This window comes from Syntrophomonas curvata (assembly GCF_052976825.1).
In genome coordinates this window covers 1153428-1211098 of sequence record NZ_CM129641.1, presented here as the reverse complement: position 1 = coordinate 1211098, position 57671 = coordinate 1153428, and the positions used below count along the sequence as shown (strand labels likewise).

Genomic DNA, 57671 nt, shown 5'->3' with positions numbered 1-57671 from the left:
GTTCTCCCGGATAAACTCGGCAGGGAAGCTGCGATTTGCCTCTATTCCCCCCACCCGGGCGGCAGCCAGGAAAACGTATTCCGGTTTTTCCCGGGCAAAAAAACGATAAACTTCCGCCTGGTCACAAAGATCCAGCACTTCCCGGGGGCGGAGCAAAATATTGGAATAGCCCTGAGCCTCAAGTTGGCGCAGGATGGCTGAGCCTGCCAAACCCTGATGCCCGGCTACATAAATCTTAGCCTTGCTATCCATGGGCACTGCCTCTGACTACGGTAATATGTCCCGCATCGCGCAATATTTTTTCCTGCCGGGCCAGAACCAGGTCATGGTCAGCCATCATTTTCACCAGTTCCTTAAACCTGACCTGGGGACTCCAACCCAGTTTCTCCCATGCCCGGGTGGCATCCCCCAGCAGATAATCAACCTCGCTGGGCCGGAAGTAGCGTTTATCAATACTGACATGATCCTGCCAGCGCAAATCCAGATAGGAGAAACATTCTTCCAGAAATTCCCTTACCGAATAGGATTCTCCGGTGGCTATGACAAAATCATCCGGACAATCCTGCTGCAGCATCAGCCACATGGCCCTGACATAATCGCCGGCATAGCCCCAGTCCCGCTTGGCATCAAGGTTACCCAGATAGAGCCTATCCTGCAGCCCCATCTTAATACGGGCAGCCGCCCGGCTGATCTTGCGGGTAACGAAAGTCTCGCCCCGCCGGGGTGACTCGTGGTTAAAGAGTATGCCGCTGGCAATATACATGCCATAAGCTTCACGGTAGTTCTTGGCATACCAATAAGCGGCTGCTTTGGAAACGGCATAAGGACTGCGCGGGTAAAAAGGGGTCAATTCGTTCTGCGGAGGAGCCGCAGACCCGAACATCTCCGATGAAGCCGCCTGGTAAAGGCGCACTTCCCGGCCCGACGCCTCCATATAGTCGCGCAGGGCCTCCAGCAGACGCAGGGTTCCCATGGCCACCGTATCAGCCGTATATTCCGGTTGTTCAAAAGAGACTTTTACATGGGACTGGGCCCCCAGGTTATATACCTCATCCGGTTCAACCTTTTGTAATATCCTCCTCAGCCCGGTAGCATCGGTTAAATCACCATAGTGCAGATACAGGGGGGGATCAGGCTGGTGCGGGTCCTGATAAAGATGGTCGATGCGGTCGGTGTTAAAGGTTGATGTACGACGGATAATGCCATGCACCTGATAACCCTGATTAATAAGCAATTCCGCCAGGTAAGACCCATCCTGACCGGTTACGCCAGTGAGCAGAGCCTTCTTTACCCCGGATTGGCTAAGCTTTCCGATCTCTTTCATCGCATCTATTCCTTCATCCCTTAATACGCAGTAACTGCATCCTTGAAATCATCCATACGGTCAACCACATGGCAAAAGCGAAGGTACTCATCTTCCTCTACCCTCCAGGTATGGGTATCCGCACTGGCACGCCGGATGCAGGTGTAATTGAACCGGTTGGTTGAATACATCTTTATGCCATGCTGGCTGCAGTTGTTTTGAAATTCGGTATCTTCTCCATGATCCAGTGCCTTAAACTTTATCAAATTAAATACCCGCTTATTAATAACCATGGTTGCTCCCGCCAGCATGCTGGTAAAGCGATCCTCCTGGTTGGGATGGGCTATAGCCAGGGTGCTGCTGCCTTCGAAAAAGACAAATATGCTGCACTTGCCAACAATATCGGCATTAGTAGCCTTAAATGTATCGACTGCCTGTTGCAGATAACCAGCGGCGTAATAATCATCATCATCGAACTTGGCAACATAACCATACCTGGCTTGCTCAACTGCATAATTCAAGCATTCACCCAGGGTTACCGATTGGTCCAGTTGAAACACCCTTACATTAGGATAAGAGCGGGCCCATGTTTGCCATTCGTCAAGGTCAGCACCATTATTATTAAGTATGATAATGAGTTCCACCGGACCGTAATACTGATGAATATAGTTTTGTATAATCCTCTCCCGGTATTCGGGGCGATTGGTGCAGGTTATAACAGATACGCCCTCTATAAACCTGTCGCCCGTCTTTAAATTGTGCCTTACCGGTGCTCTGCCGGATCTCTGCTGGGGTTGCCTGTTGTTACCGAAAACTAACTGAACCGGCTTGGTGCGCGTTACCTTTACTTCCATGCTGTTGTACCCCCGTTCTATACTGAGATAAGCAGCAATTCAAACTCAATCTCAATATCCATAATATGAGAAAATCCGAGTGACTGTGACTGCTCTGGGACTGACTGGCAAAAAGAAGTTTGATTAACCTTTATACATACGAAATTTTCAGACTTTATGGAAAGAGGGATTGCGGTTATGGCAGTCATACAATGAAGGAACAAAAAAACAGGCCTTTCGGCCTGTAGCTTTTTAATTAGGGGATTACTCCAGCAGGTCTTTGAGTTTATTGATGGCCCGTTTTTCAATTCGGGATACCTGCACCTGGGAAACGCCCAAATCATCTGCTATAGAAGACTGGGTTTCGTCTTTAAAAAAGCGCCTCAGAATCACTTCCTGTTCCCGCGCCTCCAGGTGCCCCAGAGCTTCCCGCAAAGCGAGCTTCTCCAGCAAAAGGACGCTGCCTTCTTCATTAGCCAGGCGGTCGATGAGCGATAGCTGCTCTTTCTCCTCTCCCGGCACCACATCATGCATATAGGCCGGAGCCTGGCAGGCCTCCATTGCCACTACAATATCTTCCTTATCCATTTCCAGCAGACCGGCAATCTCGTTTACACCCGGTTCCCGGCCGAGGTCGCCGCGCAGCTTGTCCTGGGCCCAACGAATCTTGGTGTAGGTTTCCTTTATATTGCGCTGCACTTTAACAATTCCATCATCACGCAAAAATTTCTTTATTTCACCGATAATCATGGGAACGGCATAGGTGGAAAAGCGAACATTGAAAGAAAAGTCAAACTTGTCGATGGCCTTCAGCAGACCGATTGACCCCACCTGAAAAAGATCCTCATATTCATAGGAGGAGTTCTTGAATCTTTCCAGCACCATATAGATCAACCCCAGATTCGCCTCATATACCCGGCCCCGGGCATCATCATCACCCTGTTGGGCCAAGCGCAGCAGCTCTTCATTATCCTGGTAGGAATTCGGTGAGGACATAACCATCCCCCTTTTAAGCATAAGCTTCCCGGTCTCTGGTTATAAAGTGACGCTTCAAAATCACGCTTGTCCCCTCATCAGGCTTGCTGCTTACCAGCATTTCATCCATAAAGGATTTCATAAAGGTAAAACCCATACCCATCCGGGCAGGGTCACTGGAATAGCTGGGCTGCAGCGCCTCTTCCAGATTGTCGATCCCCTTGCCGTAGTCCTTAATCGTCAACTCCAGAGAGCGGTCATCCAGAAGGCTGGCAATAATCTCAATCCTGCCGTCACCCTGTTTCTGGTAAGCATGAATAATGCAGTTGGATACGGCCTCCGATACCACCAGCTTGATCTCTTCGATATCATCCAGGGTGCAGTTCAACTGGGAGGCGAAGGCCCCCACACAGGAACGGGCAAAAGAAACATTTTCCGGCAAACTCGGAAATTCAAATCGCACATAGTTTATCACGTTCATTTATTCCCAGCCCCAACAGGCTGGTGTCCACCTCCCTCTACAGATTAATTATATCCTGTTCACTGCTGTACATGGGAACCAGCCGGTTAATTCCCGAAAAATGCAAGATTTTTTCTACCGGGTTTTTAGCCCCCACGATGAACATCCGTCCATTAGCGGAAGTGATTTTTTTGTACCTGCCGATAATAACCCCCAGGCCGGAGCTATCTATGAAAGTAACTTTCTCCAGGTTAAGGATAAGATTTCTTATGCCATTCTCCTCCAACCGCCGGTCTATCTCCTGCCTCATCTCATCCGCAATAAGCATGTCCAGCTCACCCTTGGCCCTGACAACAAGCGTATTCCTAACCATTTTATACTCTATATCCATTTCCTCATCCCCTTCTTGCTGCTGATAACATGTTATGTCTTCGGCAAGAAGGGGATTTTTTCCTTCCACAAAATTCCATTTATAATAGATAAGTTTCAGCAAGCATCTTCATTATTTCCTTTATTATTCCCGAACGGGGTACATCCTGATTGGCCACCAGATTGACCTTTTTGTATAACTGCCCATTGTTGTAGACCAGGTATTCCCCGAGTTTTTGGCCTTTTTTGACTGGAGCGTCAACATAAGCGGGCAGGCTCAACTCACTGGCAATCTTTTTCTCATCGCCCTTTTTAACAATAGAACCGACATCTTCTTCAGCAACAACCTCCACCTTCTCTTTTACCCCTTTACCTATTTTCACCACCCCGCAGACACTGCAACAGGGCGATATACTTTTATAGGTATAACGGGCAAAGCCATAATTGAACAGCTTCATCGCATCTCTAAAGTTACCATGACTTTCCGGAGCAGCCATAACCACTCCGATTAAGCGCAAACCGTCTCTTTTAGCAGTTGCGGTCAGGCAGTATTTAGCTTCATTAGTCCAGCCGGTTTTAAAGCCGTCTGCCCCTTGGTACCACCACAACAGCTTGTTGGTATTATATAATTTAAACTCACCCTGGCGCAGATTATATTCCTTAATCGAGGTGTATTCCAATATTCGCGGGTCGGCCAGGGCATGGCGGGCGATGACTGCCATATCATAAGCGCTGGTGTAGTGTTCCGGAGCGGAAAGACCGTAGGAATTAACAAAATGGGTATCCTTTAAGCCCAACATCTTGGCTTCCCGGTTCATGCGCTCAACAAAGTTCTTGTGGGTGCCTTCCAGGTGTTCAGCCACCGCTACGCAGGCATCGTTGGCGGAGCCAACCGCAATGGATATCAGCATATCCTCATACGTAAGCTCTTCCCCCGGTTCCAGATAGATTTGTGAACCACCCATTTTCCAGGCCTCTTCACTGGTTATAACCTTGTCTTTAAGTCCGACTTTGCCGTCCTCCAGGTCTTTTAAGGCCAGGATCAGGGTCATCAGCTTGGTCATACTTGCCGGGGCAAGCCTTTTATGCTCGTTTCGGGCCAGCAAAATCTTACCGGAATCAGCATCCATCAGTACGTAAGCCTCGGCTTTAGCGTCAACCGTATCAGCATAGAGCTTAGCCGGGGCAGATAATGTAATCAGGAAGACAAGCATCACCATCAAGCCGATTTTTCTTTGACAGCGCATAAAGGTGTACACCCCCTTTAATTAATCATTATTAGATTATATTTAGGTATACAGGCTATTATGCCAGCAGATTTGGGCAAGACACAGTAAGGGTTCATTCACCTTTACTGTAAGGTGAATGAACCCTCACCGCACCTTCTCTCACTATTCGGGTTCTTTAACCAGCTCGAAACGGTTTACAATCCGGTTTTCTTTCTTCAACTCTTTCTTGCCGCAAAAGATTTCATAAGGCCGGGCGTAATCGATTCCGCTGCGGGCATCTTTGTATACCACCAGCGGGCAGTAGTTTTCGGTGTACAGGGCAGTGGTTATAATTTCGTAAACATCGCCCTTAAAATGGCGGTAGCGCTCTCCCGCTCTAATCTGCATATTTATGGGCCGGGCATTTATTTCTTGCTTGATAATCTTTCTTAATTGGGAATAGGCGTCGGCCAGGGTGCCGATATTATATACAATATAATCACAGCTGCTCATTTCCGGCATTTCTTCTTTGGCCAGCTCAATCCGTCTCTCCTTTTCCTCCTGGCTGCGGTCGCTTTCCATTATCGAGTTTATAATATCCGTTAAATCACGATAAATAAAAATACTGACCACATCCTGGGCTTCCATCTTGTTTTTAAAAATTCTGATGCCTTCGATGTTCATTATGGTCAGCCCGTTTTTTTTAGTTTGATTCACCTGCTGCAATTCATCACTGGTGACTCCATAGGACTCGTCGAGATACTTGACTTCCTCATAAATCTTACCCGCCCGGCAATATTCAACATACTGCCGGCGAGTAATAAAATGATAATTCCGACCTTGCTTTTCCCGGGTCCGTTGGCGACGGGTGGTGAAAGAAATCAGAGGTTCCAGATAGTCAGAATCCTCTGATAAAAGGTAATTCATTAGGATGGTCTTACCTGATGCCGACGGTCCGTGCAAAATAAACAACTTCATCTTTTTGCCCCCATTCCAGTAGAATTGCAATCATAATTCATAAAATCAGCCTTGTTACTTATATCGTAATTTCCGCCGGGAATAATAGCTTTTGCCAATAGTGCGGGCGATGGCGCATCGCGGGGTGATTCCATGATATAGGTTCAATTTATATCAGAGAATCGCCCCCGCATTTCTCTTATAGAGACTCCTGAAGCATGGATTCAAGATCCTGCCGTGACGGCCGGACAATGTGATTACTGAGATTCTTGGCTTGAGAGCAAATTTCTATAAAGCGGGTTTGCTCATTGTCGCTGCATTCGGGGGCCGGCCCGCACAAGTCCCTCATCAATTTTTTGAATTCCTGTAAGCTGCTGAAGCCGGAGCATTGCAGAGCCTCCATCACTTTGGGGTTGTCGCCGTTTCTGAGGGTGAAGGCAAGATAAGCCGGCATTAAGATACCATTGGCCCTGCCGTGCGGAATCCCTTTAAAGTAGGTCAAAGGATATCCCATGGCATGAGGAATAGAGGTTCCGGTTTGACTAATAACCAATCCCGCCAGAGTGGAAGCATAAAGCAAAGCCTCCCGACTGGCTCTTCCCGGACTAGTCCCGCTTGTCAGCAGTTTAAGCTCGGTCCCGCTGATTCTTAGTGCTTCCCGGGCAATCAGGTCGCTTATAGGGTTGCTTTTTACCGCCAGATAACCCTCCAAGGCATGGGAATAAGCATCAACAGCCGTATCGACAGTGATATTTAAAGGTATATCCCGGGTATATTCAGGGTCGATATAAGCAAGCACAGGAATAATCACAGGGCTGAAAATGCTTTTCTTACTGTCTATGGCAGGATAGGTAAGGATACTGTAAGGCGTCACCTCTGAGCCGGTTCCAGCCGTGGTGGGTATAGCTACCAGGGGAAGGGCGGCAGTAAATCGGGCGGCAAACATTTCTTCATCGGTAATATCATTTACCGCCAGCACTGCAATGGCTTTCGCAGCATCCAGGGGAGAACCTCCCCCCAGACCTACAACAAATTCCGTCTTGGTCTCCCGGGCTATTGCAGCCCCCCGGCGTACTGTTTCCACCGACGGGTTAGCCTCCACTTCCCGGAATATATCCCAGCTTATATCGCAGTCCGACAAGGCCCGGCAGAGGTCCCGCAGGGAACCGTTTCTTACCGCCGACCCACCCTTTCCGGTCACAATCAAGGCCCGTTTGCCCAGGGTCTTAATCTCTTCATATTTGTCAGCTATCGCGCCACTGCCAAAAAAGAATCTGGTAGGTGACAACCAATTCCAGGTCATATCCGTTTCCTCCTTTTCTAATGCGGGTTTCAGGCGCGGGGGGCGGTTTCTTGCCTGCAGCCCTGCAGGCAAGAAACCGCCCCCTACACTTTCCCCGTGGTTTATGTCCTTATTTTATAGTATCTATGAGCAAAGGAACAGGCTGTGGCTGCTGGTCGCCAAACCGATAAGCCTGGGCCAGCCTTTTTTTGGCAGTTTCAATTTTGGCTTCATTGCCGCCATAGATCATGGCGATGGCATCACCGTTTTCCACATAATCGCCGCATTTTCTAATCAGTTTTACCCCGGCCGTATAGTCGACGCTGTCTCCCAGCCGTTCCCTTCCGGCGCCTGCCAGCATGGCTGCTCTGCCAACTTCCTCTGCGTTAAGTTCAGTGACATATCCGCTTCTGTTTACCCTTAATGCAGCTTTAAAGCGGGCTCGGGGCATTCCACAAGCCGGTATATCATAGTCCAGCCTGCCTCCCTGGGCTTCCACTATTTCTTTGAATTTATCCAGCCCCCGGCCGGATTTAAGCAATTGCCTGATCTCGCCGGCGGCAAGGTTTACATCGGCATGCCTGCCCCCCAGAACCAGCATATGAGCCGCCAGGACAACACTAATCTCTTCCAGGTCGGACGGACCTTCCCCCCGTAAAGTAGCAATAGCTTCCCGTACTTCCAGGCTGTTCCCCACCATGTGCCCCAGCGGCTGGTACATATTGCTTAATACGGCAACTACCTGGCGATCAGCTCCCTGCCCTATCTTTACCATATCCTTGGCCAGCTCGAGGGCTTTCTCCTTATTTTTCATAAAAGCCCCGCTGCCTACCTTTACATCCAGTACGATTCCCCGGGCCCCGGAAGCAATTTTTTTGCTCATTATGCTCGATGCGATCAAAGGTATGCTTTCCACGGTTCCGGTTACATCCCGAATGGCATAAAGTCTTTTGTCGGCCGGTACCAAATTGCCGCTTTGGGATATGACGGCCGCCTTTACCCGGTTAACCTGCTCTACGAACCGGTTGTGGGGCAGTTCCACCCGGAAGCCGGGAATAGCTTCAAACTTATCTATGGTTCCCCCGGTATGGCCTAAACCCCGGCCTGACATCTTGGCTATTGGTACCCCGGCAGCAGCAACCAGAGGAACTACTACCATGGTAGTCTTATCCCCCACGCCGCCGGTACTATGTTTGTCTACCGTTATACCATCAACTTCGGAAAGATCCACTACTTCGCCGGAATACGCCATTGCCAATGACAAATGGCGGATCTCGGCTGCGTTCATTCCCTTAAAATATACTGCCATGAGCCAGGCAGCCAACTGGTAATCAGGGATGGTGCCATTGCTGATACCATCAACCAAAAATTCAATCTCTTCCCGGGTCAATTCCTGCCCGTCCCTTTTTTTAATTATCAGATCCTGTACGTTCATTACTGCATCAACCCCTTAAAATAATTAGTGTTTATTTAAACAGGAATAAAAGCTTTTACCGGCCAGCTTATCCGATGAAACTTCCAGGTAGTCGGCCAGAGTGGCAGCAACATCGGCAAAGCTTTCCCTGCAGCCCAGGCTAACCGCCGGTTTTACTCCCTGCCCGTAAACCAGTAAAGGCACATATTCCCGCGAATGATCGGTACTGCCGGTAGTAGGGTCACAACCATGGTCAGCCGTAATAATCAGCCAATCTTCAGGACTTAATAAAGCCAGTATTTCCGGCAGCCGCCGGTCGAATTCCTCCAGTGCCCGGGCATAACCAACAGGGTCATTGCGATGCCCGTAGAGCTGGTCAAAATCCACCAGGTTGGCGAAGAGCAGCCCGCTGAAATCCCGAGCCAAAATTTCCAGGATTCTATTAATCCCATCCTGGTTATCAACAGTCGGATAAGACTCGCTTATACCGCGCCCGGCAAATATATCATTGATTTTACCCACCCCGATCACCATCTGCCCGCTACTCCTGATATGATCCAAAAGAGTTGTATCCGGCTCCCGGGAAAAGTCATGGCGATTAGCCGTACGGACAAAACTTCCGGGATCGCCGGTAAAGGGGCGGGCAATAACCCGGCCCACCGCATGTTCGCCGGTTAGAACATCCCGCGCCATACGGCAATATCGGTAAAGGGTTTCCAAGGGGATTGTCTCTTCATGGGCGGCTATCTGAAATACGCTGTCAGCCGAAGTATATACGATAGGGTAGCCTGTCCGCATATGGGTGAGGCCCAGTTCCTTTATAATCTCAGTTCCGGAAGCCACTATGTTTCCCAGGGTTTTACGGCCGATGCGCCGTTCAAACTCACTGATCAATGCAGGCGGAAACCCATTGGGATAAGTGGGAAAAGCCTGCTCCAGCACCAATCCCATCAGTTCCCAATGACCGGTAGTGGTGTCTTTGCCCGGCGATTTCTCCTGCATCTTGCCATAGGCCGCCTGCGGTAATTCCACCGGCGGTACTCCCTGGATGGCAATTATATTGCCCATTCCCAGTTCCTGCAGGTGCGGCAGGTTAAGTCCTCCTGCCGCCAGGGCGGTATGGGCCAGGGTGTTGGACCCCTGATCACCGTAAAGGCAACTGTCCGCACACTCTCCTGCTCCCAGGCTGTCAAGTACTATAACTACAGCTCTTTTGCCCATTACTATCACTACCTCCAATCATTTTACAGCCTTTAGGCCCGGGGATGGTAAAGCTGATAAACCTCCATCAGTCGGGATCTGGTTAGATGGGTGTAAATCTGGGTGGTGGAGATATCGGCATGGCCCAGCATTTCCTGTACGGCCCGCAAATCTGCTCCATTTTCCAGCAGGTGGGTAGCAAAAGAATGCCTCAACGTGTGCGGGGTAACCTCCTTATTTATCTCCATCTTCTCCACATAACCGGCCAAAATCTTAAAGAACCCCTGCCTGCTCATAGCCCTGCCATTGGCGTTGACAAAAAGGGTTCTTTCCAGGTGATTCTTTACCAATGAATTGCGGGCCCGGGCCAGGTACCTGATTATCCAGTCTACCGAGGTCTGGTTAACCGGTATGATTCGCTCCTTTCTTCCCTTACCCAAGCAGCGCATAAAACCGGCCGTAGTATTAACATCCTCAATCTGCAGACTCAACAGCTCGGATACACGGACCCCGGTTCCGTACATCAATTCCAGCATGGCCCGGTCTCTCAACCCCAAAGGAAGAGTTATCCGGGGCTGCTGCATAAGTTTGTCCACCTCTTCGATAGTCAAAATCTCAGGAAGCTTGCGTTTAATTTTAGGCGTCTCCAAATCCGAGGTGGGATTGTTCAGGACATAGTCTTCCAGCACCAGGAACTTATAAAAAGTTTTGATGCTGGAAAGGCTGCGCGCTACCGTTGAGTAAGCTGCCCCTTCGTCCACCTGGGCAGTTAGAAAGCCCATTACCTGTTGCTTACCGACCCCAATCGGGTCAGTAAGCCCCGCACTTTTCTGCAGGTAATTACTGAATTTGGTCAAATCACGACGATAAGCCGCCTGGGTATTTAAGGACAAACCCTTCTCATAATCAAGGTATTCAATAAAGGCAGAGACGTATTTCTGCATCAGCTCACTCCTGCATTTTTCTAGTATTTTTGACCTTGCGTTCGGTTTTTCCTTCTGCAGGCTATTCCTCGTAGTAAAAATCCTGAACTTTAATAACGAATTGGTCCAGCATTCGATCAAAGTTGCTTCCCCGGCTGCGTTGTTCCACCCGCATGGGATTGCCGCTGGGGTGTTCTTCCTGGAACCATCGTCCGCCAACTGGCACCTGCTTATGCCACAAACCGGTGATTATGGGTAAAGTATAAATAAAAACTGCAATTAATACCAGAGCCACACCCACCTGAAACAGCTTTTTCTTCCAATTATCGATGATAACAATCACCTATTCCACCTCCGCTGACTAAAGTATCAAGCTTAGAAACCAGGGTGACAGGTATGCCTCCACAAAGGCTCCCGCAAGCATAATCAAAAGATAAACCAGCATCAAACCGGTATACCCGAGCACCGCTCGGCCCAATGTTATACCGTTGGGCCTTCCTCCCATGATATAAACGGAAAAATTAATAGCCACCACCGACCAGGCCAGAAAAAAAGGAATATAGATGAAGTTTTGGGGCAGAAGCGATATCAGAGTAATCAGTATTCCGGCTCCAGCCCGATCATGCAGCAGAAAACTTACTGTAAAACCCAGGGAAAAGCCTCTGAGCCAGATAACTGCCAATACCAGGGGCAAACCAATCACCGTTAATCCCAGGAACCATAACATCAGTACCGCCTGCAGCTGTTTACGAAATGCACTGGCCAGTATCGCATGCCCGCCCAGGCTCCCCTCCATGCCCCCCCTTAAATAACTGTCAACAATACCCGATAATTGGTCTTTCACACCTCCGTCCAGGCCGGGAACCTGGTAATTGCCCATAATTAAACCAATAACGAACATAAGAAGAACCAGGACATACTGGGGGCGGTTTTCACTTATGTGCTGTTTGATCCGGGCTTTGAAACTCATATCCTGGCTCCTTACGGCTTGAATTAGCGGGAATATCATGCCCTTTTACGGTATCTGGCGTTGCTTAAAGAGCTGTCATGGCTCCCTAGAAAATAATATTTTTTCGGGAGATAGTTTATGCGTTAAAAGAAAAATGAGCCAGAAACCGGCTCATATCGTTGGGATTATATTCCAAAATCTAAATGTGCTTCCACTGCAAAAACTCTGTGTGGATGCATAAATATGCAGAAGCTGAGAGCAATACCCTGCAGCCGCAAGACAAGCAGCTGGTGTTGCCCATGCGGAGTCTTGGCAACGGAATATTTATGCATCCACACCACCACGTTATAACTTTTGGCAGCAGAATCAAATGGCAATTACATCATTTTCTGCTTGCGCAGGGCCTCATAAATGACTGGCACCACCTGTTTTTTGCGGGACATAACCCCGTGCAGATAAATACCGCCCCCTCCTGTTTGTCCGAAGGCCTGTTCCACCAGATTGCTTTTATCTCCGGCGACAATAAGCTCGGTAGCCGCCTCCAGAATATCGGTAACCATAAGACACATAAAAGCATACTTATGACGCTGGCAAACCTCTTGCATGGCGTTGACCAATTTATCTTTACGTTGTCTTATTCGCCCCAGGTCTACAGTCTCGACCTGAGCAACGGCGAAGAGTTCATCACCGCTGACGTATTCCTTCAGGTCCTCGGTTATCAGTTCCTCTTCGCTATGCAGTTCCAGATGTGAGGTGCTGTAGATGGCTTTACCCCATTCCAGGGAGTTAAGTCCCGACATCCGCTCCAGTTCAGCCGCTACCCGGCGGTCTTTGGCGGTTGTGGTAGGTGATTTGAAGATCATGGTGTCGCTTAAAATACCTGAAAGCATCAGTCCTGCCAGGTTGGGACTAAAATACACCGAATTACCGAGGAAAGCCTCGGCCACCAGGGTGCAGGTGGAACCCACCGGCTCATTGTGGAAATAGATGGGCATAATGGTCTGCAGGTCGCCCACCCGGTGGTGGTCTATGATTTCCAGTATTTCCGCTTCATCCACTCCATCGACCGCCTGTTTTTTTTCATTATGGTCTACCAGGATTACCTTTTTGCGCTTCATTTGCAGCAAATCATAACGGGATATCATCCCCAGGTAGCGATTATCCTCGTCTACCACCGGATAATTGCGAAAGCGGGAAGAGAGCATCTGCTTACGGGCATCTTCCACCGCTTCATGACTTTCGAACAGAACCAGATCACGGGTCTTCATGATATCCGCTACTTTTTTGCTAAGGATATCCCGCAGGATTTCGGGACTATTTTCCACATCTTTGCCCTGACCCAGACGCTCCATAAAAATCATGGCCAGGTCACCGATAGTCAACAGACCCAGGAATTTATGTTTATCATCCAGCACCGGCAAGGTCCTCAGCCGGTGCTTCTGCATAAAGTTGCTCAACTCAACTACGGTCATATCAGCGGTTACGTAGACAATCTCATCCATATCCAGCAGATCGTCCACAGTAGTGCCCACGTTCTTAACAATCGCCGGAACCTCAAATTCAAGCTGTTCCAATACAAAACCGCTTTCCTCATTCAGCTCTCCGGCAGCAGCCGCTATATACAGGCCTTCAGCACTGCTCTGCTTGTACACCTTATAAGCAATCGCGGCGGCAATTGAGTCCACATCCGGGTTTTTATGACCTATAACATAAACCGGTTTCATCAGTCATCACCTACTTTATAAATTTTTAAAACCCTGTGAAGGCATAGTCACAATATGGAGTAAAAGAGGTAAAGGCGAGGGAAAGCGCTTTATCCTGTTCTTCCCAGGCACAAAGCTATCATTAATCCCCGGCATCAGTCCCACCGCCACCGAAGACCGGGCTTTTATGGAATATTGTGGCTATGCCTTCCGCCAACCATTTAGAGAATATTATCCTGCAGAAGTAAATTGGCAATAAACTGGGCGGCCAGAACATCTTCCAGCGAGTTGCGGCTGGCGGCTATTACGGCTATACCCCGGTCATTCCGGTCAAGCAGGCGGAGAGCCCGGCGGGCAGCGGTCAATGCCGGCTCCATCCCCTTCTGCTTATAGGTCCGGGCCACCGTGCCGGTTGTCACCCGGGGATTAACCTGAAAGGCTGCATCATAGGCTACGCCCCCGGTGTCGGTGACTGCCACCACCACCCGGTTTTGCATATCCAGCAGTTTGGGCGTCTCCGCCCCGATATTGGGAAGCACGGCTTCCACTATGCCCTTTTCCTTTTTGATTTCCCGCATAACCTTCCGGCAGCGGGCCCGGCGCTCATCCTCGGACCCAGACCGGGGTTCGGCCACCAGGATAATACCCCCCCCGCATTCGCGGGAAAGGCGGCAGGCTTCCCTGCCTATCCTTTCCGGCACTACCTCGACCGGAGCCGTGGCATAATCAGGGCTGCACCCCAACACCGCATAGGCGCCGGCATCCATTGCGCTCTCCAGGGTTGTTGACATGTCAATAACATCAACAATCATGACCAGCAGGCCTTCACGGGCCGCATCGCGGGCACCGCTGGCATCACTGCCAACGATTATCTTCTTGGACCTGTCCACTCATATACCACCTTAAAACCCGGGTTATAGAGATTATTTCCTGACCCGGCCATATTTGCCTCCCCCACCCGGGGTGATAGGCAACCTGCCCACCCGCATACGGGTAATATAGGAGGCCACAACTGCTCCTGCCACTCTTTCAATATCATCTTTACTGGCTTTTTCCAATAAATTTATCTCATTGTGAAATGAAGCCATCAGTTTCTCTCTTAACTTGGGCCCCACTCCCGGCAAATCCTTCAACGGTACCCGGTAATTATAAGGAGGCCGGCCTACCGGATAGCGTGGCTCCTCCTGATCCCTAATCTGTATAATCCGGTCATAAACTCCCATGACCAGCTTGTCATTGCCACAACGGCTGCACCTCAGAACCGGTGGGGCATCACTGCTTATAGTCATGCAGTTGGTGCAATAGCTGCGGTGGTATTTGCCCATCAGGGGATCCATTCCGTAATTGGCCAGAACCCGGCGTCCCTCGAAATTTTCCAAACAGTATCCCAGTTCCTGAAAATTCTTATCGGCCATGCGCAAAAGATTGTACTCACGGCCGATATTATCGGCCGAATGGGCATCAGAGTTGGATAAGAAAGTATAATCGCGGGTTTCGCCTATCATGCCAGCCATATCGGTATCGGCACTCAGGCCCAGTTCCAGCACCTTGATACTGCCGGCATCCCTCCCCAGTTCATCCCCCAACCTGCGGGTCAGGAAACCATATATGCCCTTATGGGGAGTAAAGGCATGAGCCGGACAAAATATTCCATCCAGAACCAGACTCAAATTGATGAGTTCAGCTATGGAGACATCGGCCCTCTGGGTAGAGAGCGTCATATTGCTGACCCGGCTGCGCATATATTTCTGGTAGTCTTTTATACTCTTCAGCCTGGGTAAATATAGAATCAGGTGAACGCCTTCCCGGCTTTCCACCTCGCAGCCGGGAATTAAAAGCACACCATTGCGGGCCAGCATTCCTCCCCGGGGATGCTCACGCAGGTCGCCCTTTTCCAGCATGGCTTCGATTTCCGCACTCACCAGGATGCTGCCCGCATCTACTATACCTACCATATCCAAACCTTTGCGGGGGGCGGCATCAAACAATACTGAATACAGATCCAGCTTGCGGGAGGCAGTTATCTTGACTGCCCGCCCGCCGGCACTGCCAACGTGGATATGCAGGTCACCGTAAATATTCCTCAATTTTATTCCCTCACCAGACGATTAAAAGCATATTGTATACCTATAATACTCTTACCGTCAACGATTTGACCTGTAAAAATCATCCGGTAAGCTTCATTCAGGGGAATACTTACACTTTCCAGAAATTCATCACTATCCGGGCTGCACTCGCCAGAGGTGAGATCCCGAGCCAGATACAGGTGCAATTCTTCATCGCTGAAGCCGGGAGCACTGTAATATGATAGAATTCTTTCCCAAACGGCAGCCTGCAGGCCGGTTTCTTCAGCCAATTCCCGCTGAGCGCAGCTTAACGCTTCTTCATCTGCTTCCATAGTTCCCGCCGGTATCTCCAGTAAAACCTGTTCTACCGGTTTGCGATACTGACGTACCAGGCGAATATTGTTTTCATCATCCAGGGCCACAATAGCTACCGCGCCGGCATGTTCAACAATTTCCCGGGTGCTTTCCCGCCCATCGGGAAGACTTACCGTATCTACCCTGACCTTGATGATGCGGCCGCTGAAGATATCTTCGCTTTTAATAGTTTTCTCCTCAAATTTCATGCTTTCCCTCCTGCATAAAATTACCACCCATTGCATAGACTGCAACCGAGGTGATGGCAATGCAAATCGTAATTCAAAAAGGGGGTATTACCTTTATAGGCCAGGTAAAGGATCTGCCTTCGTTTTTCAAGGGTATTCCGGCCCATATTACCCTGCAGGAATTTATTCACCGGAACCTGCACTAAACGGCATGGATTCGATTTAACGGCTCTTTCCGGGACAGTTTTTCCGCTGCCCGGGCAGCGGCGCCCAGGGTCAGGAAGAACTCCCGTTCCTCTTCAACCCCTCTGCCCATGGTGCTGAGTTTGAGGCCGCTATTATTAAGAATCTCAAGGATACCGGGATTGTTTTCCAGGCAGATATTATGCTTATCCATCAGTTCCCGGGCCTGCAATTGCCCCAGAATATAAGCCATTTGGTCAGCGGCCAGATCAGGCAGCGGGACTACGGCTTCTACCAGGCAAACCCGGGAAAGAACGGTCAGGCTGTGGTGACTTATTCCCCGGTGCCTGATTCTGGGATCGGCGAAGCTGATACGGGGAACCGCCACCGGGACTCCTCCCAGACTGTGTACCGCATTGAGTATCTGTCCCTGCTCTATCCCGGTAAATCCCCACCGGGTTCCGGTTCCTACTATACCGGGCCCCATGCTTGCTATTATAATATCGGCCTGCAGCACCTTGCGCGCGGCCAGCAGTCCGGAAAAGACGTTAACCGCCTCCAGGTCTCCCCCGAAGGCGTGACCCACGGTAACTGTTCCTGCCAGCAGCTTCTCCTTTTTCAAATAGTCGACCGTTTGACTGAATGCCAGGGGGAGCGCAGCTCCATCGGTCATAACATAGGCCAGCCGGAAACCCTGCCGGCCCAGATACAGCGCCAGAGGCGCCAGCATGGAGTGCAGAGTGGCAACCAGTACCGGAATCCGGTCCAGGCTGTCGGCCTTCATCATCGCTTGGTGGTGGGGGCTATCCTCCTCCTCCACGCTCAAGATTTTTATCTGCATGGGGGTATAGCGCATTTTCATGATATGCCCCCCAGGCGGCATTTCCTTTCCGGGTGAGTTAAGGTTGGCGATAACATAGTGATAACCGCCGCTTCCCAGCTTCAGGGAAACAGCCGTGGTGTTCAGCAATACTTCATCCCCCGGATTTATATCGCCGCTTAAATCCGGGTAGGCTATACATCCGGCTTCTCCTGCTTCGGTTTTTACCAGAAAGCCCTTTATCCCTTCCCGGGCAAACAGTTCCTTTATAATCGTTCCGCGCCGTATTTCCAACATCGTTCCTCCTGATAAATTGACTTGCCAACTCTGCCCTATCGCAATATAACGTGGCGGTTTGGATGCATAAATACTCCGTCGTTAAAACTACCGCCTATTTATACGTCCAAACCAGGCTCTTATACTTTCAAATCTGCATCCGTATGCTTTTACTATTTTTTCTAAAAACATAATTCGTGGAGGGACAGGCGCAGCCATAATATTCCTCAAAAGCCGGTCTTTTTTTTACCGTCGGGCAAAACCCTGGGATTCCCACTACCTGGCTCAGAACCGCGTTTCATCGCTTTCCCCGCTTTCACCTCTTCTGTTCCATATTATGGCTGCGCCTGTCCTGAAAACCCCCCCTACCGTCAGCTTTCTTCTATAATGGCCAGAATCAGCTTCACATCCTGCACCAGGTGGTCGATGGCAATATATTCACCGGTAGTATGGACATTTTTCATGCCCACCCCCAGATTGACGCAGCGAATACCCTGCCCGTTGATAACACTGGCATCGCTGCCTCCCCCGGTAGCCGCCAAGCACGGGTTCAGGCCTGACTTGCGCACAGCTCTGATAGCCCGCTGAACCACCTCTTCCTCGGGCTCCAGGGCTATCTCCGGGTAGAGAAATTCTATATGCACCCGGGCCTTGCCACCCAGCTTTTCCACTTCACTGATAAAGGTATCTTTTAAATGTTCGCTCAGCTGATCCAGCTTTTCCCGGTTATGGCTGCGGGCTTCTCCTTTTATCCGGCATTGCGGAGCAACTATGTTACGCGCCAGGCCGCCTTCAATAATACCGAAATTACAGGTAGTATTCTCGTCTATGCGTCCACAGGGCATCTGCGCCAGAGCCTGAGCTGCCAGTTGAATGGCATTGATGCCGTCCTCCGGGTTCATGCCGGCATGAGAGGCCCGGCCCTCAACCTGGTATTCGATCTCATTCTGGCAGGGTGATTTGATTACGATGGTACCGGGATCATTGCCGTCATCCAGAACATAACCGAGCTTGGATCTGAGAAGGGTAAAATCAAATGATTTGGCCCCCATCAGCCCCTGCTCTTCGCCTACGGTAAATAAAATTTCCAGTGGCGGATGGGGAATCTGCTGCTCCCGTATCACTTCATAGGCCTCCAGCAGTGCAGCTATGGCAGCCTTGTCATCAGAACCCAGGATAGTATCGCCCTGGCTGCGGATGATCCTGTCATCCCCGATGATGGCCTTTACACCCTCTCCCGGTTCGACCGTATCCATATGAGCCGCAAATAATACCGGCGGCTTATCTACGTCTCCCCCTACCCTGACCAGTAAATTTCCGGAGTTTCCGTTCAGTATCCCGGCAGCATCATCCTCTTCCGGCTCAAAGCCTCTTGCGCTGAAGTGCTGTTTGAGTAAATCCCTGACCCGGCCCTCATGTCCGGAAACCGAGTCGGTTTCAACCAGGCGTATAAACAAATCCACCAGTCTTCTCTCATCAACCATTCTCGTTGCTCCTTCCCAGTTGGTCAATAGCCCGTAACCATGGTACCCTTTCGATTGTGCGGGTCAAGGAAAATTTTTCGGTGTATATATGCATGGCTATAAGAAAAATCAGCACCCCTATCCGGTAAGGCCAGGGCAGGTGGATTGCGCTGCAGTATCCCAGAGTCAGGCCCAGCACGTTGGAACCGGCGTCCCCCATCATGGCCCGCGCCTTGAGGTCGACCGGGAGATATACCAGCACTGCCCCCAGCAGGGGAGCTATCAAAAGCCAGTTTACCTTGCCGGCAGCCATTAACCCAATCAGCAGCAGAAAAAACAGGTATCCCTTTAAAGCGCGGCCCGGCCTCAGATCCAGTAAATTAAGCGTATTGGTAAAAAGGGCGATGATCAAGGTGTTGACGATTATATTCCCCAGGTTATGCCCCAACGATCCCGGAGTCACCAGGGAAAAGGCCATAAAAAAGGCAACAACCCCTCCTCCCAGGGCTTTAAAGCCCCCGGTAGTGAGCTTTCCTTGAAACAGGGCTCCGAAGTGGCCCTTAAAACCCAGGGTATCCCTTTGCCCCAGCATGTCATCGATAAAGCCCAGAAAAGAAATTGCTATTATCCCGATCAGGTAGGTGCTGAAAGAAGAATCATAGCGGGAAAACAGCATATAAACAATAAAAACCAGGATCACGCTTACCGGAAAACCTATACCGGCGCCAACCGGTATGTCATGTCCCAGGTAGTTTTTTCTGACCGCTCCTGATTCTCTTAGCATGCTAAGCAAAAAATATAAAACTATCCCTTCGGCCACTGCGCCTGACAGTATAGCCAATACGGCTATAAGCGCAATACTCAAAGGCCACTCCTCCTTAGCTTGTTTAAGACCCGAATGACATCCAGGAATTGTTTCCCCCGATGCAGGAAACCCTTGATATCCCTTCCAGTTTCCTTATGACTCATGACAGTGGGTACCTCCATCACCCGCAGGCCCTTAGCCAGCGCCCTGATGGTCATGCCCAGTTCCACCCCATAATCTTCGTCAAAAGGGGCCAGCAACATAAGTGCCTTGCGATTCAGCGCTCGCTGCCCGCTCAAGGGTGCTGTCGCTTTCATTTTACCCGCCCGGTTTATAGCCCGGGCTGCAGTCCCCTTAACCAGACCAAAGCCCCCCTTGCGGCCGGCAGGAGGAAAAGCAGCTATGGCCAGATCGCATAGGTCGGTTCTGACCGCCTCTATGAGCTTTTCCGCTTCGGCCGCCGACTTTCCCAGGTCGGCATCGAGAAACACCACTATATCAGCGTTAATATAAGGAAGAGCAGCATTTAGGGCTCCTCCTTTGCCCTGGTTGCCGGGAAGGTCAATCAGGGCAACCCCTTCCGCCTTGACCCGCTGTGCAGTCTGATCATGGGAACCGTCATTGACCACAATTATATCGTCTATCCGGCCCAGGCTCTTTACTGCCCTTAAGGTATCGACTATCCGTTCTTCTTCATTATAGGCGGGTATAACTGCTGTAATGGTCATAACGCTTACCTTTCTCCGGGATTGTCCACCAGTAGTGAAGGCATAAACTTCTTGGCCGTGGGTTTCATACCGTAATCGCCGGCTTCACCTTCCATAGCAAGAACCAGGGATATCTGTCCCGGGCTAAGGTCAATATTGTCAACCGTGCTTATATTATTGTTTTGATAAACGCTCATATAAGAATAGGCCACCTGGGATTGCTCCACCCCATATACCTTGATCCCCTTTTCGTTAAAATAGCTCACCAAACCCTGGTCAAAGCTCTCGGCAAAGTAGCTGTTCAAGTTATTGGCTCCTCCCAGAAGAACTACGCCGTTTAATGGGACCCTGTTATTACCGCTGAATTTGATCAGGTTATTCTGCTCCAGAAAGGTGACCAGCCCCGGCTCGTCGATGCCGTTTAGTATCGCGGCTACACTTACCGCCACATAGTGCCGCAGAGTATCCCGCGAGGTCTTGCCGTCTAAATTATAAAAATTTATCAGGCGGCTGCGCAGCTCAGGTGACTCCAGGTTCATGTTGGACAGCAATATAATCTGGCTGACCACTTCCGCTCCGGAGTTGGAAAGGGCATTGGCCATCCCTGCCGGCACTTCGCTGTCACCGGTTACTACCACGGCAGCCTTGTAGCCCTTTAAGCGACCTTCAACCAGTAACGGCAGCACGGTTTGGCTGTAGTTTTCATAGTTGCTGATAATATTGGTTTTATATTCGTTATCAGCCTCCAGTTTATCCTCTTTATCCCGCAAAACATAAAATTGCTCTTCCAGACGATCTATCATCTTTTTTTGCTGGTCTACCAGAAGATTATCCCCGACTATGGAGCTGCCTATCAGCACTCCCAGACCGAGGGCAAGAAAGATAGCAACTATTGAAGTTATATGATATTTCAAATCAATCAATGTTATGTTCACCTCACTATAAAACGGCTCTTACGGTTCTTGTTCCTCAATCTTTATTAAAATTTTAGGTACCAAACAATAACCGCAACTGCAGCAGCAAGAGGCGGAAAAAAGGTTTGCTGGCGGGAGAAACCCATAAAATAATAATGATAGGCACCAGAGCGGCTATAAAAAGCTGAATTAAATATCGGCTGTGCAGACTCTGCTTATACAGCTGGCTTACCCCTCGCGCATCTACCAATATAGAGCCCACCTTGAGCCGAACCAGAAAAGTGCTGCCCATGCCTTTGCGTCCCTTTTCCAGAAAATCAATCATATTGGAGTGGGTACCCACAGCCACAATAAGGCTGGCGCCGTATTCCCAGGCAATAATCATGGCTATATCTTCGCTGGTACCCGGCATGGGAAATACACTGGCCTCCAAACCCACGGCCTGAACCCTTTCCAATCCAGGCGCCTTGCCATTGGCATAGGCATGCACCACTATTTCCGCACCGCTGCAAAGAGCCGCATCAGACACACTGTCCATATCTCCAACGATAATATCAGGTTTAAGGCCAAATTCCAACAGGGCGTCCGCCCCCCCGTCCACCCCTATTAAAACTGGCCTTTCCTCCTGTATGTAGGAACTTATGGTCTTTAAGTCTTCCTTGTAGCTGCTGCCCCGAACCACAATCAGCACATGCCGGTTCAGCATATAGGTACCGAGCAAAGGAACGTCAACGTTTCCGAGCAGAATATCTTTTTCCTTTTTGGCATATTCCAGGGTATTATCCACAAAATTATCGAGCTCGGTTTGAATATTCTCGTTGGCAATGCGCAGCTTGCGCGCTACTTCATCCAGGGTTAGTATCCGGCCCCGGGCTATCGTCCGCTTGCCGCTGAAGACTTCGTCTCCCCGGATTTCTATAAAGTTGCCTTCCCTGGTTTCCGAAAAAATACCGTCTCCTACCTCATCCAGAACCGGAATACCGGCCTTGAGAATTTTGTATATGCCTTTGGCCGGATAACGTCCGGTTATTGAGGCCTGGGCATTAATTATAGCCTGAGGACGGATATCGATTAAAGAGTTGGCGGCCACCTCATCAACATCATCATGGTCAATTATGGCTATGTCCTGTCTTTTCAGGCGCTTGACCAGATTCTTGGTGCGCCTGTCCAGGCGAGCCCTTCCTTTTATACTCATCTTTCACCTCTGCTGCCCACAGCACATTAATATCGCCCTTAATATTATCATATAGTCCGGGTAAAGAAAAACTTGCATCCAGCTACTTCCTTATATGAAAAAATACCTCTCATTGCTTGCAATTGCAATCAACAAGAGGTATTGGATACCCGGCAGCACTTAGCCGACCTTATTCTCCAAACGCAGGCGGTCAGCAATTATGGCAATAAATTCGGAGTTGGTAGGTTTGCCCTTCTCACCGCTGATAGTATAACCAAAGAACTTGTTAATCTTATCGACGTCGCCCCGATCCCAGGCAAGCTCTATCGCATGCCGGATCGCCCTTTCCACCCGGCTGGGGGTGGTATCATACTTTTGGGCTATGGTGGGATAGAGCTCCTTGGTTACCGCCCCCAGGTAATTAATCTCTTCCACCACCAGCATTATTGCATCCCGCAGATATTGATAACCTTTAACATGGGCGGGCACTCCAATTTCATGAATCACTTTGGTGACCTCTACTTCAAGGTTTTTGGGGGATGCTGACGGTATACTAATCGTAGACATGGGGGTTATGTTTTCAGTTCTTGGTCTGATATCCCTTACCACCTGTTTCACCCGGTCACCCAGCACCTGAAGGTTAAAAGGTTTCAAGATGTAATAATCCGCTCCCAACTGCACCGCTTTTTGGGTAATGTTTTCCTGGCCGAAGGCAGTAAGTATTATAATTTTAGGACGAGTCTGCAGATTAAGTTCGTTGATTTTCTCCAGGACCCCTATACCATCCATGTATGGCATAATAAGGTCGAGGATGAGCACTTCAACCTCCTTTTTCTCCAGTACGTCCAAAACTTCCATACCATTGGCACAAACACCAACCATTTCAAAATCGGCTTCATTGGAAAAGTAGTCCCTGAGGATTCCGCAAAATTCACGATTGTCATCTGCAACCAGAACCTTAATTTGATTAGATTCATTGAACATACCGATTTATTCCCCCTCATCCCTTAATAAATCAGATTTTATTGAATTACTAACCGTTTTCGACGGTAGATTAAGCATTTCCTGCTTTTTTTTTCCACTAAATTAACCGATTATCTCACAGGCATTAACATAATGGTACAGATAAATACATAGGTACAAGCGAGACCTTTTTTTGTTATTATACCTTAAATCTACTAATTTGTGAGGATATCTATTCAATTAGGGCTGCTCCTAAATTTGTCGAAACCATCTTTATCGCTCCTTTACTTCATTCATTTCCGACAGCATATTATCGATGAAAATACCGTAGCCCCGTTCCGGGTCATTAAGGAAAACATGGGTTACTGCCCCTACCAGGCGAGAATCCTGAATTATAGGGCTGCCGCTCATTCCCTGCACAATACCTCCGCTTAAGCTTAGCAGCCGCGGGTCGGTAACTCTGATTATCATTCCCTTGCCGTTGCTCCGCTCCGGATAAACCTTCTCAATCATAATGCTGAACCGCTCAATATCCTCCCCGTTCACCACGGTGAATATCTCCGCTTCTCCTTCCTTTACCTGATGAGCATAACCCACCTCCAGAGAATAGGCCGAGAGCGGATTTTCTACCTGGGCTTCAGTCTTTCCGTAAATACCATAAAAGGTATTCTTGTTTATGCTGCCTTCAATTTCACCTTTACCGTTAAAAATTCCTATTTTTTCTCCCGGCTGCCCGGGCTTGCCTCTTTTGATAGCCTGAATAGAGGCGCTTACAATTTTCCCCTGCAAAACATCAATTCCCTGGCGGGTATCGGCATCAACTATAATGTGACCCAGGGCTGCATATTGATTGGTGCCGGGGTCCCAGAAACTAAGGGTGCCGACTCCCACTATTCCATCACGCACATAAAGGCCTACGCGATATCTGCCCGTTTCACTGCAGGGAGCGGGGATAACCGGAACACTTATAAATTTCCCCCGCCGTTTTATACTGAGCGATACCGACTCGCCCTTTTTATCGTCTATTACCCGGGCCAGATCATTTTCACTGTTTACGGTTTTCCCATCAACGCGATAAATAAGGTCGCCGATTTCTATTCCTTCATCCCGGGCCGGATATTGCTTTTCCCCCTTTTTATCCAGCACGGGAGCAAAACCAACTACCATTATTCCGCGTGATTGCAGCAGTACCCCAATGGAATGGCCTCCCGCCACCAGGCGGCGGGTAGGCAGCGATTCTATTGCCATTGACTTTATCGGGATGTAACCCAGCAGTTTTAGCTGAACATCCACTTTTCCAGGGCGGAGGGCGGTTATTTCATAATTGTCGCCATCGCGGTTGACTACTACCGGCGGATCCTGGGATGAAGCGAAAACACTCTCGGTTGGCCTTATAACCTGTAAATCCACTTTGCTGGCCAGCAGTGCAGGCAATTCAATCGCTATCTCGTTTGATTCACCTACTACCATGCGCTGATAGGAAGGCAGGCTTAACATGGTCCTGGCCTGGGGAGTAAAACAAACAGTAAGGAAAGCCAGTGCCAGTATAATTCCTATTACGGGCCTGATTTTACGCACCAAATTCACTCCCACCAAATTCATATGCTATATTTTCTCCCTTACCCGGGCATACTATACTGAAGTTTCTAGCAAAAGCCAGATAATTGTTTGACTTTATCTGACTATTAATATACAATGTATTTAAACCCATCAAGTATAATTTTATAAGGAGGTTGGTAAACAATGTTCGAACTGAGTCCTTTTAGAAGAAGAAGAGACCTTTCGCCTGCTGATTTCGGCCGAGATTTTATCCGGGACTTCTTTGACCCCGAATCCTGGTTTGACTTGGGCATCAAAGCCGATATCAGGGAAAACGCCAAAGAATACATTGTGGAAGCTGAACTTCCTGGAGTAAAGAAGGATCAAATCATGGTCGAATTAAAAGAAAATTATTTGACCATATCTGCCCAACAAAATGAAGAAATTAATGAAGAAAAGCCCAACTATGTGCGTCGGGAAAGAAGGCAGGGAAATGTTAAACGCAGCTTCTATGTAGAAAACGTGGACAGCGAGAAAGTAAGCGCCGAGTATAACGACGGATTGTTGACCATTATTCTCCCCAAATTAAAGGAAGAAAACCCCAATCATCACCGCATTGACATCAAGTAAGCAGAACGCCGGGGGTAAGGGCATTTGCGCCGCCCCCCCGGTTATTCTTTGGCCTGGTTCAGCATTTCCCGGGCGTGTTCCAGGGTAAGTGGCGATAAGTTGTCGCCGGATAGCATCCGGGCTATTTCCTGTTCTCGTTCTTTATCATCCAATACCTTCACCCGGGTGAGGGTAGTCTCATTTTCCACCTGTTTTTCAATTAAGTAATGGGCATCGGCAAAGCTTGCCACCTGAGCCGAGTGCGTTACCAGAATAACCTGGTGGCTGGCTGCCATCTGGGCCAGTTTCCTGGCCATGGCCGTCAGTGCACTCCCACCGACGCCCACGTCGATCTCATCAAATATCATGGTAGGCACCTTGTAAACCCAAGCCAGAACGGTTTTAAGAGCCAAAACGAAACGGGACAGCTCTCCCCCCGAGGCTATGCGCGACAATGGTCCGGGAGGTTCACCAGGATTGGGTGAAAAGAGAAAATCAATATGATCCGTACCTTTAGGGCCTGGTACTTCCCTGGTTTGCAGACTCACAACAAATCTCACATGGGGCATGCCAAGTTGAATGAGTTCATCATGAACCTTATCTTCTATCAATCTTGCCGCCTGGGCGCGAATCCTGCTCAGTTCATCCGCCTTAAGCCGATAAGTGCGCTGCAGATCCGCAACAATACTCTGCAGTTCCTCCCTGCTTTCCTGCTGCCGGCCCAGCGTTTCCAGCTCACTTCGCGCCGCTTCCAGATAATTCAGTACGTCACCAACGCTGTTGCCATATTTCTTTTGTAATCGGGATATTTGATACAGCCTGTCTTCCAGCTCTTCCAATTGTCCGGGCTGAAAATCCAGGGTTTCCCTGAAGGAAGCCAGCTTCATGGCCATATCCTGCAGACTGTAATTTATCTCCTCCAGGGCAATACCCAGCTCGGCGAAAAATTCTTCCCCCTTCAGGTTGTTGATTATGTCCCGGGCGCCGGATATCAAATCATAGGCATTTCTACCCGCATCATTGCTGTAAAGCAGGTTGAGAACCTGGTCGGTCCCCTCCAACAGTCTGGCCGCGTTCTTAATTCGGGTTCTCAGCGCATTGAGTTCTTCTTCTTCCCCTTCACGGAGACTTGCATTTTCCAGCTCTTTGATCTGGTAGTCGATAAACTCCATCCGCTCCAGCTTGTCCCGCTGTCCCAGTTCGATTGTCCTCAGTTCCTCTTGCCGGGCCCGCAGCTGCTTAAATATGCCTTCTAACTCTGCCAGCAGTTCTTCAGCACCATCGGCAAAGCTGTCCAGATAATCCATGTATTTTTCTGATTGCAGGATGCTCAGGTGTTCATGCTGCAGGTGCATATCCAATAACAGAGCAGCCAGTTTTTTCAGCACTCCCGCAGTGACATTGCGTCCGTTAATCCTGGCTGCGCTTCTTCCGCTGGGGTAAATCTCCCGGCTTATGATGAGGGTATCTTCATCCTCCTCGACGAGCGTATTCTCGGTAAGAAACAAAAGAGCCTCACTGCCGGGAGGCAAAACAAAAACCGCTTCGGCTACGGCCTTGCGGCTATTATCTCGTATCCAATCATTTTTTACCCTTTCACCCATGATTAAGCCCAGGGCATCAATGATTATTGATTTGCCGGCACCGGTTTCACCGCTCAGGACATTAAGCCCGGTATTGAACTCTATCCGCAGTTCATCGATTAACACGAAATTGCTTATGTATATTTCCTGTAACATGGCTTACCTCCCGTTAATCAGGGAATGAATCAGGAATTAATCAAAGCCTCGAAGTAGTTTACAATGCTGTTTACCGCTTTTTTAGGTTTTACTACTACAAATATAGTGTCATCTCCTGCAACTGTACCCAGGATATTTTCCAGGCCGGCGAAGTCTATCAGGGAAGCTATGGACGGAGCCGCGCCGGGCAGGGTTTTAATAACCACTATATTTTCACTGTAGTCGATATCTATAACCGAATCTTGAAATAACCTGCGTATACGTTCCCGGGAATTCCTTATGGGGCTGTTTTCAGGGAGAGCATAGTGGTATCCCTGGTCGTCAGGTATCTTAATCAGATGAAGCTCCTTAATATCCCGGGATACTGTGGCCTGGGTAACATCATAGCCGCTGCTCTTGAGGGCCTCGCATAACTCTTCCTGGGTAGAGATGCGCTGGTTAGCTATTATATCTACTATGGCAAATGTACGCCTGGCTTTCATAACTGACCTCCGCCTAGTTTTTCTATGCATATTATCTGAGGGGGGCAATTAATCTGATTTAAGAAGCTTGCTCTGATCACCTCAAATAACTGCTGGGGTAATCCTGACAAGAATTTCTCTATAGATTCCATTTCTTCCTGCCCGCCGGGATGACCCGGATAAAAAACCAGGCTTACTATCCCCTGCGGGGCGAGGAGGGTTATGCAATCGGACAAGGCCCGCAGAGTATCCTTGCTATTGGTTATCAGGCTATGATCCCCTCCGGGGAGATAGCCCAGATTAAACATACAGGCAGAGGGATGCCCTTCAACATAGGAAGCCATCTGGCTATGATTTGCGTTTATCAGTACTGCCTGATTCAAACATTTATTCTTGTTCAGCAGTTCCCGGGTGCTTTTCAGAGCCTCATCCTGGATATCGAAGGCATATACCCTGCCCCGAGAGCCAACCAGCTGAGCCAGAAATAGCGTGTCCTTGCCCCGCCCGCAGGTAGCGTCGACAACCGTATCTCCCGGCTGCACCACCCGGGCAATTACTTGGTGGGAAATCGATACCGCATTGCCGAACATTCCACTACGCATTACCATATCCCTTCTATGCGCCGCAATCTGTTCCCCATATTATTGAAAAAGCCTGAACCTTTTAGGTCAACCAGACTTAACTTGAATTCTGCCCGGCTGACCCCTATAGTATTCAGTGCTTTAAAGTCCCGCCTGATCTGTCCGTCTATGCAGATAATCGCACCCTGACAGTCCAGGGGGGTAAGTTCCAGCAATCTCCGGGAAGACAGAACCATCGGTCTTTGACAGATAAAATGGGGTGCAATCGGAGTTATTATAAACGCATTCATCTCCGGATCGCAGATCGGCCCGCCGGCTGAAAGCGAATAAGCAGTTGATCCGGTGGGGGAAGCTATTATTAAGCCATCCCCCCGGTATACCCCCAGGTTCTGTCCATCGATAGCCAGGTTGAAACTAACCATGCGCGGAGTAGCGGCCCTAACCACCAGTTCATTAAGACAGTAGAAGCTCTCAGCTATTTTTGCCTGCTCGTATAAATCTATATTAAGCATCATGCGCTCATCGATAGCGTAATTGCTGCTTACAAGCTGTTTCAGATAATAATCCAGCTCGTCAGCTTCTATGTTGCTGAGGAAGCCCACTGTTCCCATATTTACACCCAGCACCGGCAGATTACGGGAGGCATAATGCCTGGCTGCCCTTAGGATAGTACCGTCACCGCCCAGCACTATTACCAGATCCTGCTCCCCGCTTTGGCCTTCTCCCTCTATTTCCACATCTATATTCAAGGCATCCAGTTTACCGGCCAGCTTTCGCGCCATCTCCGCAGTATGTTCCTTATAGCGGTTATTTACCAGAAGGATCTTCAACTGCCTTTGCCTCCCAACTGCTGGTGAGCTTCATCAACTACCGACGCCACCGTTTTATCAATTTCAAGCTCCGGAGAAACTGTCGTTTTCCTAAGATGAATAAAAAACTCGATATTCCCCTGGGGTCCGGTAATGGGAGAATAAGTTATCCCCGCACAGTTAAGGTTTTCACCGGCAGCAGCGGTGATGCAACCGAGCAGTACCTCGCGGTGTACGGTCCGGTCCCGTACTACTCCCTTTTTGCCCACTTTATTTCTGCCTGCTTCAAACTGAGGTTTTATAAGGCTTATGATATTGCCTTGCGCGGTCAGCATATCCTTTATGACAGGAAAAACCAGGGCAGTGGAAATAAATGATACATCTACAGTTATAATATCAACTTGCCGCCCTAACTGTTCCGGCTTAAAATAGCGAATATTGGTTTTCTCCAGGCAGACCACCCGGGAGTCATTGCGCAGAGTCCAATCCAGTTGCCCGTAGCCCACATCTACCGCAAAAACCCGTCGGGCACCGTGCTGCAGTGCGCAATCGGTATATCCCCCGGTGGACGCACCTACGTCAAGCACGGTTCTATCCATAAAATCTATGGCAAATTCCTTTATCGCCTTTTCCAGTTTCAAGCCGCCCCGGCTCACATATCTGGGACTGCTGCTCTCCACTGTAATTTCGACCTCGTCAGGGAACCCGGCTCCCGGCTTGTCAACCCGCAGGCCATTTACTTTAACCTCGCCGGCAAGTATGATCGCCCGGGCTTTTTCCCGACTGGAGACCATACCCCGGGCCAGCAGCAGGTTGTCCAATCTAGTTTTTGCCAAAATGAATTAACCCCCATACCCTGCTGTTGGCCAGTAACTCGGGCCACCTGGTTATAACACTCTCGGTTATGGACTCGGGGTCCATATTAAGAAATTCCAGCAGCTGTTCAACTTTGCCCTGCTCGATAAAATCATCCGGGATACCCACCCGGAGCACCTCGGCTTTGAGTCCATTATCTTCCAGCAGTTCCAATAATGCACTGCCGAATCCTCCGGCCCGGCAATTGTCTTCGATACAGACCAGCCGCCGGCACTGCCGGGCGGTTTGACAAATAAGTTTATTATCCAGCGGCTTGGCAAAGCGGGCGTCGATCAGCCTGGTGCTGATTCCCCTTGCTGTCAGGAGCTGCCTGACATCCGAACCTATGCCCACTCCTCTGCCGATTCCGATAATAGCAACATCATTACCTTCTTCCACCATCCGGGCCTGTCCCAACTCCAGCAATTGCAGAGGTTCATCAAGCGGCAGCCCCTCCCCCGCCCCGCGCGGGTATCTTATAGCCACCGGCCCGTCGATATTAAAGGCCGTGTGGAGCATGTTCCGCAGTTCCAATTCATTGGCCGGAACCATGACCGTCAAGTTGGGGATACTGCGTAAATAAGATAAATCGAATACCCCATGGTGGGTAGGTCCGTCCTCACCTACCAGCCCGGCCCGGTCGACCGCAAAAATAACCGGCAGTTTCTGCATAGCCACATCATGGATGATCTGGTCATAAGCCCGCTGTAAAAAGGTGGAGTAAACAGCCACCACCGGCCTCAGCCCGCCCCGGGCCAAACCTGCCGCCAGGGTCACCGCATGCTGTTCACATATGCCTACATCGAAAAATCGGTCAGGGTAGTGATGGGCGAATTCAATCAGACCGGTGCCGCTGGCCATAGCTGCAGTAATGGCTACCACCCTGTGGTCTTCCCGAGCCCTCTCTAACATAAATTCGCCAAAAATCTCGGTATAGGTCCTGATGGTCCGGGGACGCTGCCTGCCGGTATCAATATCAAAGGGCCCGATGCCATGAAAACGATCAGGGTCGTTTAAGGCCGGCTCATAACCACGCCCCTTCTGGGTAATAGTATGAACCAGCACCGGTCCTTTCATTTTGCGTACATTGGCCAGAACCGTAATCAATTCCTCCAGATTATGCCCGTTGACCGGGCCGATATAAGTAAAGCCCAGCTCCTCGAATAGTATCCCCGGAACCATGACATACTTGACCATGTCCTTAAATTTACCTGCCGCCCTGGCAATATTGGGTCCGATGGCCGGAATTTTATTCAGGGCAGATTCTATTTCTTCCTTTTTCCGGGAATAGGAAGGGTCGGTGCGAAGCCGGTTAAGATAGGCAGACATGGCGCCCACATTGCGGGAAATGGACATTTCATTATCGTTTAGAACAACAATCAGATCCCGGGCCTCATGCCCGGCATGATTCAGAGCCTCGAAGGCCATGCCCCCGGTAAGGGCTCCATCCCCGATAACGGCTACCACTGAATGCTTCTCTCCCCTGATATCCCGGGCCAGCGCCATACCCAGCGCAGCCGAAATCGAGGTGCTGCTGTGACCGGTGTTAAACGCATCATGGGGGGATTCGTCATTTTTAGGGAAACCGCTCAGCCCCCCGAATTGACGCAGCGAACCCATCTCCTGCCAGCGCCCGGTAAGAATCTTGTGCACATAACTCTGGTGCCCTACATCCCATATTATTTTGTCCTCGGGGGTATGAAAGACAAAATGGAGCGCTATAGTGGTCTCCACCACTCCCAGATTAGCAGCCAGATGCCCGCCGCAGCGAGAAACGCTGTTAATCAGCATCTCCCTTATATCCTCGGCTAACTCATTCATCTTGCTTATATTAAGCCTTTTTACGTCTTCAGGTGAGCTTATCGATTCCAATATCCTGTACATATAATTCACCTTCTATTTTTAAACACTTCCATACCGCTTATACTCTCCCACCACGCCATGATTACAGCTACGCTGAAAATAATACTATTGGCATTGTTGACCGCAATACTTTTGCCTACGGCCTTGCCCCCCACGGTAAGAGCCGCAATCAGGCTGGTCATCACCGAACCGCCCAGGATCAGATCGATAAATCCCAGGCGGGAGCCAAGGCTGATAACTATTCCGGCGCCAATAGCTCCGCTCAAGGTACCGGCAACATCCCCTACCACATCATTGCAGAAATTAGCCACCACATCGTTGTTGCGAATAATCTTTACCGCCTGTTTGGCGCCAAATACTTTTTTTGCCGCCCTGGCATTAAAAGGCGGCAAAATGGCTGCGGTAGCAGCAGTTCCTATAATATCAAAGAATATGCCCAGAAAAATAATGATAAATAATAGAACAATAGCCACAATCACACTGTTTACCGCCCTGACCAGGGCCTCTGACCCTAGACTTACCAGCAGAGCAATAAAAAACGTAAAAAAGGCTACTATAGATCCCGATATTAAATTACCCTTTTTAACATAGCCCATCAATCGTGCTATATCTCCCGGCTATCCCCGGTATTAGTATTGGTTCTATTCCGTTAATACATGTTTACCAGGGGAAAATAAGAGTATATGTAACGCTGGCAAAAGGTTATTTGGCGAGTAAACGCTGCGACTTAGGTCCAGCAGGTTTTCCCAGCAGGTCACCCGATTGTCGCCAAAAGGGCGGTTTCCCTTTACGCCTGCTCCACCCCGTTACCGGAGATGGGACTGGATTACCACTTAGTACGCACTTTAATCCTCGTCAAATTGTGCAACGCACACAGTCTAGGAGTTTTCCTCTGCAACCCACATCAATTTCTAGCCTCTTTTGCAATAACGGTTTCAGAGCAGATGACCGAATCCTGGCCGGGACTTGACCATCCTTCTGCGCCCATTCGCCGCCACCACTCAAGGCAGGCTACGCTGCACCCAGCTTCTACCAAATGCAGGTTTTCATATTACCACCGTAATATGCCTCCGCGGATAGGAGGGTCATGCCCGCATGCCGTTGCGGATTGCCCCCCTGCCCTTAACTCCCAGCAATGACCCCTGACTGGGCGTCACAAGCCAAAACCAGAAGCTTCATCGTTGTGCCCTTAACGGATTTTTAGGCCCGTTTTCAAAGCTGATAGGGTTGACTAGAATACTGCAACCTTTTGCCAGGTTGTTTATCAGTACTATATTATATCATAGCAGATGCTTTTCTATCTAGTAACGTATCAATTCCAGATGCATCCTGTTTTCAGCTTGATTAGTTTTTGCGCACCAAAGTAAAATAGGCCAGTTGACGCAGAAAATCGGCATCACTGCCAAAGTTTTGCAGGCTGCGGATACAGGCTTCAACACAACTTGACGCCATTTCCCGGGATTTATCCAATCCCAACAGGCCGGGATATGTAGTCTTGCCATTCTTAGCATCACTGCCGGTAGGCTTGCCCAGCAACTCCTGGTTTCCACTTATGTCCAGTATATCATCGGTTATCTGAAAAGCCAGTCCAAAATTCCTGGCATACTCGTCCACGGCCGCCAACCCTTCCTGATTTATATCACATATCAGAGCTCCGGACCTTAAAGCAACCTGAAATAATTTCCCGGTTTTCAGGCTATGCAGGGTCTTCAAAGTATCATAATCAATGTTCTTTCCTTCCGATTCCAGGTCAATCACCTGCCCTCCAACCATTCCCTGGCTGCCGGCAGATTCTGCCGTTTCCCTTATCACCCGGATCAGGTTGCCCAATTTTACTCCCGGCAGTTCAGCCGCTTCCGTCATTACGGCAAATGCCCCGGTCAACAGGGCATCCCCGACCAAGATAGCGTTGGCTTCCCCAAATACTATGTGACAGGTGGGTTTGCCCCGGCGCAGTTCATCATTATCCATAGCCGGCAAGTCGTCATGGACCAGGGAATAGGAATGTATCATCTCCAGAGCACAGGCAATGGGAACGGCATTCGCCTGATTTCCTCCCGCCAGCCTGGCCCCTTCCAGCACCATTATCGGCCGCAGCCTTTTCCCTCCGTTGAATACCGCATAATGCATGGCTTCATGGATAATCGGGGGATGGGCATCCTCCCGGGTAAGATACAGCTTAAGACAGCTATCTATATGCTGCTTGCGCTTCTCCAATTCCTGCTTGAATTCCGTGAAATCGAAATCCATTGAACTCTCCTTTCTCATCTACTCCATATCCAGCAATTCCAGTTCACCATTGAGGTTTTTGACCAGACGCTGGATTTTAGCTTCAGCCTGCTGCAACTGCTGCCGGCAATAGAGCGACAGTTTGACCCCCTGCTCGAACAGCCGGATGGATTCCTCCAACTCCAGATTGCCTGATTCCAGCTTTTCCACTATTTCCTCCAATGTTTTCAAGGCATCTTCGAACTTCATCTCTCCCACCGGTTCACCCTCTCCCTGTCTTTTACGGCAGCATTAATCACACCATCAGATAAATCTATCCTTACCTCTTCGCCGGGCTCAACCTCTTCGATCCGACGAATCACCCGGTCTCCCCGGCGGACCACAGCGTAACCCCGTCTTAACACTTTTAAGGGGCTTAGCTTGTCTAGAGCCGTAACGCCTACCGAAAACTGATGCTCTTTTAACCTCCAGCCTGCCAGTACTTCATCCGACAGGTTATGGCTCAGGCCCACCAGCCTCTCCCTGCTTTTATCCAGTACCATCCCGGGTTCACGCCAGACCCGGCGCATCATAACCCCATCCAGCCTTTCAGCACTTTGATTTAACCTGTTATCAGCTGCCCGTAACAATCTTTGTTGAAAATCGTTAATCCCGGCCTCCAAATGCAGCATATCCGGTACGGCCAGTTGGGCAGCCTGGGTCGGGGTAGCTGCCCGCAGATCAGCGGCCAGATCGGCCAGGCTATAGTCAACTTCATGGCCTACCGCAGATATTACAGGTATAGTGGACTCATAGATGGCTTTTACCACTTCTTCGCTGTTGAAAGCCATCAAGTCCTCAAAAGAGCCGCCACCCCGGCCTATAATTATCACATCCACCGCGGAGTACTGATTGAGCATTTGCACGGCCGCCGCCAGCTCCAGCGGAGCCTCCGCCCCCTGAACCGAGCTGTGGGCCAGTATCAGCTCCACTCCCCGGTGCCTTTGTCGCAGCACCCGTAAAATATCCTGAAAGGCTGCGCCATCCTGGGAGGTAACCACCCCCACCCGGTTGACCAGAGGCGGAATAGGCTTCTTTTTTTCCAGGGCAAAATACCCCTCTGCTTCCAGCCGATTCTTCAGTTGTTCCAGATACAAAAACAGCCCTCCCACTCCGTAAGGCTGCATTTCCTCGGCATAGATCTGATACTTCCCCTGGCGGGCATAAACCGCCATAGACCCCCGCAAAAGAATTTCCATGCCATCCTCCGGCTTGAATTTCAAGTTACGGGCCCGGCTTTTAAACATGACACAGCTTACTGCTGCGTCCTCATCCTTCAGGGTGAAATAGGCATGACCCGATTGCTGGTAAAGCCTGAACCCCGATATTTCGCCCTTAAGCCAGAAGTCCTGCAGCAGGTCGTCACCAACCAGGAGGCGGTTTATATAATTGTTCAATTGGCTTACGCTTAAATATTCATTCATACCTGGCCTCGGTTTCGGCGAGCCGCCTGCGACACATTAGCACAGAGCTTGGCAATCAGTACCGGCCCCAATCCACCTGGAACCGGCAAGAGATAACCGCCGCTGCCGGCCACTGATTCACGGTGCACATTGCCGCAACTGGAACCGGACTCCCAATAAAAACCGGCATCAATAATAAGCGGTTCACCTTGTATATCCGACCCCTTGATGATCTGTGGCGCCCCTTTCTCCACCACCAGAATATCAGCCTGGCTGACCAGATTATCCTGATAGCAAGGGTATATGTTAACCGGATAACCCCGTTTTAATAAAATGGTGGCAACCGGAACGATGACATCAAAAGAATCCCCTGCCAGCACAATTCTCTTTCCTTCCAGCGAAGGATAAACCCTATCAATCACTTCCATACAGGCCAGGGCCGCACAACTGATGAATTCAGCCCCATCGCCCGCCAGCCGCCCCCGATTGGCGGGTGTAAATCCATCCACATCCTTTTCCATCTTTATGGCCGATAGGATTTCTTCCTTATCTTTTTCCAACTCATCGGATATCGGAAGCTGCAATAAAATACCATCCACGCTGTTGTCCTGATTGAGCTCCCCAATAGCATCCAGCAGCGCTTGCTTGCTGGCATCCTCGGGCAATACCACCATAAGGGTCTCTCCCCCTATGGAGGCGACAGCCTTTTCCTTCAATCCCACATAAACCAGGTTCTCCTGCCGGTCACCAACCACAATTACGGCCAGTACCGGTTTGATACCGTCTTTCTTATTGGCTTTTTGTAAACCTTCCCGAATCTCCTGGGCAATCTGGGTACCACTAATAGTTTCCATCAATTACACCCCTAAATAATTGATTTATTTTGATACGAATCTCGCCGAACCGGGAACCTGAATTACCGTTAATTGCCGCGTATTCCCCGGCACTACTGAAGCTCAGCGTCTAATTACTTTCCCGCTGACTCAGGTAAGCGGCTAACATGGCGATGCCTACGGCGTTGTCGGTACTGAGGCAGGGATCGGCGAAGTAGAGTTTAAGTCCCACTGCCGGGTGTTCCAGACGCTCCAGCAAACGCTGCCGGATAAAGCCGTTGGCCATTACCCCGCCTACCAGCAACACTTCCTTTAAGCCGCTTTTTTCTGCCTGCTGCAGCAAACATTTTTCCAGGGTATTGGCTATGGTTCTGAATACCGCACCAGCTATGCCCCCTGGCGCTTCTCCCCGTTCGAGCAAATGCAGGGCGCGGGTTTCCGCTCCCGAGAAAGAAAAGGAATCCCCTTTGACTGCCGACGGAATAACCGGCATAGTGTCCCCATCCCACCTGCAGGCCATTTCTTCCAGTAACTTGCCCGAGGGAAAGGATAATCCCAGGGCTACACCAACCCGATCAACCAGCTGACCGGCATGCAGGTCGGAACCCGCCATGGTGATATCTATGTCAAAAGCCCTTTCTTTTCCCCGCCTTACCAGCAATACCTCGGATGTTCCCCCGGAAAAGTGGCAGGCGATGAACGCTGCGGTAGACATCAGTTCTTCATTTCCCTTTATTCCCGCCATAATGTGCCCTTCCTGATGGCTGAGCCTGAGCAAAGGAACAGCATTGTAATGGCTGAGCACTTGAGCCTGGGATAAACCGGCGGTAAATACCGGCATATAACTCCCCTCTATATTGCGGGGAAACGCACTTACGGCCATAGCAGCCACCTTTTCATTCACGCCTGCCGGCAGCTGGACAAATAAAAAAGGAAGGTTTCGCAGGTGTAGAAAAAGCGCTTCTGACTGCTGCAAACCCTTTTCTCCCTGTCTGACCTCCAGTACCTTTCTTCTATCACTAATGATATTGTAATCAGCATCCACCACCGCTATTGATGTGGTGTAAGCGCTGGTATCTATCCCTAGATAGAGTTTCATCTCGACTCTCCCAGCATTTTATCCAAAATGGCATTTATAAATGCGGCTGAGGTTTCGTCACCATATTTTTTAGCTATTTCCAGGGCTTCATCTATAGCCACTATAGGTTCAGACTGCTCGTAAAACATCACTTCATAGCCAGCAACCCGAATAATATTCCGGTCGATGGCCGACATCCGGTTTAAGGACCAGTCTCTGGCATAATGGCTGATTTTGCTATCGATCTGTTCCAGATGGGCTAAACATCCCATAATCAAGTCCCACGAAAACACCCGGTCTTTGTCCGCCAGAGAATTGTCTTGCAGCAGGTATCTGAACGCGCGGTGAGGGTCAGCATCTACCTGGTCAACCTGAAACAATACCTTAAAAGCAAATTCCCGTGCCTTTCTCCTGCTCAAACCTGTTCTCCTTTCTACTACTGCTTATCTTTAAACATGCGCTTTAACCATTGCTCAAAATTCTTTTTCTCATCTAATTCCTTACCAATAAAAAACCCCAGCGCAATACAGATAATTATGAAGATTGTGCGCCAGAAACCATAGCTTATAAAAAGGATACTGGCCAGCAATCCCAGTACTATACCTATAGCTTTACCTCGATGCTGTTCAAATATAATCCGCAGGATATTCTCCCACATAATTATGCCCCCTTTCCAAACGCACAAACTACCCGGGAAGATGTCAGGGTACATAGGCTGTCCCCGCGGGGGAGGAATATTCGGCTTCCGCTGTTCCACGTACGGTTAATCACCGGGTCTCTAACCGTTGCTGGTTTTTGCGCCCGGGTTCAGGTCATCAACCAGCACTTTAACCTCGGCTACTTTCAGGCCTCCGATATTTTCCAGGTATTCCCTGACCACATCCTGAACCTTCTTGCTGAGTTCGGGAACACTTATATCCGGGTTTATCATCATGTGCAGGTAAACCTGCAGCCCGTCCGCTCCGTTGGTTACTACCGGCCTGATTTCTTTGATCCCCTCAATTTTTTTAACCGCTTTCATAATAATGATCTTGATTGCAGGAACCGTGATTGATACCTCACCAGCCAGACTGCGTTCGACCTCAACCGATTTGGCCCGGGGCTCCAGCTTGATGGTGGACAGAAAAACCAAAACTCCCACTACCAGTAATATAACCCCCACCAGTCCTACAATTATTCGATTTTGGGGTGTGGACAGGGCTAGCTCTATGTAAGCAACGGGCTCAGGCCGGCCAATGGAAGCCGCCACAGCCATGCCTGCTACAATGATCAGCAGCAGGTTATAGACAAAAAGAAGCAGTCGCCATATACTCTGCATTACTTCACCTCTTTCAGACGGTCATAATACAGATAACCCCCTGGGAAAGCAGGGGGTTGTCCATATCGCTAATACCAAAGATTACTCTGCAACCAACGGAGCGTTGGTATCGTCAGCATTGCCGCTTTTCTTCATAGATACGCCGACAATATGCACGTTTACTGCAGTGACAGCAAGCCCCGTCATGGTTTCAACGGCTATTTTGACTTCTTTCTGCACAGTTTCCGCTACCTCAGGGATCTGATAACCAAATTCAACTACTATATAGATATCAATTTTAGTTTCGTCATCTATAACCTCTACCTTAATCCCCTTGCCAAAATTCCTTTTTCCAAGCTTTTCGACCAGATCGGTACTCCACCCGCCGCTCATGGAAGCAACACCCTCAACATCAGCAGCGGCCAGACCTGCAACCGTAGCTACTACTTCGTCAGCAATTCTTATCGCCCCGAATTCATTATTGATCTCCGGTTTGTCATTATCCATATTTGTCCACCTCCATTATAATTGTATACTTGATATTTTAGCATGCAAAGCCATATTATCAAATTATACTATCGATTTTCCCTGTCATTATCTCTCATCACTCATTCTGCGCTGGATGAAGTTGGTATATACCTCACCTCTTTGAAAAAAGGCATTATCCAGTACTTTAAGATGAAAAGGTATGGTAGTGGCGATGTTTTCAATGTTAAATTCCTGCAGGGCTCTTTTCATCCGGCTGATAAGCTCCTGCCGCCCTGGAGCCCAAACAATGAGTTTGGCCACCATGGAATCATAATATGGCGGTATAGTGTAATTGGAATATACGGCTGAATCGACTCTAACTCCAGGTCCTCCCGGAATCAGGTATTGGCCCACTCTGCCCGGCGAGGGCCGGAAATCATTATCGGGGTCTTCCGCATTAACCCGGCACTCCATGGCACAGCCATTGATTCGGATATCTTCCTGGGTATAAAGCAGGGTCTCCCCGGCGGCAATCCTTATCTGTTCCTTAACTAAATCAACTCCGGTAATCATTTCGGTCACCGGGTGCTCGACCTGGATTCGGGTATTCATTTCTATAAAATAGAAATTACGGTTTTTATCCACCAGAAACTCTACCGTCCCGGCACTGTAGTAACCGGCAGCCCGGGCGGCATTAACTGCAACCGCCCCCATACGGCCGCGTAATTCCTGGTCCAGGAAAGTAGAAGGAGCCTCCTCCAGAAGCTTCTGGTTGCGCCTTTGTAAAGAGCAATCCCTTTCCCCCAGGTGAATGATATTGCCCTGCTCGTCTCCCAGCACCTGAAATTCGATATGGCGAGGTTCTTCTATATACTTCTCAATGTAAACCTCGTTATTATCAAAAGCAGCCCCTGCTTCCATTTTGGCCATTTCCAGCGACTCTTTTAAAGTTGCTTCTCCATGAGCCAGGCGCATGCCTTTGCCCCCTCCGCCGGCAGAAGCTTTTATCATTACCGGATAGCCGATCTCCCGCGCTACAGCCAATGCCTCTTCATAGGAAGCAACCGCACCATTGCTGCCCGGAACCAGTGGAACTCCGGCTTTGCTCACGACCTCCCGGGCTGTGACCTTGTCGCCCATAAGCTTTATAACATCAGGCCGGGGGCCAATAAACTTTATTCCATGGGTATCACAGAGCTCAGCAAAGTAGGCGTTTTCAGCCAGAAAACCATAACCGGGGTGAATAGCATCCACCCCTTTATTCTTTGCCGCTGCTATAATATTGGCTATATTCAAGTAACTTTCCCGCGCCGGCGGGCCACCTATGCAAACCTTCTCATCCGCTGCCTGTACATGCAAGCTGTCCCGGTCGGCAGTTGAATAAACCGCCACTGTTTCTACCCCTAGTTCCCGGCAGGCTCTTATAACCCTGAGGGCTATTTCGCCACGGTTGGCAATAAGTACCCTGGAAAACAATCTACCACCCCTAATCTTTCTCTATCAGGAATAATGCCTGGCCGTACTCGACTGCTTCCGCGTTGCGTACCAGAATATCAACTATAGTGCCGGCAACTTCTGATTTAATTTCATTCATCAGCTTCATGGCTTCCAGAATACAAAGGGTCTGTCCCGGATCCACCCGGTCTCCCAGTTTTACAAAAGCCGAAGCATCCGGTGCGGGAGCGCTATAAAAAGTCCCTACCATCGGGGCCACTACTTCGGCAATATTTTGATTATTGACCGGCAAACTTTCTTCTCTAACCGGTGTTGCTTCGCTGCCGCCGGCAGCAGCCGGCACCGGCCTATCCTGCCCGGCAGAACTGGTTTTGCGCAGGCTGAGTTTATAATCGTCTTTCTGCAATTCCAGCTCGGCGATACTGGTTTGGTCAAGTATTAACATTAGTTCTCTTATCTCATCAATATTCATTTCATTATCTCCCCTATTTTGCATCTCACTTACCCGGCTGGCTGGCAGCTTAACTGCCGGCTTCTCTTTCTGTATTTCATCCCTTACTTCATCCCGGGATGAAATCTGAGGAATGTCTTCATGGCTTCTCCCCTGACGATATTCAAAAAACTTTAATGCTACCTGAGGGAAGAGGGCATAAGTTAAAATATCTTCTTCTTTATCGGTCCATACTGCTACTTCCTGCTTTGACCGCTCCCAGGCGGGCGGAATCAAATTAGCCGGCCTTACCCGAATAATCTCCTCGTCGCCGATAATCTTTTTGCGAATATCCTCTCCGATGGGAGCCGGAGGTTTGCCATAATAGCCCCGCACATAATCTTTAACCTCTCCTGGGCACAGCTTATACCTTTCCCCCATCAAAACATTCAACACCGCCTGAATGCCTATAATCTGGCTGGTGGGTGTAACCAACGGAGGATAACCCAGGTCTTCCCTTACATGGGGAATCTCCTGCAGTACTTCATCCATGCGGTGAGCGGCCTTCTGCTGTTCCAACTGGGAGTGCAGGTTGGAAATCATTCCCCCGGGAACTTGATGTTCAAAAACTTTCATATCTGAAATCCGGGTGACGCCACGCTCAAAGCCCTTATGCTTACGCAATTGTTCAAAGTGGGTGGCAATACCAAAAAGCTGATGCAGCTCCATGCCGGTATCCCATTCGGTCCCCTGCAGAGCGCGTACAATCGTTTCTACCGGCGGCTGGGAAGAGCCAAAGGCCATAGGCACACTGGCAGTATCTATAATGTCCACTCCCGCTTCTACCGCCTTTATCAGGGTGGCAATAGCCAAGCCTCCTATATAATGGGTATGCAGCTGAATAGGTACGTCCAGGTTGTCCTTTAAGGCTTGAACCAGTTCATGGGAGGCATAAGGGGCAAGCAAGCCGGCCATATCCTTTACGCAGATGGAATCGGCCCCCATATCCCGCAAATATAATGCAGTATCAACAAAATGCTGCATAGAGTGAACCGGGCTGATGGTATAGACTACCGAAGGCTGGGCATGTTTACCCGTTCTTTTGATGGCCTTCATGCAGGTCTCCAGGTTACGGATATCATTGAGGGCATCAAAAGTCCGGAAAATATCGATACCATTTTCCGCTGCCTTATCGATGAATTTTTCCACAATATCATCGGGATAGTGGTTGTACCCTACCAGTGATTGTCCTCTTATAAGCATCTGCAGCTTGGTCTGCTTAATTTCCCGGCGGATGGTTCTGAGCCTTTCCCATGGGTCTTCGTTAAGATAGCGGATGCATACGTCAAAAGTGGCACCCCCCCACACTTCAAGCGAATAGTATCCTGCATTGTCCAGATTATGCAGTACCGGGAGCATGTCATCAGTGGTCATCCTGGTAGCCCACAGGCTCTGGTGTCCATCCCTTAAACTCGTATCGGTAATCTTAATTTTTCCCATTACTTACCTCCCAGTGGTATAACCATCATAAAACTTAATAATACCTGGAGCTTACCCTATATACAAATAGGCTCAGGCCAAGGGCCTGAGCAAGTTGGTCCCACTACACTTGTTAATATTATAAAAATAAAGCCTCTCTATTTCAATCATTTTTATCAATGTATACATTACTCATCATTCCCGCCCCGAAAAACCATGCATATGTTTTCGTCACTGACCTCTAAAACCCGGCCGATCAGACCTTTAATTGCATTCTCATCAACAGCTGCCGCGGACCCTTTTATGACTACGGTGCTCATCCCCGGTTCACTTATCACTACACATTCCTCAATCCCCCGGGATTTAACTAAATTTTCCGCCTTCATTTCTTTTTCCATTTCTTCCATTATACCTATAATTTTCAAGGAAGCGGCTTCCCGCGATGCCTGACCCTGCTCCTCATCACGAGCCAACTCCCGCAGTACTTCCATCTCACGGCTGCGGCTGCGTTCTCTCTGCAGGCGGTACTCAGCAAAAAAATCCTCCCCGCTGCGGGATTCCACCTTACCAGATATCGTCTTTTCAGGCTTGGACTCACTCAAAGCACTATTGGGGCTATTGATGGGCTCTTTAAAACTTCGCCCTCCCCATAACACATTGATCGCCACGATTACCGCCAGTACCACACCGGCAATAACGATAAATCTCTTGGCCTTCTTTATTTCCACCACCATATGCCTCTCCCCCTTCGCTTTTACATATCCTGCCCCGGCATAACACAGACCTGATGGGGTGATACATTTAACAGGGTAGCCGTAGCCTGAATAAGCTTTTCCTGGATCAGCGGCGAACCGGCGCCCTCAGCTACGACCAGCACTCCAATTACTTCCGGGGTTTTGTTCTCCACCAGGAGAGGGGCGCCGGCAGATACGGCCAGGTCACGAGCTACATTACTCTCACTGGTGGTTTTTTTCAAACCGTTCTGGCTCTCCTCAATCTCCCGTTTCTCGTTGCGGGTATTGGCAGCATAGGTCTTTACCCCTCCCGAAGCCAGGGTTATGCTTACTTCCACTTTGCCCGCCCCATCAATCCGCGATAATATGTATTCCAGTTCCGCGGCCAAGTCCTGGTTGATTTTCTTGCTCTCCTTGCTGACGGTGTTATTCGCTATGGTTTTGCTGCCGCTGTCTTTGTTGTCAGTTCGGGTAACCGGCCAGATTAAGGCCAGAAGGCCAAGGCAGATAGCAATAACCATGATATATCTGCTCTTCTTATTGGGGAAACGGACTGACCCCTCATTATCATTCTTATTCCCCCTGATCCACTCGTATAGCACAGCTTTAACCCCCCTCAAACTTGATTTCGATTTGAATATTTTTAAACCCATACAGGTTATTTATAACACTGCGAATTTTATCTTCCATTTGCTTTTGGTCGATGGCGGGGGAATGCTCCCCTTCTTTGGAAAAGGCCTTTACTCCACCCCCCTCTCCCGACAGACCTGCGTTTTCCTCCGGTCTTACTATCAGGTGCAACTGCTTCAGCGCCCCCTCACTATCCAGCATGGCTCTGGTCTCTACTTTTTTTACCCCGGGTACCAGCATTGCCACCGCGCTTATTTGTCCCTCGATTTTTGCCGCGAAACTGCTTTCAGAAGTATCGGCAAGTTGCCGGTTGATGCGACTGCCCCGCTCCAGCACCTCTCTTTCCTGCTCCGGAGCAAGATGGTAATCCCAGAGGTTCACTTCCCAGTCCTTTCGTTCAAACAAAGCATTTAACACCGGATTCAAAACCGCTATGATAATAAACAGGCCAATGGCAAAGCGAACAAAGGGTTTTACCCGCCCCTCAGGAAGCAGAATTTCCAGAAAACTGGCCACGATGATTATTACCAGTACATTCTTTACCATTCCCGCCAGCAGCGCCATAACGACCTCCTTACCGCAGCATGCCCAGGTTATTGGTCATTCCTGCCACAATGGCAATCATAACGAAAAACATCAGACCTACCGCCGCCACCGTAGCCAGCATTAAAAAAAGGTGAGTGCTCATAACCTCAAGTATGGCAGCCGTTCGCGAATCACCCAAAGGCTCTACAATTGCAGCAGATATTTTGTAAATCAGCGCAATAGCGGCAATCTTTACCAGGGGAGCAAGTATAATCCCCGCTATTACCAGTACTCCGTATATGCCCAGCGCCTGTTTTATCATTACCACGTATCCGGCGGCCACCTCCACGGTGTCGGAAAACATCTTGCCTACTACCGGTATGGCGTTGTCGGTAACAAATTTTGTGGTCCTTAAGGCTATCTTATCCAAAGTAGCGGCATATACTGCCCTCAAGCTGATAAAACCAACAAAGACGGTCAGGAAAAACCCCAGTGATAATTGAGCCATCTGGGTAAAGAATTTGGCCATTCTCTCCACCTTTAAGGTATTTGACATATGATTTACCAGGTTGAGGATGGCGGAAAGAATTATTAAAGGGAAAACTACATTTTTTACCGTGGTAGCAAAAGCAGTCGCACCGGTCATGAGTAACGGAAGCAGCATGGCGGTGGTGTTGATATTGCCCAGACCTGCCGTTAATATCAGCATCTGGGGGAGCATAGCCGTCATGAAAGATACCATATTATCTATACTCTGCTGGCCGATGGCCAACACGATTTTAAAAGAGCTCAGGGCAATAGCGGATAAAGCCAGGAAGCAGGCCAGGTAAGACATCTGAGCAACTGATGAGGAAAATGCGGTTTGCAAATTGATGAGCAAAGCCGCAATAACGGAAAGAACCAACAATCTCCCCAGCAAGCTTGAATTTGCCAGTATTTCCTTGCCCAGCAGGCGCAGAATCCCCTCCCCTGCGTCCTTTACATTGAATTCCCATTCTCCCTTGATAAAATCAAGCAGCCATTCCTTCAGGGGTTTGCCTTCCATCAGGGTAGAAACATCAGTGTCCAGCTTATCCCGGTATTCTTCCAGTGCCGTCAGATCAAGATCCTTCAAGGTATCGTCAAAGGAAAAAACCGGCTCACTATCATCAGCCCAGGCTGCCGGGGGGAAAAACAGGGCGCAAAGGAACACCAGCAGCCCCGTTATGATAATTAAAGACCAGATTTCAGCGCCAAACCGGGGGTATTCTATTATTAATGCCGTTTTTTTCCTCTGCATCTTTAACCAATCTCCCCTAAATCCTACCCCTTACTCCTATCCGGGCATTAGCTGCATAAGGGATTCCAGTATGGCTATCATGATGGGAAGCGCCAGTACGGCGATAATAATCTTGGAGGCGAATTCCACCTTCTTGGCTACCGCCTGCTCACCTGCATCCTGGCAGATGGCAGCTGCAAATTCACCCAGGTAAGCCACCCCCAGTATTTTTAAAATGGTGGCAAAGAAAAAATAATTCACCTCGGCCCGGCGGGTCAGTTCTCGCATTACATTAAGGATGGAAGCCATCTTTCCCATCATCACAGTAAAGATGATGATGCTAAAAACAATGCTCAATATTACTGCCAGAACCGGCTTCTCTTGCCGCAATATCAAGAGGAGGATAGTGGTAACCAGGGCTAATCCCACCACTTGAGCTATTTCCATGGCCATCGCTCCTTGCAAGTCTTGTCATGACCTTCGGGAAAGGTGCAGTCCCATATGGTTAAAAGACAAGGTTACAGGTTGAATACTGACCTGACTACCATGAAAAGCTGGTTCATCAGCTGCACGACTATGATTAGAACTACAACGACTCCGGCTAGAGTCAGCATCTCAGCCTGCTCTTCCTTTTTAGCCTGTTTGAGCACGATTGACAGCACTGAAATCAGTATCCCAATACCGGCAATGCGAAAAATTATATCGACATTCACCCCAACCGCCCCTTTATTTTTATATTGAACTTAAAATTGCGCGCCATTTAACGTCTCTCGTCCCTGCCGCCTTAAATCAGCAACAAGACTACCACGGCTCCTATAATGAAGCCTCCGTAAGTCCAGAGCTTGTGGCCTGAATTCAGTTCCTCCCGTGCCTTCTCCTCCTGAATCCTTAACTCTTCCTGCAGAAGGTCGAACACCTTTCTTTGCTCACCTGCATCTGATCTGCCCAGTTGCACAGATATGCTGTCCAGCAAACTTATATCTCCGGCGTTAAGATTGGAATGTGAAGCCAATTTTTTCAGGCCTGCCCGCCAAGCCTCTTCCGCGGTAGTCCCTTGCCGGGACTTAAGCCGCCCCGCACTTTCTGCGAACAAGAATGACGCCGGTTTCTTACAAAATACGGCCGTTCGGGTCAGAGCAAGGGAAAGAGGGGTATAGGCGCAGGTAATTTCCTTCTCCAGGAAACCCAGAGCCATCCTGATATTTTTCAGTTCGTCAACCCTCTTTTCAAAGCGCCAGGCGCCACTTAAGCCGAAGCCTCCAAATCCGCCGATAATTAAAGCTATCCCCAGGGTTTTAAACAGCATGTCAATCCCACCTGACTATTTCCTGTATTGAGCCCGGGCCGTTTACCCGTGACAGAATAACCGCCAGCTTAAAGGCCCGGCTTGACAACAACTCCCGCATTATCGGCCGTTTCTGCAATTCGTCGGCCGTACTGGCATGAACGCTGCTTATAACCGCTACTCCGGCATTGACACATTCCTGGACAGCCAGAACATCCTCCCGGCGCCCGATTTCATCAGTAATAATCACCTGAGGAGAAAGGGAACGTAAGGCCATGACCATTCCCTGCGCCTTGGGACAGGAGTCCAGCACATCGGTGCGGGGTCCCACGTCCAACTGCGGTATCCCCCGATAACTTCCGGCCAATTCGGAACGCTCATCAACAACGACCACATTGCGGGCTGGCAAGGGTTTATGGCTGTTGGCCAGAAGGCGGGCCAAATCTCTTAATATAGTAGTCTTGCCACAGCGGGGGGGAGAAACGATCAGGGTATTTACGGCCGTATTTCCGCTACTGCCGTTTATGTAGGGAAGCAGGGGCAGGGCACAGTCCTTAACCTCGCGGGCTATACGGAAACAAAGACTGGAAAAGTCCTTCATGGTTTTAACCGTTTCTCCCTGCAGTACAACCTGTCCCGCCAGTCCCACCCGATGTCCGCCAGCTACGGTAATAAACCCTCTCCTTATTTCTTCTTCAAACGCATATAGTGAATTATCACTGATAGAGGAGACGGTACGGTGTATGTCCTCTTCGCTTACCCTAAAGCCAGTTGCGATATCCTCACTCAAACGCCCCCGCCTGTCCAGGGTAAAATCCCGTTCCCCCGCTTTCAATAGCAGGGGTTGATCACAGCGCAATCGAATTTCTTCCAGCTGCCGACATCGCTCCTCCTCCATATTAAGCAATAAATCTTTAATCGCAGGAGCAAAGTAGGGAAGTATTTCTCTTCGCAGCAAATCCTTACCGGGCTCAAGCATAAATCCACCTCCCTGCTTTACCATAAATATTGGTTTGGAGAGGAAAATATGCCAATTAAACCGGTATATTATGGAGAGGGTCTGACCATAGCAAAGGGGCGATTCCGGCAACGTATGGTTTATTACCATATTATCGGAACCGCCCCTGGATATACTCGTTATTGTTGGGTGATTTAGCGCTTATGCATTAGTATTCCTTGTCGCCCGGCCATCTTCAATTTCATCTCCATAATCACCATACTCAAAATCGAAGGAGCCGTCATTTACAAAGACCACTTCATTGCAGCGCGGACAGATAATTTCTATAACATCCTCGTCTTCCATCAGATCTGCATCAAATAAAAGCTCCTCACCGCAGTTATCACATTTTACTTCAATAACATCCTGATCCCGCTTAAGGTTCTCCTCCAGTTCAAAAAGGTCGTCATCGATACTTTCAATATATTCCCTGACCGTATTTAATTCAGAACGCATCTCTGCCAGCATTCCCGAAATATCATCCAGCACTCCCAGAATCCCGGTAATTATTTTACCCTGGGGGTTACCGTCACTGATATTCAGCCCTTCACTCAATCCCTGAAGATAACTCACCTTTTCACTGATATCCCTCACAACCTTGCCTCCTTTTTATTAGAAAGAAATATTTGCGTTAATATTATTGGTAAAAAACAAAGAATTAACCCTGGTTTTCTGTAGTTATTTTTATACAGTGTATTAAAACACCGACAGGCTATATATGCCAAAAAATACCGAATTATTTTCCTAATCCGCACCACTTGTGTTCAAAACATCCAACACTGTATGATAACATTACTTTAATGGCGGCGGAAAATTCAGATTTACATTATGGTATACATTTTGCAGTAATTTTTGTTAATTAATATATTCCACAGGAGGGCGTTATGGCTGAAAAAGTAAGCAAGCCACCAAAAAACAAAGTAACCACTTTGAGGGAGGCGGTAAATCGTTTTGTCCATGACGGGTGCTATTTGAGCTTTGGCGGAATTGGAGATCGAACCCCTACAGCAGCCGTACATGAAGTGGCCCGGCAGGGTAAAACCAATCTCTGCCTGGTAAGTGATACATCGGTATCTTTTGTCCATGATTCCATCCTCCTGGGCCTGGGTCGGGTTGCAAAATTGGAAATAGCCTATAACTGGGGAGGTATCTGGGGGGCAGATGCGGTTTACCGCAGGGTACTGGAAAAGGGAATTCCCCGGCCCATAGAAATCGAAGAATACTCTAATTTTTCCATGGGTATGCGCTTTCTGGCAGCTTCCCTGGGGCTCTCTTTCCTGCCGGTAAAATCACTGCTGGGTTCCGATATTCCGGTTTATAATCCTCAAATCAAGATTATCGACGACCCTTACACCGGTGAACCAGTAGCCCTGGTTCCGGCAGCCTATCCTGATACCGCTTTTATTCACGTCCAGCGCTGTGACTCCCTGGGCAACGCCCAAATATTAGGGCATATAGGTGATGACGACTCTCTGTCCCGGGCCGCCCGGCATGTTGTCATTACCACTGAAGAAATCGTTCCCAGCGATGAAATACGCCGTTTTCCCAACCTCACCACCATACCCTATTATTGCGTTGATGCGGTGGCAGAGGTGCCGTTTGGTTCTCATGGCCGGGGCTGTTCCTATTATTACTCCATGGATGTTCCCTTCGGGTTGCAGGTAGCCGATGCCTGGTCCAGTGAAGAGGGTTTTCGGCGCTGGGCCGATGCATGGATTTTTGGTGTAGACGACTGGGAGGGTTACTGCCGTAAAGTGGGCTGGGAACGTTTGACCCGACTGGCCCGGGCCGAAAGACGCTTTCAAGCCTTCGGTGAAATAAGGTAGGTGAGATAAAATGTCCCGGTATGCAGAAGAATATACCTTGACGGAGCTTATGGCAGCGACCATGGCCCGCGAATTCAGAAACCAGGAAACCGCCTTTGTGGGAATAGGCCCCCCGCTTATTGCCGCTATGCTGGCCAATCTTACTCATGCCCCGGATATGACCATCGCGGTGGAGGGAGGCGCTGTCGGTTCAGCGCCGCGAAGGCTGCTTACCTGTATTGCTGACAGCACTATTGACGAGCGGGCTTACTCCTGTATCCCCATGTGGAGGCTTTTCGGTGACCAGCAAAGGGGATTTTACGATGTGGGCCTGATTGGAGCGGCTCAAATCGATAAATATGGGAATCTCAATACTACCGGCATCGGTGGGTATCCCCGGTCGAAAGTACGGGTTGCCGGCAGCGGCGGGGGCAATGATATCGGTTCTTCCGCCGGCAGACTGCTGGTTATGATGCGCCAGGAAAAGCGGCGCTTTATAGACAGGGTCGATTATCTGACCACCCCCGGGTTTCTGGATGGGGGTGATAGCAGATTAAAAGCCGGCCTCAGGGGAGATGGCCCTTCAGGCGTTATTACGGACATGGGTGTTTTTCGTTTTGCTCCTGACAGCAAGGAAATGTACCTGGAGAAATGTCATCCGGGAGTTAGGCCGGAACAGGTCCAGGCCAGCGTTTCCTGGGATCTTAAAATAGCCCCGCAGCCAGCTGCAACTGAACCGCCAACCACGGAACAGGTGGAAATAATGCGCACCCTGGACCCTTTTGGACTCTATCTGGGCAACGGGAGGGCTGCCATGGCTGACCCCGAAAAAGGATTTGCTTTTTACATGCGGGTGCTGGAAGAAAGCTATCCGGCCATGGAAAAGCTCTTGCGATCGAAAGGGGGACAATAAAATCACTTATCAGAACGAATATCTTCGCAAACTGGTATCGGCCGAAGAAGCAGTCAAGGTAATCAAATCCGGGGACTGGATTGATTACGGACTGCTCTGCGCCCAGGTGGTAAGCCTGGATAAAGCAATGGCCAGGCGCAGGGATGAACTTGAAAATGTAAATATTTTTTCGGTTTTAACCCTTTACCCGCCCGAGGTTACTAAAGCCGATCCGGCAGGCGAATCCTTTGTCTGGAATTCCTGGCATCTTTCCGGCCTGGACCGTAAAATGGCCCAATCCGGCGTTCCGGTCTACTATTGCCCGATGCGCTATTCGGAATTGCCGCGCTATGTAAAAGAAAACATGGAACGCCTGGATGTATCCCTGCGCCAGGTCGGCCCCATGGATAAACACGGCTATTTTAATTTCGGCCCGCAAAACTCCCACAGCAAGGCGGTTTGCGATCGGGCCCGTACAGTTATCGTAGAAATAAACCATAATCAGCCCCGTTGCCTGGGAGGCTATTTTGAATCCGTTCATATATCCGAGGTAGACTATATTGTTCAGGGTGACAATCCCGCCTTACCTGAACTGCCCCTCTCCCCTATCACATCAGTAGATAAACAGGTAGCCCAGCACGTGGTTTCCGAACTTAAGGACGGTTCATGCATACAACTGGGAATTGGCGCCATGGCAACAGCCGTAGGCAAACTAATTGCCGCTTCGGATTTAAAAGACCTGGGCTGCCATACGGAAATGCTGGGAGATGCCTACCTGGATATGTATCAGGCCGGTAAATTAAACGGGAGCCGTAAGAACATTGACCCGGGCAAAATAGTCTATTCCTTTGCCCTGGGTACGCAACAGCTCTATGATTTTATCGATGATAATCCCCTTTGCGCCAGTTTCCCGGTCGACTACACCAACAACCCTGCCATAGCTGCCCTCAACGATAACCTGGTGAGCGTCAATAATGCCATTGAAGTGGACCTTTACGGACAGGTATGTTCAGAATCGTATGGTATTCGGCAGATTAGCGGAACCGGCGGACAGTTGGATTTTGTATTGGCCGGTTATGAATCCCGGGGAGGTAAAGCCTTTATCTGTTTACCTTCCTGCGTGCTGGATAGCGATGGTAGGGCCAGGTCGAGAATAGTGCCCATTCTGCCTCCGGGAGCGGTAGTTACCGACCCCCGTACAGTTGCCCATATCATAGTCACCGAGTACGGCAAGGTGAACCTGAAAGGCAAATCGGTATGGCAGCGGGCCGAGGGGCTCATAAGTATCGCTCAACCTGATTTCCGGGATGAGCTGGTAAAGGCTGCACAGCGGCAGGGCATCTGGCGTAAATCAAATAAACTTTATTAATAAATATTCAGAGTTATAAAAAAAGGGGGAGTTGTGTGGATGGAGGGAATAATACCGGAGAAAACTGACCACTGCCGGGGAGGTGGTCAAAGCCTTTAAGAGCGGAGATATCATTTCTATGGGGGAGGTATATGAACTAACGAGGCTGATAGCCAAAAGGCTGCCAAAAGCAGCCTTTCTTATCATTATGCTCTATCCAGGTATTCGCCGATACGGGTATCTATCCTGATTCTATCACCGGTATTGATAAACAGGGGTACTTTGACCGTCGCACCGCTTTCCAGGGTGGCATTTTTGGTTGCCCCGGTAGCCGTGTCACCCTTGACCCCCGGTTCAGTGTCCACTACTTCCATTTCTACGAAATTGGGCAGTTCAATCCCGATTATATTGCCCTGAAACATAAGAACCTGTATGTTCATATTCTCCAGCAGCCATTTAACGCCTTCGCCTATTGCCTCTGCGCTGATGGATATCTGCTCGTAATTTTCGGTATCCATGCAAACATAGCCATCGCCGTCATTATAGAGATACTGCATCTCTCTTCTGTCCAGATGGGCCCGGGGCACTTTTTCTCCCCCGCGGAAGGTCCTTTCAACTGACCCCCCGGTCTTGACATTCTTTAATTTAGCCCGGACAAAAGCAGCACCTTTTCCGGGTTTAACATGCTGAAATTCTACTACCTGCCAGGCCTGTCCATCTAATTCGATGGTCACTCCGGTTTTAAAATCATTAACCGATATCATCTTATCCCTCCATCAAATAATTAATAGGCTTTTATCACTGTGGGTTATGACCTCGCATCCCCCGCTTTTAACTATCACCGTATCCTCGATGCGTATTCCTCCCCATCCTGCTATGTAGATGCCTGGTTCCACGGTGACGACCATGTTTTCCTTCAGGACGGCCTCACTGCGCGCGGAGATGGATGGCCCTTCGTGGATCTCCAGACCCAGACTATGGCCGGTACTGTGCTGAAAATACTTACCCAGACCATGTTGCTCCAGGCAGTTTCTGACTGCCTTATCAACCCCGCGGCAGGTAACGCCTGCTTTAACCATTGCCACCCCGAGCTGTTGCGACTCCAGGACGGCCTGATACCTTGACGGGAACTCACCCTGGGCTGCACCGATTGCTACGGTGCGGGTCATATCAGCGGCATAACCCGAGTAAAAACCACCAAAGTCCATAGTGAGCATATCGCCTGCGACCAGTCGGCGTTCACCGGGTCGGCCATGGGGGAGGGCGGTATTATCCCCGGACAATGCAATGGTGTCAAAGGCTTCCTTATCACAACCCTTGCGGCGCAATAAATATGCTATTTCACTGGCCAGCTCCCTTTCACTTGCTCCAGGAGCTATCTTATGGCGGCACAGGTCACTGAATACCTCGTCCCCGATACGGGCTGCTTCCCGCATCATCTGCAGTTCGTCCTCATCTTTTATCTGACGCAGCTTCTCTACCATATTAACCAGCGGCACCAACTCGGCTGATAAAGATTGCTCCAGTTCACCATAATCATTATAACTTATCGCATGGCTCTCAACCCCGAGCCGGGTGAACCCGGAAGAGACCCTCTGCAGCTTCTCCAGACCGGGTGGCCGGCTTTCTACCAGTTCCCAGTCCGGGCATTCCCTTGCCACCTGTTCAAAGTAGCGGGAATCGGTAAATATATAGCAATGCCCCGGGCTTAATAACAGCCTGCCATCTTCGCCCCCGGTAAATCCGGAGAGGTAACGAATGTTTTCCGCTTTACTTACCAGAAAGGCATCAAGCTGATTCTCCTCCATTAAAAACAACATATTGTTAATTCGCTCGTTCATCAACTATCCTCGCTTCGGGAATTAGACGCGGATCGCGCTGATTAAATTAAGGTTCACACAGCCCTTCTGTTAATAATTCTCCAAGTTATCCTGGGTGCCTCGTAGAATTATTATTGAATACTGTTCTATTTTACCGTACCAGCACTATATGTAAAATAGTATATTAAGACGATTTTCCCATACTATTTCTAACCTCGAGCCGAAGGCCATATCCAAAAGGCACGCAGAGCCGCTAATGAAAATAGCAGCCGGGGTTAAATTATATTTAAGTCAGCGTGATCCATAATAATCCGCTACACTAATAGTGAGCGGTAGCGAACATCAGTGTTCCCTATGGGTGCGTGATCTGCGTTAATTTTCCCGTCCATTCTCTTATCAATCTGTATAAATATATGATTTCTATTCCATGTATTCACTTTTCTCGCTTCTCTTTTATAATCTCGCAGGCGGCTAAAAAAGCCAGGCGGTAAGAGAGCGGACCGAAGCCAAATATTCCTCCCCGGGCTACCGGTGAAATCAGGGAATGATGGCGGAATTCCTCCCGGGTATAAATGTTGGACAGATGAACCTCGATAACCGGAATAGCTGCCGCCCGCAAAGCATCATGGAGGGCGATGCTGTAATGGGACAGAGCTCCGGCATTTATAATGATAACCTCGAAATTATCCCGCGCCTGCTGTATCCGGTCCAGTAATTCCCCTTCATGATTGGACTGATAGAAATCAACCCTTATACCAGCGGCAGCGGCCATACTCCTCAAATCCTGGTTGATTTCCTCCAGGCTTCGGCTGCCATAAAGAGACGGTTCCCTCCGCCCCAGAAGATTGAGATTAGGTCCGTTTATAATCAAAATACCCCCGCTCAAACTATCACTCCTCTATTATTCACCAGCTATGCTCAGACTCTTGAGGCGTATACTGGGGGCAGCCTTACCCCCGAAAAATCTGAGATCACTGCCTACCGATTCAATATCCTTGAAAAAATCGCCCAGGTTGCCGGCAATAGTCGCCCCCCGTACCGGGTAGGTCAATCGGCCGTTTTCAATCATAATGCCGGCCGCTCCCACGGAAAAATCACCGGAAATAGGATTAGCGGTATGCATCCCCATTACTTCTGTAATGTACAGACCCTTTTTAATATCTCCATATAAATATGGCGGGTTTCCGGCTCCTGCCTGCAAGATAAAATTGCTGGTACCCACTGAAGGCAGACCCCGGAACGAGCCTCGCTGTCCGTTGCCGGTCGATTCTACGCCGGCTTTGCTGGCGGTATAGCTGTCATAAAGATAGCCGGTCAGGATCCCGTCCTTTATCACCGTGTTGCTCCGGGCCGCCACCCCTTCACCATCAAAGGGGAACGTGCCGATCCCACCCCTGAAGGTAGCGTCGTCCACCAGGGTGACTGCCGGTGAGGCCACTAACTGCTCCAGTTTCCCGGCCAGGAGGGATTTGCCCTTCTGTACCATCTGGGCATCTACCATCTGGGCCAGGAGACTCAGAAAACGGGTGGTTACATAGGGTTCCATCACACAGGGGAGATGAGCCGAACCTATGGTGCGCGCCTTTAAGGCCCTTACCGCGTTACCGGCAGCTTCCCGTCCGGTAAACACAGGGCCCAGATCCTTATAGTTCTTCCTCACCATTACCGAAAAGCCATTCTGGGCATCCCCGTCATCCTCTGCCACCAGGAAGATATAGATTCCGCAAAAATTTCCTCTGTCGCTGGCATAAAGTCCACTGGTATTCATTATAACACTGGTAAATTCACTGTCTTCGTAACCGGCCCGCTCAACAATACTGACCCGGGGATCACTGGATAATGCTATTTGCTCCACTTCGCGGGCCATCTCTATCTTTTCCTCCAGGCTGGTTTCAGGTATCTTCGGATCATATATCTCCAGCACCGGATACTCACACTTACCCTGAGGCAGACAGTTGTGAGGGTCGGCTTCGGTATAACGGGAAATGCTTATGGCATCATCTACTACCTGCCTTATGGCCTGGTCGGAAAGGTCACTGGTAAAAACGAAGCCCAGCCGGCCATCATTGATTACCCGTAATCCCAGACCCGCTTCCTCCGCTTCTTTCAAGGTTTCAACCTGTCCCTCTATAACCTCTACACTTAACTCCCGACCATGCAGCAGAAATGCCTCGGCCTCCACTCCTTTTTTACGGGCCAGCTCCAGAGCCTTCTCCCCTGCATTGCTCAAAAAATCTTCCACCGCTAACACGCTCCTAAATCAGACGCGGAACCCGGGGAAACTTTAGGGAATCCGCGTTTTATACCATATAATCAAATAGCACTTTGTAATTTTACTTTGAATTTATATAACTAACTTGTCAGGTATAGGTACGACCTGCAGTTATTCCTTTCCTATTCCGCGTCTATTTTTAGCAAAATCATATTCTCCTGATCTTACGCTTTGCCGGGCCGCTGGCCGGGGCAGTTCCTCCCACCGTCAATTCCTTGATTCGGATGGTAGGCTGGGCATCGGAAACCGGCACCCCCTGCCCGTCTTTACCGCATACCCCGATGCTGAACCCCAGGTCATTTCCTATCATATCTATGCTGTTTAAAACCCTGGGCCCGTTGCCGGTCAGAGTAGCCCCCCGCACCGGGTATTTAACTTCACCATCTTCTATGATGTAAGCTTCCTGCACGTCAAATACAAAATCACCATTGGTAGTATTAACCTGCCCCCCGCCCATTTTTTTAACCAGCAAGCCCGAGGGGGTCGAACTGATAATTGCTTCCGGGTCATCCCGGCCGGAAGCAATAAAAGTGTTGCTCATGCGCGGTATGGGCTTATCCCGGTAAGATTCGCGCCGCCCGTTGCCGGTGGAATCCCGTCCATCCTTGGCAGCCGTTAAGCGGTCATACATATACCGTTCCAGTACCCCGTTATCGATTAAAACCGTATGCTGACCACAATTGCCTTCATCGTCAAAACGGAAGGTACCGTACTTGCCCTCCAGGGTAGCATCATCAATAACACTTACCCCGTCAGCCGCTACCCTCTCCCCCAGCTTATCCCTGTAAACGGAGAGGCCCTTCTGAACCAGGTCAGCCTCCAGGCCGTGGCCGCAGGCCTCGTGTACCATAGTCCCGCCCGCCTCCGAGGACATAACCACCGGCATACGCCCTGCCGGGGCCGGCCGAGCCGAAAGCATATTAACCGCCAGACGGGCCGCCTTTTCCGCCATATCCTCAAAGGCAACCTCCTCCAGCAGTTCCCAGCCGCATACTCCTCCGGCCGATTCATAACCGGTCTGAATAATACCATCCCGGGACGCCACCGCACTGACCGTCAGTCTGATGCGGGTGCGTTCATCCTCGGCCATATCGCCGTCACTGTTAGCTATAATGACCTTCTTGTGCAAATCGCCCACAGCCACCGTAACCTGGCGAATCTCGTCGCCAACGTTGCGGGCGCTTTTATTGGCTGCCAATACATGTTCAATTTTTTCGTCAAAGCTTACTGAGTCGGGCAGCCGTTTGCAGCTCAGGTCAAAGGCAGGCTTTTTCGGCATGAGAGCTATCGGGCAGGCTCCTGAACCGGCAACCGATGAATGCCGGGCGACAGCAGCAGCTTTGAGCAGGCCTTCTTCGCTCAGGTCGCTGGTGTATACATAGGCCGTTTTGCCTTCCCTGACTACCCTGATCCCGGCCCCCTTCTCCCTGCCGCTGTTGACCTTTTCAA

General features: G+C 49.6%; 63 protein-coding genes (2 of these 63 cut by a window edge). 5 read left to right on the top strand and 58 right to left on the bottom strand.

What is annotated here, in order from left to right; genetic code table 11:
* The 18 genes from ACU70B_RS05320 to ACU70B_RS05235 all read right to left on the bottom strand — a co-directional run.
* A protein-coding gene (locus ACU70B_RS05320) for a GDP-L-fucose synthase family protein (RefSeq protein WP_447185308.1) crosses the window boundary here: on the bottom strand, window positions 1-252 show its beginning. The gene continues 696 nt to the left of window position 1, outside the view; only the first 252 of its 948 coding nucleotides appear in the window; it begins with the start codon at window positions 250-252; its stop codon lies off the left edge, out of view.
* Window positions 245-1324, bottom strand: coding sequence for a GDP-mannose 4,6-dehydratase (gene gmd / locus ACU70B_RS05315; protein ID WP_447185307.1), 1080 nt, complete (start codon window positions 1322-1324; stop codon window positions 245-247). Before gmd ends, ACU70B_RS05320 begins: the two co-directional genes overlap by 8 nt.
* Before the next feature lie 20 nt (window positions 1325-1344).
* Complete coding sequence (locus ACU70B_RS05310) at window positions 1345-2157, bottom strand: glycosyltransferase family 2 protein (RefSeq protein WP_447185306.1); 813 nt, start codon at window positions 2155-2157, stop codon at window positions 1345-1347.
* A 243-nt stretch (window positions 2158-2400) separates the two neighbouring features.
* Entirely contained in the window at window positions 2401-3132 is a 732-nt protein-coding gene (locus ACU70B_RS05305) for a SigB/SigF/SigG family RNA polymerase sigma factor (RefSeq protein ID WP_447185305.1), read from the bottom strand.
* A gap of 13 nt (window positions 3133-3145) precedes the next feature.
* Entirely contained in the window at window positions 3146-3592 is a 447-nt protein-coding gene (gene spoIIAB / locus ACU70B_RS05300; RefSeq protein WP_447185304.1) for an anti-sigma F factor, read from the bottom strand.
* A 37-nt stretch (window positions 3593-3629) separates the two neighbouring features.
* A complete protein-coding gene (spoIIAA, locus tag ACU70B_RS05295; protein WP_447185303.1) occupies window positions 3630-3962 on the bottom strand; it encodes an anti-sigma F factor antagonist in 333 nt (110 codons plus the stop codon).
* A 79-nt stretch (window positions 3963-4041) separates the two neighbouring features.
* On the bottom strand, window positions 4042-5187 hold the full coding sequence (locus tag ACU70B_RS05290) for a D-alanyl-D-alanine carboxypeptidase family protein (protein WP_447185302.1): 1146 nt from the start codon (window positions 5185-5187) through the stop codon (window positions 4042-4044).
* A 144-nt stretch (window positions 5188-5331) separates the two neighbouring features.
* Window positions 5332-6126: a DUF1653 domain-containing protein gene (locus ACU70B_RS05285; protein WP_447185301.1), complete on the bottom strand. Its 795-nt coding sequence runs from the start codon at window positions 6124-6126 to the stop codon at window positions 5332-5334.
* A gap of 178 nt (window positions 6127-6304) precedes the next feature.
* A complete protein-coding gene (locus tag ACU70B_RS05280) occupies window positions 6305-7408 on the bottom strand; it encodes an iron-containing alcohol dehydrogenase family protein (protein WP_447185300.1) in 1104 nt (367 codons plus the stop codon).
* 109 nt (window positions 7409-7517) lie between these two features.
* On the bottom strand, window positions 7518-8822 hold the full coding sequence (locus tag ACU70B_RS05275; RefSeq protein WP_447185299.1) for a thymidine phosphorylase: 1305 nt from the start codon (window positions 8820-8822) through the stop codon (window positions 7518-7520).
* A 24-nt stretch (window positions 8823-8846) separates the two neighbouring features.
* Window positions 8847-10022 (bottom strand): phosphopentomutase, encoded by a 1176-nt coding sequence (locus tag ACU70B_RS05270; RefSeq protein ID WP_447185298.1) that lies wholly within the window; start codon window positions 10020-10022, stop codon window positions 8847-8849.
* Window positions 10023-10054: 32 nt separating this feature from the next.
* Complete coding sequence (gene xerD / locus ACU70B_RS05265) at window positions 10055-10945, bottom strand: site-specific tyrosine recombinase XerD (RefSeq protein ID WP_447185297.1); 891 nt, start codon at window positions 10943-10945, stop codon at window positions 10055-10057.
* 61 nt (window positions 10946-11006) lie between these two features.
* Window positions 11007-11267 carry a hypothetical protein gene (locus ACU70B_RS05260; protein WP_447185296.1) on the bottom strand — a complete coding sequence of 87 codons (261 nt, stop codon included), beginning with the start codon at window positions 11265-11267 and terminating at the stop codon, window positions 11007-11009.
* Between the two features lie 18 nt (window positions 11268-11285).
* Complete coding sequence (gene spoIIM, locus ACU70B_RS05255) at window positions 11286-11894, bottom strand: stage II sporulation protein M (protein WP_447185295.1); 609 nt, start codon at window positions 11892-11894, stop codon at window positions 11286-11288.
* A gap of 356 nt (window positions 11895-12250) precedes the next feature.
* Window positions 12251-13597 (bottom strand): putative manganese-dependent inorganic diphosphatase, encoded by a 1347-nt coding sequence (locus tag ACU70B_RS05250; RefSeq protein ID WP_447185294.1) that lies wholly within the window; start codon window positions 13595-13597, stop codon window positions 12251-12253.
* A gap of 200 nt (window positions 13598-13797) precedes the next feature.
* Window positions 13798-14466, bottom strand: coding sequence for a hypothetical protein (locus ACU70B_RS05245; RefSeq protein WP_447185293.1), 669 nt, complete (start codon window positions 14464-14466; stop codon window positions 13798-13800).
* Between the two features lie 33 nt (window positions 14467-14499).
* On the bottom strand, window positions 14500-15663 hold the full coding sequence (locus ACU70B_RS05240) for an endonuclease Q family protein (protein ID WP_447185292.1): 1164 nt from the start codon (window positions 15661-15663) through the stop codon (window positions 14500-14502).
* A gap of 2 nt (window positions 15664-15665) precedes the next feature.
* A complete protein-coding gene (locus ACU70B_RS05235; protein WP_447185291.1) occupies window positions 15666-16205 on the bottom strand; it encodes an NUDIX domain-containing protein in 540 nt (179 codons plus the stop codon).
* A gap of 59 nt (window positions 16206-16264) precedes the next feature.
* Here ACU70B_RS05235 and ACU70B_RS05230 point away from each other — a divergent pair, with 59 nt between their 5' ends.
* Complete coding sequence (locus ACU70B_RS05230; RefSeq protein WP_447185290.1) at window positions 16265-16390, top strand: hypothetical protein; 126 nt, start codon at window positions 16265-16267, stop codon at window positions 16388-16390.
* Here the strand turns inward: ACU70B_RS05230 and ACU70B_RS05225 are convergent.
* From ACU70B_RS05225 to spoIVB, 8 genes are all read right to left on the bottom strand, one after another.
* Complete coding sequence (locus tag ACU70B_RS05225; protein ID WP_447185289.1) at window positions 16387-17484, bottom strand: DUF3866 family protein; 1098 nt, start codon at window positions 17482-17484, stop codon at window positions 16387-16389. The two genes, ACU70B_RS05230 and ACU70B_RS05225, sit on opposite strands and share 4 nt — an antisense overlap.
* Before the next feature lie 350 nt (window positions 17485-17834).
* The gene (locus ACU70B_RS05220) at window positions 17835-18947 is read right to left on the bottom strand and encodes a M20/M25/M40 family metallo-hydrolase (RefSeq protein WP_447185288.1); all 1113 of its coding nucleotides are present in this window, start codon (window positions 18945-18947) and stop codon (window positions 17835-17837) included.
* A complete protein-coding gene (locus tag ACU70B_RS05215; RefSeq protein ID WP_447185287.1) occupies window positions 18940-19791 on the bottom strand; it encodes a hypothetical protein in 852 nt (283 codons plus the stop codon). The genes ACU70B_RS05220 and ACU70B_RS05215 overlap by 8 nt, the downstream gene beginning before the upstream one ends.
* On the bottom strand, window positions 19788-20459 hold the full coding sequence (locus tag ACU70B_RS05210) for a glycosyltransferase family 2 protein (protein WP_447185286.1): 672 nt from the start codon (window positions 20457-20459) through the stop codon (window positions 19788-19790). The genes ACU70B_RS05215 and ACU70B_RS05210 overlap by 4 nt, the downstream gene beginning before the upstream one ends.
* 5 nt (window positions 20460-20464) lie before the next feature.
* On the bottom strand, window positions 20465-21361 hold the full coding sequence (locus tag ACU70B_RS05205; protein WP_447185285.1) for a copper transporter: 897 nt from the start codon (window positions 21359-21361) through the stop codon (window positions 20465-20467).
* Window positions 21362-21425: 64 nt separating this feature from the next.
* Complete coding sequence (gene steA, locus ACU70B_RS05200) at window positions 21426-22547, bottom strand: putative cytokinetic ring protein SteA (protein WP_447185284.1); 1122 nt, start codon at window positions 22545-22547, stop codon at window positions 21426-21428.
* A gap of 159 nt (window positions 22548-22706) precedes the next feature.
* Window positions 22707-23510, bottom strand: a complete 804-nt coding sequence (gene spo0A, locus ACU70B_RS05195) for a sporulation transcription factor Spo0A (RefSeq protein WP_447185283.1) — start codon at window positions 23508-23510, stop codon at window positions 22707-22709.
* A gap of 252 nt (window positions 23511-23762) precedes the next feature.
* A complete protein-coding gene (gene spoIVB / locus ACU70B_RS05190; RefSeq protein WP_447185282.1) occupies window positions 23763-25067 on the bottom strand; it encodes a SpoIVB peptidase in 1305 nt (434 codons plus the stop codon).
* Window positions 25068-25232: 165 nt separating this feature from the next.
* On the opposite strand from spoIVB, the gene ACU70B_RS05185 reads away from it, so the two are divergent.
* The gene (locus ACU70B_RS05185; protein ID WP_447185281.1) at window positions 25233-25658 is read left to right on the top strand and encodes an Hsp20/alpha crystallin family protein; all 426 of its coding nucleotides are present in this window, start codon (window positions 25233-25235) and stop codon (window positions 25656-25658) included.
* A gap of 41 nt (window positions 25659-25699) precedes the next feature.
* Here ACU70B_RS05185 and recN read toward each other — a convergent pair whose 3' ends face one another.
* From recN to ACU70B_RS05050, 27 genes are all read right to left on the bottom strand, one after another.
* Complete coding sequence (gene recN, locus ACU70B_RS05180; RefSeq protein WP_447185280.1) at window positions 25700-27376, bottom strand: DNA repair protein RecN; 1677 nt, start codon at window positions 27374-27376, stop codon at window positions 25700-25702.
* Between the two features lie 29 nt (window positions 27377-27405).
* Complete coding sequence (gene argR / locus ACU70B_RS05175) at window positions 27406-27858, bottom strand: arginine repressor (protein WP_447185279.1); 453 nt, start codon at window positions 27856-27858, stop codon at window positions 27406-27408.
* On the bottom strand, window positions 27855-28439 hold the full coding sequence (gene mnmM / locus ACU70B_RS05170) for a tRNA 5-(aminomethyl)-2-thiouridylate-methyltransferase MnmM (RefSeq protein ID WP_447185278.1): 585 nt from the start codon (window positions 28437-28439) through the stop codon (window positions 27855-27857). The genes argR and mnmM overlap by 4 nt, the downstream gene beginning before the upstream one ends.
* Window positions 28439-29248 carry an NAD(+)/NADH kinase gene (locus tag ACU70B_RS05165; protein ID WP_447185277.1) on the bottom strand — a complete coding sequence of 270 codons (810 nt, stop codon included), beginning with the start codon at window positions 29246-29248 and terminating at the stop codon, window positions 28439-28441. Before ACU70B_RS05165 ends, mnmM begins: the two co-directional genes overlap by 1 nt.
* Window positions 29245-30063: a TlyA family RNA methyltransferase gene (locus tag ACU70B_RS05160; RefSeq protein ID WP_447185276.1), complete on the bottom strand. Its 819-nt coding sequence runs from the start codon at window positions 30061-30063 to the stop codon at window positions 29245-29247. The genes ACU70B_RS05165 and ACU70B_RS05160 overlap by 4 nt, the downstream gene beginning before the upstream one ends.
* Window positions 30050-31966, bottom strand: coding sequence for a 1-deoxy-D-xylulose-5-phosphate synthase (dxs, locus tag ACU70B_RS05155; RefSeq protein ID WP_447185275.1), 1917 nt, complete (start codon window positions 31964-31966; stop codon window positions 30050-30052). Before dxs ends, ACU70B_RS05160 begins: the two co-directional genes overlap by 14 nt.
* A gap of 5 nt (window positions 31967-31971) precedes the next feature.
* The gene (locus ACU70B_RS05150) at window positions 31972-32541 is read right to left on the bottom strand and encodes a hypothetical protein (RefSeq protein WP_447185712.1); all 570 of its coding nucleotides are present in this window, start codon (window positions 32539-32541) and stop codon (window positions 31972-31974) included.
* 748 nt (window positions 32542-33289) lie between these two features.
* Window positions 33290-34195, bottom strand: coding sequence for a polyprenyl synthetase family protein (locus tag ACU70B_RS05145; RefSeq protein WP_447185274.1), 906 nt, complete (start codon window positions 34193-34195; stop codon window positions 33290-33292).
* A gap of 18 nt (window positions 34196-34213) precedes the next feature.
* Complete coding sequence (gene xseB / locus ACU70B_RS05140; protein ID WP_447185711.1) at window positions 34214-34423, bottom strand: exodeoxyribonuclease VII small subunit; 210 nt, start codon at window positions 34421-34423, stop codon at window positions 34214-34216.
* Window positions 34420-35637 carry an exodeoxyribonuclease VII large subunit gene (gene xseA / locus ACU70B_RS05135; RefSeq protein WP_447185273.1) on the bottom strand — a complete coding sequence of 406 codons (1218 nt, stop codon included), beginning with the start codon at window positions 35635-35637 and terminating at the stop codon, window positions 34420-34422. Before xseA ends, xseB begins: the two co-directional genes overlap by 4 nt.
* Window positions 35634-36470: a tetrahydrofolate dehydrogenase/cyclohydrolase catalytic domain-containing protein gene (locus ACU70B_RS05130; RefSeq protein WP_447185272.1), complete on the bottom strand. Its 837-nt coding sequence runs from the start codon at window positions 36468-36470 to the stop codon at window positions 35634-35636. The genes xseA and ACU70B_RS05130 overlap by 4 nt, the downstream gene beginning before the upstream one ends.
* A 109-nt stretch (window positions 36471-36579) precedes the next feature.
* The gene (locus tag ACU70B_RS05125; protein WP_447185271.1) at window positions 36580-37548 is read right to left on the bottom strand and encodes a Kae1-like domain-containing protein; all 969 of its coding nucleotides are present in this window, start codon (window positions 37546-37548) and stop codon (window positions 36580-36582) included.
* Window positions 37545-37946, bottom strand: a complete 402-nt coding sequence (gene nusB / locus ACU70B_RS05120; RefSeq protein WP_447185270.1) for a transcription antitermination factor NusB — start codon at window positions 37944-37946, stop codon at window positions 37545-37547. The genes ACU70B_RS05125 and nusB overlap by 4 nt, the downstream gene beginning before the upstream one ends.
* A gap of 17 nt (window positions 37947-37963) precedes the next feature.
* Window positions 37964-38185 carry a DUF2273 domain-containing protein gene (locus tag ACU70B_RS05115; protein ID WP_447185269.1) on the bottom strand — a complete coding sequence of 74 codons (222 nt, stop codon included), beginning with the start codon at window positions 38183-38185 and terminating at the stop codon, window positions 37964-37966.
* A 120-nt stretch (window positions 38186-38305) separates the two neighbouring features.
* On the bottom strand, window positions 38306-38845 hold the full coding sequence (gene amaP / locus ACU70B_RS05110) for an alkaline shock response membrane anchor protein AmaP (protein WP_447185268.1): 540 nt from the start codon (window positions 38843-38845) through the stop codon (window positions 38306-38308).
* Window positions 38846-38926: 81 nt separating this feature from the next.
* On the bottom strand, window positions 38927-39331 hold the full coding sequence (locus ACU70B_RS05105; protein ID WP_447185267.1) for an Asp23/Gls24 family envelope stress response protein: 405 nt from the start codon (window positions 39329-39331) through the stop codon (window positions 38927-38929).
* Window positions 39332-39418: 87 nt separating this feature from the next.
* The gene (gene accC / locus ACU70B_RS05100; RefSeq protein ID WP_447185266.1) at window positions 39419-40768 is read right to left on the bottom strand and encodes an acetyl-CoA carboxylase biotin carboxylase subunit; all 1350 of its coding nucleotides are present in this window, start codon (window positions 40766-40768) and stop codon (window positions 39419-39421) included.
* Between the two features lie 10 nt (window positions 40769-40778).
* A complete protein-coding gene (accB, locus tag ACU70B_RS05095; protein WP_447185265.1) occupies window positions 40779-42677 on the bottom strand; it encodes an acetyl-CoA carboxylase biotin carboxyl carrier protein in 1899 nt (632 codons plus the stop codon).
* Window positions 42678-42844: 167 nt separating this feature from the next.
* The gene (locus ACU70B_RS05090; RefSeq protein ID WP_447185264.1) at window positions 42845-43390 is read right to left on the bottom strand and encodes a SpoIIIAH-like family protein; all 546 of its coding nucleotides are present in this window, start codon (window positions 43388-43390) and stop codon (window positions 42845-42847) included.
* 20 nt (window positions 43391-43410) lie between these two features.
* Complete coding sequence (locus tag ACU70B_RS05085; RefSeq protein ID WP_447185263.1) at window positions 43411-43992, bottom strand: SpoIIIAG-related protein; 582 nt, start codon at window positions 43990-43992, stop codon at window positions 43411-43413.
* A gap of 4 nt (window positions 43993-43996) precedes the next feature.
* Window positions 43997-44584 (bottom strand): stage III sporulation protein AF, encoded by a 588-nt coding sequence (locus tag ACU70B_RS05080; protein ID WP_447185262.1) that lies wholly within the window; start codon window positions 44582-44584, stop codon window positions 43997-43999.
* 10 nt (window positions 44585-44594) lie between these two features.
* Entirely contained in the window at window positions 44595-45824 is a 1230-nt protein-coding gene (spoIIIAE, locus tag ACU70B_RS05075) for a stage III sporulation protein AE (protein WP_447185261.1), read from the bottom strand.
* Window positions 45825-45860: 36 nt separating this feature from the next.
* Window positions 45861-46250 (bottom strand): stage III sporulation protein AD, encoded by a 390-nt coding sequence (gene spoIIIAD / locus ACU70B_RS05070; protein WP_447185260.1) that lies wholly within the window; start codon window positions 46248-46250, stop codon window positions 45861-45863.
* A gap of 71 nt (window positions 46251-46321) precedes the next feature.
* Window positions 46322-46516 (bottom strand): stage III sporulation protein AC, encoded by a 195-nt coding sequence (gene spoIIIAC / locus ACU70B_RS05065; RefSeq protein ID WP_447185259.1) that lies wholly within the window; start codon window positions 46514-46516, stop codon window positions 46322-46324.
* 71 nt (window positions 46517-46587) lie between these two features.
* Window positions 46588-47109, bottom strand: coding sequence for a stage III sporulation protein SpoIIIAB (gene spoIIIAB, locus ACU70B_RS05060; protein WP_447185258.1), 522 nt, complete (start codon window positions 47107-47109; stop codon window positions 46588-46590).
* A gap of 1 nt (window position 47110) precedes the next feature.
* On the bottom strand, window positions 47111-48067 hold the full coding sequence (gene spoIIIAA, locus ACU70B_RS05055; protein ID WP_447185257.1) for a stage III sporulation protein AA: 957 nt from the start codon (window positions 48065-48067) through the stop codon (window positions 47111-47113).
* 180 nt (window positions 48068-48247) lie between these two features.
* Entirely contained in the window at window positions 48248-48679 is a 432-nt protein-coding gene (locus ACU70B_RS05050) for a CD1247 N-terminal domain-containing protein (protein WP_447185256.1), read from the bottom strand.
* A 290-nt stretch (window positions 48680-48969) separates the two neighbouring features.
* On the opposite strand from ACU70B_RS05050, the gene ACU70B_RS05045 reads away from it, so the two are divergent.
* From ACU70B_RS05045 to ACU70B_RS05035, 3 genes are read left to right on the top strand one after another with little or no spacing between them, the layout of a single operon-like run.
* Complete coding sequence (locus ACU70B_RS05045; RefSeq protein WP_447185255.1) at window positions 48970-49911, top strand: CoA transferase subunit A; 942 nt, start codon at window positions 48970-48972, stop codon at window positions 49909-49911.
* 10 nt (window positions 49912-49921) lie between these two features.
* Complete coding sequence (locus ACU70B_RS05040) at window positions 49922-50803, top strand: CoA-transferase subunit beta (RefSeq protein WP_447185254.1); 882 nt, start codon at window positions 49922-49924, stop codon at window positions 50801-50803.
* A gap of 1 nt (window position 50804) precedes the next feature.
* On the top strand, window positions 50805-52151 hold the full coding sequence (locus ACU70B_RS05035) for an acetyl-CoA hydrolase/transferase family protein (RefSeq protein WP_447185710.1): 1347 nt from the start codon (window positions 50805-50807) through the stop codon (window positions 52149-52151).
* Between the two features lie 185 nt (window positions 52152-52336).
* Here ACU70B_RS05035 and efp read toward each other — a convergent pair whose 3' ends face one another.
* From efp to ACU70B_RS05010, 5 genes are all read right to left on the bottom strand, one after another.
* On the bottom strand, window positions 52337-52894 hold the full coding sequence (gene efp, locus ACU70B_RS05030) for an elongation factor P (RefSeq protein ID WP_447185253.1): 558 nt from the start codon (window positions 52892-52894) through the stop codon (window positions 52337-52339).
* 12 nt (window positions 52895-52906) lie between these two features.
* Entirely contained in the window at window positions 52907-53971 is a 1065-nt protein-coding gene (locus tag ACU70B_RS05025) for a M24 family metallopeptidase (protein WP_447185252.1), read from the bottom strand.
* A gap of 412 nt (window positions 53972-54383) precedes the next feature.
* A complete protein-coding gene (gene aroQ / locus ACU70B_RS05020) occupies window positions 54384-54836 on the bottom strand; it encodes a type II 3-dehydroquinate dehydratase (protein WP_447185251.1) in 453 nt (150 codons plus the stop codon).
* 15 nt (window positions 54837-54851) lie between these two features.
* Window positions 54852-56192, bottom strand: a complete 1341-nt coding sequence (locus tag ACU70B_RS05015; protein ID WP_447185250.1) for a TldD/PmbA family protein — start codon at window positions 56190-56192, stop codon at window positions 54852-54854.
* A 178-nt stretch (window positions 56193-56370) separates the two neighbouring features.
* On the bottom strand, window positions 56371-57671 hold the 3' portion of the coding sequence (locus tag ACU70B_RS05010) for a TldD/PmbA family protein (protein ID WP_447185249.1). The gene runs 106 nt beyond the window's last position; 1301 of the gene's 1407 nt are visible here — the last part of the coding sequence; its start codon lies beyond the right edge, outside the window — the gene reads right to left on this strand; its stop codon occupies window positions 56371-56373.

What these genes read in the sequence shown, in the direction of transcription:
- spoIIIAB (WP_447185258.1), bottom strand. Translation starts at nt 47,109, where the DNA reads ATGCTGTTTAAAACCCTGGGGATAGCTTTAATTATCGGCGGATTTGGA.
- ACU70B_RS05130 (WP_447185272.1), bottom strand. Translation starts at nt 36,470, where the DNA reads ATGGAAACTATTAGTGGTACCCAGATTGCCCAGGAGATTCGGGAAGGT.
- ACU70B_RS05045 (WP_447185255.1), top strand. Translation starts at nt 48,970, where the DNA reads ATGGCTGAAAAAGTAAGCAAGCCACCAAAAAACAAAGTAACCACTTTG.
- ACU70B_RS05115 (WP_447185269.1), bottom strand. Translation starts at nt 38,185, where the DNA reads ATGTGGGAGAATATCCTGCGGATTATATTTGAACAGCATCGAGGTAAA.
- xerD (WP_447185297.1), bottom strand. Translation starts at nt 10,945, where the DNA reads ATGCAGAAATACGTCTCTGCCTTTATTGAATACCTTGATTATGAGAAG.
- xseB (WP_447185711.1), bottom strand. Translation starts at nt 34,423, where the DNA reads ATGAAGTTCGAAGATGCCTTGAAAACATTGGAGGAAATAGTGGAAAAG.
- ACU70B_RS05090 (WP_447185264.1), bottom strand. Translation starts at nt 43,390, where the DNA reads ATGGTGGTGGAAATAAAGAAGGCCAAGAGATTTATCGTTATTGCCGGT.
- ACU70B_RS05150 (WP_447185712.1), bottom strand. Translation starts at nt 32,541, where the DNA reads ATGGGCTATGTTAAAAAGGGTAATTTAATATCGGGATCTATAGTAGCC.
- amaP (WP_447185268.1), bottom strand. Translation starts at nt 38,845, where the DNA reads ATGCAGAGTATATGGCGACTGCTTCTTTTTGTCTATAACCTGCTGCTG.
- argR (WP_447185279.1), bottom strand. Translation starts at nt 27,858, where the DNA reads ATGAAAGCCAGGCGTACATTTGCCATAGTAGATATAATAGCTAACCAG.
- ACU70B_RS05250 (WP_447185294.1), bottom strand. Translation starts at nt 13,597, where the DNA reads ATGAAACCGGTTTATGTTATAGGTCATAAAAACCCGGATGTGGACTCA.
- ACU70B_RS05040 (WP_447185254.1), top strand. Translation starts at nt 49,922, where the DNA reads ATGTCCCGGTATGCAGAAGAATATACCTTGACGGAGCTTATGGCAGCG.
- ACU70B_RS05305 (WP_447185305.1), bottom strand. Translation starts at nt 3,132, where the DNA reads ATGTCCTCACCGAATTCCTACCAGGATAATGAAGAGCTGCTGCGCTTG.
- ACU70B_RS05225 (WP_447185289.1), bottom strand. Translation starts at nt 17,484, where the DNA reads ATGTTGGAAATACGGCGCGGAACGATTATAAAGGAACTGTTTGCCCGG.
- gmd (WP_447185307.1), bottom strand. Translation starts at nt 1,324, where the DNA reads ATGAAAGAGATCGGAAAGCTTAGCCAATCCGGGGTAAAGAAGGCTCTG.
- spoIIM (WP_447185295.1), bottom strand. Translation starts at nt 11,894, where the DNA reads ATGAGTTTCAAAGCCCGGATCAAACAGCACATAAGTGAAAACCGCCCC.
- ACU70B_RS05125 (WP_447185271.1), bottom strand. Translation starts at nt 37,548, where the DNA reads ATGAAACTCTATCTAGGGATAGATACCAGCGCTTACACCACATCAATA.
- spoIIIAD (WP_447185260.1), bottom strand. Translation starts at nt 46,250, where the DNA reads ATGGAAATAGCTCAAGTGGTGGGATTAGCCCTGGTTACCACTATCCTC.
- spoIIAB (WP_447185304.1), bottom strand. Translation starts at nt 3,592, where the DNA reads ATGAACGTGATAAACTATGTGCGATTTGAATTTCCGAGTTTGCCGGAA.
- ACU70B_RS05105 (WP_447185267.1), bottom strand. Translation starts at nt 39,331, where the DNA reads ATGGATAATGACAAACCGGAGATCAATAATGAATTCGGGGCGATAAGA.
- ACU70B_RS05235 (WP_447185291.1), bottom strand. Translation starts at nt 16,205, where the DNA reads ATGAAATTTGAGGAGAAAACTATTAAAAGCGAAGATATCTTCAGCGGC.
- recN (WP_447185280.1), bottom strand. Translation starts at nt 27,376, where the DNA reads ATGTTACAGGAAATATACATAAGCAATTTCGTGTTAATCGATGAACTG.
- ACU70B_RS05280 (WP_447185300.1), bottom strand. Translation starts at nt 7,408, where the DNA reads ATGACCTGGAATTGGTTGTCACCTACCAGATTCTTTTTTGGCAGTGGC.
- ACU70B_RS05025 (WP_447185252.1), bottom strand. Translation starts at nt 53,971, where the DNA reads ATGAACGAGCGAATTAACAATATGTTGTTTTTAATGGAGGAGAATCAG.
- ACU70B_RS05185 (WP_447185281.1), top strand. Translation starts at nt 25,233, where the DNA reads ATGTTCGAACTGAGTCCTTTTAGAAGAAGAAGAGACCTTTCGCCTGCT.
- ACU70B_RS05275 (WP_447185299.1), bottom strand. Translation starts at nt 8,822, where the DNA reads ATGAACGTACAGGATCTGATAATTAAAAAAAGGGACGGGCAGGAATTG.
- ACU70B_RS05310 (WP_447185306.1), bottom strand. Translation starts at nt 2,157, where the DNA reads ATGGAAGTAAAGGTAACGCGCACCAAGCCGGTTCAGTTAGTTTTCGGT.
- ACU70B_RS05210 (WP_447185286.1), bottom strand. Translation starts at nt 20,459, where the DNA reads ATGACCATTACAGCAGTTATACCCGCCTATAATGAAGAAGAACGGATA.
- ACU70B_RS05145 (WP_447185274.1), bottom strand. Translation starts at nt 34,195, where the DNA reads ATGGATTTCGATTTCACGGAATTCAAGCAGGAATTGGAGAAGCGCAAG.
- xseA (WP_447185273.1), bottom strand. Translation starts at nt 35,637, where the DNA reads ATGAATGAATATTTAAGCGTAAGCCAATTGAACAATTATATAAACCGC.
- efp (WP_447185253.1), bottom strand. Translation starts at nt 52,894, where the DNA reads ATGATATCGGTTAATGATTTTAAAACCGGAGTGACCATCGAATTAGAT.
- accB (WP_447185265.1), bottom strand. Translation starts at nt 42,677, where the DNA reads ATGGGAAAAATTAAGATTACCGATACGAGTTTAAGGGATGGACACCAG.
- ACU70B_RS05285 (WP_447185301.1), bottom strand. Translation starts at nt 6,126, where the DNA reads ATGAAGTTGTTTATTTTGCACGGACCGTCGGCATCAGGTAAGACCATC.
- steA (WP_447185284.1), bottom strand. Translation starts at nt 22,547, where the DNA reads ATGAGTATAAAAGGAAGGGCTCGCCTGGACAGGCGCACCAAGAATCTG.
- spoIIAA (WP_447185303.1), bottom strand. Translation starts at nt 3,962, where the DNA reads ATGGATATAGAGTATAAAATGGTTAGGAATACGCTTGTTGTCAGGGCC.
- spo0A (WP_447185283.1), bottom strand. Translation starts at nt 23,510, where the DNA reads ATGTTCAATGAATCTAATCAAATTAAGGTTCTGGTTGCAGATGACAAT.
- dxs (WP_447185275.1), bottom strand. Translation starts at nt 31,966, where the DNA reads ATGTACAGGATATTGGAATCGATAAGCTCACCTGAAGACGTAAAAAGG.
- mnmM (WP_447185278.1), bottom strand. Translation starts at nt 28,439, where the DNA reads ATGCGTAGTGGAATGTTCGGCAATGCGGTATCGATTTCCCACCAAGTA.
- ACU70B_RS05290 (WP_447185302.1), bottom strand. Translation starts at nt 5,187, where the DNA reads ATGCGCTGTCAAAGAAAAATCGGCTTGATGGTGATGCTTGTCTTCCTG.
- ACU70B_RS05220 (WP_447185288.1), bottom strand. Translation starts at nt 18,947, where the DNA reads ATGGTTGATGAGAGAAGACTGGTGGATTTGTTTATACGCCTGGTTGAA.
- ACU70B_RS05270 (WP_447185298.1), bottom strand. Translation starts at nt 10,022, where the DNA reads ATGGGCAAAAGAGCTGTAGTTATAGTACTTGACAGCCTGGGAGCAGGA.
- spoIIIAA (WP_447185257.1), bottom strand. Translation starts at nt 48,067, where the DNA reads ATGCTTGAGCCCGGTAAGGATTTGCTGCGAAGAGAAATACTTCCCTAC.
- spoIIIAE (WP_447185261.1), bottom strand. Translation starts at nt 45,824, where the DNA reads ATGCAGAGGAAAAAAACGGCATTAATAATAGAATACCCCCGGTTTGGC.
- ACU70B_RS05080 (WP_447185262.1), bottom strand. Translation starts at nt 44,584, where the DNA reads ATGGCGCTGCTGGCGGGAATGGTAAAGAATGTACTGGTAATAATCATC.
- ACU70B_RS05230 (WP_447185290.1), top strand. Translation starts at nt 16,265, where the DNA reads ATGCAAATCGTAATTCAAAAAGGGGGTATTACCTTTATAGGCCAGGTA.